The sequence below is a fragment of the Aquibium sp. A9E412 genome (assembly GCF_030398335.1).
Classification (GTDB): domain Bacteria; phylum Pseudomonadota; class Alphaproteobacteria; order Rhizobiales; family Rhizobiaceae; genus A9E412.
Genome location: NZ_JAOAOP010000026.1, coordinates 1 through 46,891 on the forward strand (window position 1 = coordinate 1; position 46,891 = coordinate 46,891).

A 46,891-nucleotide genomic window follows, 5' to 3' on the forward strand; every position below is an offset into this window, starting at 1 on the left:
GGGCCGTGCCGACCGCAGGAAATTATAGTTTCGGCGGCAAAACTTTAAGATCGAGGCGACGCATTATAGCGGCCTTGAATCGGTGGCTTGCGCCCGCCGTCAGGTCTGCGTGCCGCCGACCGTCATGCGCTCCATCTTGAGGTGCGGCTGGCCGACGCCGACCGGCACGCCCTGGCCGGCCTTGCCGCACATGCCGATGCCGGTGTCGAGCGCCATGTCGTTGCCGATCATCGTCACCCGGTGCATGGCGTCTGGACCGTTGCCGATCAGCATCGCGCCGCGCACGGGATGCGTCACCTTGCCGTTCTCGATCATGTAGGCCTCGGTGCAGCCGAACACGAACTTGCCCGAGGTGATGTCGACCTGGCCGCCGCCGAAGGACACCGCGTAGATGCCGCGGTCGACCGAGGCGATGATCTCCTGCGGGTCCTTGTCGCCGGCCGTCATGAAGGTGTTGGTCATGCGCGGCATCGGCTCGTGCGCGTAGGATTCGCGGCGCCCGTTGCCGGTCGCCTGCATGCCCATCAGCCGCGCGTTCTGCCGGTCCTGCATGTAGCCGACCAGCCGGCCGTCCTCGATCAGCACGTTGCGGCCCGACGGCGTGCCCTCGTCGTCGATGGTCAGCGAGCCGCGCCGCTCGGCGATCGTGCCGTCGTCGACGACGGTGACGCCCCTGGCGGCCACCTGCTCGCCCATCAGCCCGGCGAAGGCGGAGGTCTTCTTGCGGTTGAAGTCGCCTTCCAGCCCGTGGCCGACCGCCTCGTGCAGCATCACGCCCGGCCAGCCATTGGCCAGCACCACGTCGAAGGTGCCGGCCGGCGCCGGCTTCGCCTCGAGATTGACCAGCGCCTGGCGCAGCGCCGCCTCGGCGGCGAAGCGCCAGGAGTCCTCGGCGACGAAGTCGCCGAACGCCTTGCGCCCGCCCATCCCGTGCGAGCCGGTTTCCTGCCGGTCGCCCTCGCCGACGACGACCGACACGTTGACGCGCACCAGCGGGCGCACGTCTTCGGCCAGCCGGCCGTCGGCGCGGACGATCTCGACGCGCTGCCACGAGGCGGCCAGCGAGGCGGTCACCTGGCGCACGCGCGGGTCGCGCGCCCTGAGCCAGGCGTCGATCTCCTGCAGAAGCCGCACCTTCTCGTCGAAGGCCGGCGTGGCGATCGGGTTGATCTCGCCGTAGAGCTTGCGGTTGGTGCCGGCCGGCGGCTCGGCGAGCCGGCCGGAATGGCCGTGCTTGACCGTCGACACCGCGTCGACGGCGCGCCGCAGCGCGGCTTCCGACATCTCGCTCGAATGGGCGTAGCCGGTCGCCTCGCCGGCCACCGCGCGCAGGCCGAAGCCCGAGTCGGTGTTGAAGGTCGCCGTCTTCAGCCGGCCGTTGTCGAAGACCAGCGCCTCGCCCTCGCGGTACTCGAGGAAGAGCTCGCCGTCGTCGGCGCCCGAGACCGCCTCGCCCACCATCTGCCGGATGCGCTCCTGCGAGCAGTCGAACGCCGTCGTCAGCCTGTCCTTCATCGCCTGATCCCGTTCCCGCCGGCGCGCGCCGGCTGCCGTTTGTTGCCGTGCCTTCGGGGGGAGATTGGGTCGCCGCGCCGCGCAATCAAGGCCGCGCGGCCGTCGGCGCGCGCCCGGCCGGCGGTCAGGGCAGGGCGGCGAAGCCCTCGGCGAAGCCGTCGAGCTCGACGGGAATGCCGATTCCCTCCTCCGGCGTCTGGAAGACGATGAAGGTCGCCTGGTCGCCGGTGCTCAGCGTCTCGACGAGCTGCTCCTCGAGGATCACCTCGGCGTAGCAGCCGTCCTGGAAGCAGCGCACGAAATAGGCCCGGCCGATGTCGCGCCCGTCGACGTTGAGGCCGAGCCCGTTGGGCAGCAGCACGCCGAGCGGCGCCAGGACGCGCAGGATCTCCGCCTTCTGGTCGGCCGTGCGCAGCACCACCACCGACAGGCCGATCTCCTGACGGTCCTCGGCGACCACGTTCTGCATCATCGCGCACTGCTCGCTCGAGGCGCCGGGCGGCGTGTCGCAGATGATCGACCAGGCGCCGTGGGTCGAGCGCACCGTGCCGCCCTGCTGGGCGGCGGCGGGCGGCAGGGCGGCCGCGGCCGCGAGCAGGAACGCGGCCGAAAGGCGCGACGCGATGCGTGTCGAAATCATGTCCACTCCCGGCGAATCAGCGCGACCAATCTCGCCAAGAACGCCGCGCAAGGAAAGCCCCGTCCGCCGGCGCGGCGGGACGAGGGCAGCCTCGGCGGCAAATTCGACCGAAATTGGACTGACGCAGCGTCGCTCGCCGCCGGCGTCCCGGGCGCTCCGGCAAAACGCGCCGCGGCTGCCGCTGCCGCGCGCAAAAATGCCGCATCCGGCGTACCACCCCTTTCTTGCGGTTCGCATGAGAGTATGGTTTGAACGCGGGCGAACGAGAACGGCCACGGCCCCGCATGCGGCCGAAGCGCAGTCTCGGCTTCCTGCCGCCGCCGTGTCGACCCGGGAGATTGTGAGGGTGATGAGAACGTTCCTAGCGAGCCTCGCTGCTGGCGCCGCCATTGTCGCTGCGACCGGTGCTTTTGCCGCCCAGCCGGTGGACTGGCAGATGGACCTGCAGCCGGCGGCCACCGACATCATGCGCCAGATCCGCTGGTTCGAGGCCTACACGCTGTGGTTCATCGGACCGATCACGCTGCTCGTGCTGGCGCTTCTGGGATGGTGCGTCGTGCGCTACCGCGCCAGCGCCAACCCGACGCCCTCGCGCACCAGCCACAACACCATGATCGAGGTCATCTGGACCGTCGGCCCGGTGGTCGTGCTGCTGTTCCTGGCGGTGCCGTCGTTCCAGCTTCTCACGGCGCAGTACACGCCGCCGGAGGACCCGGAGATCACCATCAAGGCGACCGGCCTGCAGTGGTACTGGGACTTCGAGTATCAGGACGAGCAGGAGATCAGCTTCTCCTCGCTGATGATGCAGGAGGAGGACCGTGCCGAGCTCGGCAAGGAGGACAAGGCGCTCTATCCGCGGCTGCTGGCGGTCGACAACGAGGTCGTCGTGCCTGTCGACACCACCGTGCGCGTCCTGGTGACCGCCGGCGACGTCATCCACTCCTTCGCCATGCCGGCCTTCGGCATCAAGATCGACGCCATTCCCGGCCGCATCGAGGAGGCCTGGTTCAAGGCCGAGCGCGAGGGCCTGTTCTACGGCCAGTGCTCGGAGCTGTGCGGCAAGGATCACGCCTACATGCCGATCGCCATCCGGGTGGTCTCGCAGGAGCAGTATCAGCAGTGGGCAGGCGCGGCCGCCGACGACCTGGCCGGCGCCAACCGGGCGCTGATGGCCGCGGTCGACGGCCCCGACAAGATGGCTGCCGCGGCCGAGTAGGCCCGGCCCGCGGCCCAACACGAGATGGAGCGTTAGAGACATGGCAGGCGCTGCGACCAACGAGGCCCATGGCGAGCACAAGCCCTACAAAGGCTGGGTGCGCTGGGTCTATTCGACCAACCACAAGGACATCGGCACGCTCTACCTGATCTTCGCGATCATCGCGGGCCTGATTGGCGGCTTCCTGTCGATCATGATGCGCTGGGAGCTCGCCGAGCCGGGCATCCAGATCTTCCACGGCCTGGCGGCCATGGTCTACGGCGTGGAGGGCGGCGCGGCCCTCGATGCCGGCAAGCAGATGTACAACGTCTTCACGACGGCGCACGGCCTGATCATGATCTTCTTCATGGTGATGCCGGCGCTGATCGGCGGCTTCGCCAACTGGATGGTGCCGATCATGATCGGCGCGCCGGACATGGCGTTCCCGCGCATGAACAACATCTCGTTCTGGCTCCTGCCGCCGGCCTTCATCCTGCTGCTGATCTCGATGTTCATGCCGTCCGCGCCCGGCGCCTACGGCGTCGGCGGCGGCTGGACCATCTATCCGCCCTATTCGACGACCGGCCAGCCGGGTCCGGCGATGGACTTCGCCATCCTGTCGCTGCACATCGCCGGCGCCTCGTCGATCCTCGGTGCGATCAACTTCATCACCACCATCTTCAACATGCGCGCGCCGGGCATGACGCTGCACAAGATGCCGCTGTTCGCCTGGTCGGTGCTGATTACCGCCTTCCTGCTGCTGCTGTCGCTGCCGGTTCTGGCGGGCGCCATCACCATGCTGCTGACCGACCGCAACTTCGGCACCACCTTCTTCACGCCCGAGGGCGGCGGCGATCCGGTGCTCTACCAGCATCTGTTCTGGTTCTTCGGTCATCCCGAGGTCTACATCCTGATCCTGCCCGGCTTCGGCATCGTCAGCCACATCGTGTCGACCTTCTCGCGCAAGCCGATCTTCGGCTATCTCGGCATGGCCTACGCCATGGTGGCGATCGGCGCCGTCGGCTTCGTGGTGTGGGCGCACCACATGTACACCGCCGGCCTGGCGCTCGACACGCAGCGCTACTTCGTGTTCGCCACGATGGTCATCGCGGTGCCGACCGGCGTGAAGATCTTCTCGTGGATCGCCACCATGTGGGGCGGCTCGATCAGCTTCCGCACGCCGATGCTGTGGGCGATCGGCTTCATCTTCCTGTTCACCGTGGGCGGCGTGACGGGCGTGCAGCTCGCCAATGCCGGCCTCGACCGCGCCATGCACGACACCTACTACGTGGTCGCCCACTTCCACTACGTGCTGTCGCTCGGCGCCGTCTTCGCCATCTTCGCGGCCTGGTACTACTGGTTCCCCAAGATGACCGGCTACATGTACTCGCCGCTCATCGCGCGCATCCACTTCTGGACGATGTTCATCGGCGTCAACCTGGTGTTCTTCCCGCAGCACTTCCTCGGGCTCGCCGGCATGCCGCGCCGCTACATCGACTATCCGGATGCCTTTGCCGGCTGGAACATGGTGTCGTCCTACGGCTCCTACCTGTCGGCGATCGGCGTGCTGGTGTTCCTCTACGGCGTGGTCGACGCCTTCATGAAGAAGCGCGTCGCCGGGGCCAATCCGTGGGGCGAGGGCGCCACCACGCTGGAGTGGCAGCTTCCCTCGCCGCCGCCCTTCCACCAGTGGGAGAAGCTGCCCCGGATCACCTGAGGCAGCGAGACGAACCCGCGCCCGCCGCCCGCCGGCGGGCGCGCAACCAACGGGACGACCGACAAAGCCATGGCGCTCGCCGACACCGACCATATGGAGCGATCCGCGCCCGGCCTGTCCGAAGCGACGGCCGGCGACTTCGTGACGCTGCTCAAGCCGCGCGTCATGTCGCTCGTGGTCTTCACCGCCTTCGTCGGGCTGATCAGCGCGCCGGCGACGCCGAACCCGCTGATCGCCGTCATCGCGGTGCTGGCGATCGCGGTGGGCGCCGGCGCCTCGGGCGCGCTCAACATGTGGTACGACGCCGACATCGACGCCGTGATGGGGCGCACCGCCAGCCGCCCCGTGCCAGCCGGCCGCGTCGCGCCGGGTGAGGCGCTCGCCTTCGGTCTGGTGCTGTCGGCGTTCGCCGTCGTCACCCTCGGCCTGATGGCGAACTGGCTGGCGGCGGCGCTGCTCGCCTTCACCATCGTCTTCTACGCCGTCGTCTACACGATGTGGCTGAAGCGCTCGACCGAGCAGAACATCGTCATCGGCGGGGCGGCCGGCGCGCTGCCGCCGGTGATCGGCTGGGCCGCGGCGACCGGCACGGTCAGCCTCGACAGCCTGCTGATGTTCCTCATCATCTTCCTGTGGACGCCGCCGCACTTCTGGGCGCTGGCGCTGTTCAAGGCCGAGGAGTACGGCCGGGCCGGCGTGCCGATGATGCCCAACGTGTCGGGCGCGCGCGCCACCCGGCGGCAGATCTTCGTCTACACGGTGCTGACGGCCGTGAGCGGGCTGCTGCCGGTCGCTACCGGGCTGGCCGGCCCCGCCTACGGGGTGGTCGCGCTGCTGCTCGGCGCCGGCTTCGTGCACCGCGCCTGGCGCGTTCTCGCCATGGCCGACAGCGACCGGGCCATGAAGCCGGCCAAGGCGCTGTTCGCCTATTCGCTTCTCTATCTGTTCGCCCTGTTCGCCGCGCTGATGGCCGATGCCGTGGCCGCGCGGCTGATCCCGGGGCCCTGGGTCTGACGTCATGAAACACGACCTCGTCAAGCCGACGGAGGCGCAGCTCAAGGCGCGCCGCAATCGCTCGATCGCCCTGGCGCTGGCGCTGGCGGCCTTCGTCATCCTCGTCTATCTGGGCAGCGTGGCCAAGCTCGGCCCCGCCATCCTCAGCCGGCCGATGTGAGGCAGCCATGAGCGGCACCACCCCCGACAAGGCACAGCGCAGCAACCTGGCGGTCGCCGGTGTCTGCCTCGGCGTGTTCGTCGGCATGGTCGGCATGGCCTATGCGGCCGTGCCGCTCTACGACCTGTTCTGCCGCGTCACCGGCTATGGCGGCACCACGCAGCGCGTCACGCAGTATTCCGACCGCGTGCTCGACCGCCAGATCACGGTGCGCTTCGACGCCAACACCGCCGGCGGCCTGCCGTGGGAGTTCAAGCCGGTCGCGCGCTCGGTCTCGATGCCGATCGGCGAGACGGTCGAGGCGCGCTACACCGCCAGGAACACCTTCACCGCGCCGACCCGCGGCACGGCGACGTTCAACGTCGCGCCGGCGCTGGCGGGTGCCTACTTCAACAAGGTCGAGTGCTTCTGCTTCACCGAGACCGAGCTGGCGCCGGGCGAGAGCATGGAGATGCCGGTCGTCTTCTACATCGACCCCGACATCGTCGACGTGCCGGACCTGGCGCATGTCGAGACCATCACGCTGTCCTACACCTTTTTCCCGAAAGACGGGGATGAACCAGTGGCCGCCGCGTCGGAGGCATCCGCGGCCGGCCGAAACGATCTCGGGGGTTGATTGAACATGGCCGACACGCACGCAAAGCACCACGACTACCATCTGGTCGATCCCAGCCCGTGGCCGGCGCTCGGCGCGCTCGGCGCGCTGGTCATGGCGTTCGGCGGCATCGTGTGGATGCAGGCGATCAACGGCCGCTCGCTGCCGGTGTTCGGCCTCGAGCTCGCCAATCCGTGGCTGTTCTTCATCGGCCTGGCGATCGTGCTCTACACCATGTACGGCTGGTGGTCCGACACGGTGAAGGAATCGCGCGAGGGCCATCACACGCAGGTCGTGTCGCTGCACCTGCGCTACGGCATGATCATGTTCATCGCCTCGGAGGTGATGTTCTTCGTCGCCTGGTTCTGGGCCTTCTTCGACGCCAGCCTGTTCCCCGGCGACCCCACGCAGGTGGCGCGCGTCGAGCACACCGGCGGCACCTGGCCGCCGGCCGGCATCGAGGTGCTCGACCCCTTCCACCTGCCGCTCTACAACACGATCATCCTGCTTCTGTCGGGCACCACGGTGACCTGGGCGCACCACGCGCTGCTCGAGAACGACCGGCGCGGCCTGGTCTGGGGTCTGGGGCTGACCGTCGCGCTCGGCCTGCTGTTCACCTTCGTGCAGGGCTACGAGTACATGGTGGCGCCGTTCGCCTTCAAGGATTCGATCTACGGCGCGACCTTCTTCATGGCGACCGGCTTCCACGGCTTCCACGTCATCATCGGCACCATCTTCCTGATCGTCTGCCTGATCCGGGCGCTGGCCGGCCACTTCACGCCGGACAAGCACTTCGGCTTCGAGGCGGCGGCCTGGTACTGGCACTTCGTCGACGTGGTGTGGCTGTTCCTGTTCGCCAGCATCTATGTGTGGGCATCGGCGGGCGCGCCGATCCACTGACCGGGCGCGCCGCCCGCGTGCCCCGGCGGCCGGACCGTCCGGCCGCCGCAACGCCAACCGGCGGTGAGCGACCATGGACGACGACAAGGCGACCTGGCCTTCGGTCGACCCGGCGAGCGCCGGGCTGCGCGGGCGCTGCCCGCGCTGCGGCGAGGGGCGGCTGTTCGACGGCTTCCTGGGCGTCGGCAGCCGCTGTTCCAATTGCGGGCTCGACTACGGCTTCGCCGACGCCGGCGATGGGCCGGCGGTCTTCGTCATCCTGATCATCGGCTTTGTCGTCGTCGGCCTGGCGCTGTGGCTCGAGGTCACGCTGGCGCCGCCGCTGTGGGTCCACTTCCTGCTGTGGACACCGCTGATCGTCGCCGCCAGCCTGGTGGCGCTGCGCCTCGTGAAGGGGCTGATGATCGGCCTGCAATACCGCAATAAGGCCGCCGAGGGGCGTCTGGACACCCGCCGATGACCGATCCCGCGCGCAGCGCCGCGGCGGACGGCCGCCGCGTCTGGCTGGTGCTGGCGGCGGCCGGCGTGATGCTCGTCGTGCTGCTCGGCCTCGGCACCTGGCAGGTGCAGCGGCTCGCCTGGAAGGAGGCGCTGATCGCGCGGGTCGACGCGCGCGTGGCGCAGCCGCCCGTCGCGCTCGCCGATCTCGCAGCACGGCTCGGCGAGCCGCAGGCGCTCGACTACACGCCGGTGAGGCTCGCGGGCCGCTTCCTGCACGAGCGCGAGATGTACGTGCTGGCGACCGAGGCCGGCCAGTCGGGCTGGCACGTCTACACGCCGCTCGTCCTCGACCGGGCCGCCCCCTTCGGCGACACCGTGATCGTCAACCGCGGCTTCGTGCCCTACGACCGGCGCGACCCGGCGACGCGGCCGGGCTCGCAGCCCGAAGGCACGGTCGCGATCGAGGGGCTGGCGCGCAGCGCGCCGCGCGGCAAGCCGGGCGCGCTGGTGCCCGACAACGCGCCCGCCGACGGCACCTACTACTGGAAGGAATGGCCGGCCATGGTGCGTGCCGCGGCGCTCGATCCGGCCGACACCGTGCCGTTCTTCGTCGATGCCGGGCCGGGCGGCGCGGCCGCGCTGCCGGTCGGCGGGGTGACGCGCATCGCCTTTCCCAACAGCCACCTGCAATACGCCATCACCTGGTACGGCCTGGCGCTGGCGCTCGTCGCCGTCGTCTTCGTGTGGCTGCGGGGCAGCCGTGCCGGGCGCGGCTGACCGCCGCGCCGCCCTTGACAGGGGCGGCCCGCCGCCCTCATGTCAGGCGCGACCGGGACCAGGCAGGACCATGCTCGACACGACGCAGAAAACCAGGCTGAAGGTGAGGCTGTGCACGCCGCGCGGCTTTTGCGCCGGCGTCGACCGGGCGATCCAGATCGTCGTGCTGGCGCTCAAGAAATACGGCGCGCCGGTCTATGTGCGCCACGAGATCGTGCACAACCGCTACGTGGTCGAAGGTCTGCAGGCGCGCGGCGCCGTGTTCGTCGAGGAGCTGTCGGAGATCCCGGCCGAGCATCGCGAGTGCCCGGTGGTGTTCTCCGCGCACGGCGTGCCGAAATCGGTGCCGGCCGACGCCGAGGCGCGCAAGCTGTTCTATCTCGACGCCACCTGCCCGCTGGTCTCCAAGGTGCACAAGCAGGCGATGCGCCATCGCCGGCTCGGCCGCCACGTGCTGCTCGTCGGCCATGCCGGCCATCCCGAGGTGATCGGCACCATGGGCCAGCTTCCCGAGGGCGCGGTGTCGCTGATCGAGACGGTGGCCGATGCCGAGCGCTTCGCGCCACCGGCCGGTGCAGCACTCGGCTTCGTCACCCAGACGACGCTGTCGCTCGACGACACCGCGGCGATCATCGAGGCGCTCGAGGCGCGCTTTCCCGACATCCAGGCGCCGGCGGCCGAATCGATCTGCTACGCCACCACCAACCGCCAGGAGGCGGTCAAGGAGACGGCGACCGGCGCCGACCTCTTCCTCGTCGTCGGCGCGCCGAACTCGTCCAATTCGCGCCGCCTGGTCGAGGTCGCCGAACGGGCCGGCGCCGGCCGCGCCATGCTGGTGCAGCGCGCCGCCGACATTCCGTGGGACACGCTCGGCCCGATCTCCGTGCTCGGGCTGTCGGCCGGCGCCTCGGCGCCGGAGATCATCGTCGAGGAGATCATCGACGCCTTCGCCGAGCGCTACGCCGTCGACGTCGAGCCTGTCGTGACGGCCGAGGAGACGGAGAACTTTCCCGTCATGCGCGCGCTGCGCGACGTTGAGCTGACGCGCCAGGACATGGCCTTCGTCAACGGCGACGGCTGACCCGGCACGCCATGGCCGTCTACACCGACGTCTCGGAAACCGAGCTGGAAGACTTTCTCGCCGCCTACGACGTGGGCGGGCTCATGTCCTACAAGGGCATCGCCGAGGGCTCGGAGAACTCCAACTACCTGCTGCACACGCAGGCCGGGTCCTTCATCCTGACGCTCTACGAGCGCCGCGTGGAGGAGCGCGACCTGCCGTTCTTCCTCGGCCTGATGGAGCATCTGGCGCGCAAGGGTGTGTCCTGCCCGCTGCCCGTGCGCCGGCGCGACGGCGCGGTGATCGGCCGGCTCGCCGGCCGGCCGGCCGCGCTCATCACCTTTCTCGAGGGCATGTGGATGCGCCGGCCGCAGCCGCAGCACTGCCGCGCGGTGGGCCGCGCGCTGGCCGAACTGCACCTGGCCGGCGCCGACTTTCCCATGCGTCGCGACAACGCGCTCGGCCTGAAGGGCATGCGCAGGCTGTGGGCGATGGCGGAGGACCGCGCCGACGAGGTCGAGCCCGGCCTGGCGGCCGAGGTCGAGCGCGATTTCGCCGCGCTCGCAGCCGGCTGGCCGCGCGACCTGCCGGCGGGCATCGTGCATGCCGACCTGTTTCCCGACAACGTGTTCTTCCTCGGCGGCGCGGTGTCGGGGCTGATCGACTTCTATTTCGCCTGCGACGACCTCTACGCCTATGACGTGGCGACCTGCCTCAACGCCTGGTGCTTCGAGAAGGACCACGCCTTCAACCTGACCAAGGGCACCGCGCTGCTCGCCGGCTACCAGGAGGTGCGCGCGCTGTCGGCCGCCGAGATCGACGCGCTGCCGCTGCTCGCCCGCGGTTCGGCGCTGCGCTTCATGCTCACCCGCCTGTACGACTGGCTCACCATCCCCGACGGCGCGCTGGTGCAGAAGCGCGACCCCATGGAGTACGTCCGCCGCATGCGCTTTCACCGACAGATCGCCTCGCCCACCGAATACGGCGTGGTGCCGGCGTGAAGACCGTCGAGATCTTCACCGACGGCGCCTGCTCGGGCAATCCGGGGCCGGGCGGCTGGGGCGCGCTGCTGCGCTACGACGGCACGGTCAGGGAGCTGTCGGGCGGCGCGGCGCTGACCACCAACAACCGCATGGAGCTGACGGCGGCGGTCGAGGCGCTCAATGCGCTCAAGCGGCCCTGCACGGTCGATCTCTACACCGACTCCATCTATGTGCGCGACGGCATCGCCTCGTGGATCGAGGGCTGGAAGCGCAACGGCTGGCGCACGGCGGCCAAGAAGCCGGTCAAGAATGCCGAGCTGTGGCAGGCGCTCGACGCGGCGCGGCAGCGCCACAAGGTCACCTGGCACTGGCTCAAGGGCCATGCCGGCCATCCCGAGAACGAGCGGGCCGACGAGCTGGCGCGGCTGGCCATGGCGCCGTTCAAGAAGAACGGCAGGAACGGCAGGAACGGCCGGGCCGCGGTCGACCCGGCCGGCTGAAAGGCGAGGGCGGCCTCAGAGCTGCTCGAGAATGCGCGCGGCGCCCGATTCCACCGCCTGGCCCGGCGAATCCTCGATGTTCAGCGTCTTCACCGTTCCGTCCGCGACGATCATCGAGAAGCGCTTGGAGCGCAGCCCCAGCCCGCCGGCCGACAGGTCGGTGTCGAGGCCCGTCGCCCGGGCGAAGTCGGCGTTGCCGTCGGCCAGGAAGGCGATCTTGTCGCCGGCGCCGGTCTCGCGCGCCCAGGCCTGCATGACGAAGGGATCGTTGACCGCGATCACCGCCACCGCGTCGGCGCCGCGCGCCAGGATGGCGTCGAAATTGTCGACATAGCCGGGCAGGTGGTTGTTGCTGCAGGTCGGCGTGAAGGCGCCGGGCACGCCGAACAGCACCACCGTGCGGCCACCGAAGAAGCTGGCGGTGTCGGTGTCCTTCCTGCCGTCGGTCTCGATGACCTTGAGCGTCACGTCCGGTATCCGGTCGCCGACCGAGATCGTCATGGCATGTGTCTCCGTTTTTTTGTCGAGGTGGGCGCGCGGCAGGCGCGCGGGAAAGAATTAGGGCTCGGCGAGCCGTCCGTCCACGGCCGCGCGGCCGTTGACGAGCGTGTAGCGGAAGCCGGCCGTCTCGGCCGGCGCGCCGGCCGGTTCGTCGAGCACCGGCACCGCGAAGCGACCGGGCCGGCCGTCGATCGCCTCGGGCCGGCCGAGCAGATAGCCTTGCCGTCCGGCGACGAACAGCGCGGCGTCGGCGCTGCCGTCGGGCAGGGCGGTCTCGACGATCAGCCGGTCGCCCTCGCGCCGCGTCCGCGTGACGCCGAACGTCGCGCTCGCCGGTTGCGGCAGCCGCGCGAAGGCGGTGTCGATCACCATGGCGTGGCGCGGGTCGCTCGCCGCCTGCCGCTCGACCGAAAGCCGCGCCTGCACGGGAATGCAGATCGTCTGGCAGATGCCGAGAAAGACCGTCGCCTCGACCGGCGCGTCGGCCCGCACGATGTCGATCGTCAGCGGCAGCGCGACGCTCTCCTCGTAGCCCGGCCACACCGAGTAGCCGTCGTCGACATAGGCCGGCGGGGGAAAGCCGATGGTCACCGCGCCGGCGGCCGAGCCGGGCGTCGGCGTGACCTGTGGCGGGATGCCGGTGCCGCCGGGGTCGCGCCAATAGGTCTTCCAGCCGGGCTCGAGGCGGATCTCGAGCGCGCCGCGCAGCCGCCCGTCCTCGCCCGGCTCGGGCGCGGTGACGAGGCGCACGGCGCCGCCGGCGGTCTCGTGCCAGGCGCTCGCCGCGCCGGCGGCGGGCGAGGCGGCGGCGAGAAGCGGCAGGGCGAGGAGAAGCCGGGCGAGCTGCATGGCGGCGACTTTCGCCGCACCGGCGCAGCCCGGCAATGGAACCGGCGGCCCGCCGCCATCATTTTTCCGTGACCGCCGGGCGCGGCGCGTCGGCCGCCCCGGCACTTTCACCCCCGCCGCAAACACGCTAGGCTCGCCGTGATGACGCCGTTCGACGACATTGGAAAGCCGGGCACCGGCGGCTTTCTCGACAACCACTTCCTCATCGCCATGCCCGGCATGAGGGACGACCGCTTCGCGCGCTCCGTCATCTATGTCTGCGCGCACAGCGAGGACGGCGCGATGGGGCTGATCATCAACCAGATCCAGCCGCTCGGCTTTCCCGACATCCTGATCCAGCTCGGCCTGCTCGACGAGAGCGAGGCGATCCGCCTGCCGCCGCGGGCGCGCGACTTCCCCGTGCGCAACGGCGGGCCGGTCGACCGCAGCCGCGGCTTCGTGCTGCACACGCCCGACTACCGGGTGGAATCCTCCGTGCCGGTCTCCGAGGAGATCTGCCTGACGGCGACCGTCGACATCCTGCGGGCGATCTCCACCGGCACCGGCCCGCGCGAGGCGCTGATGGCGCTCGGCTATTCGGGCTGGGGCGCCGGCCAGCTCGAGAGCGAGATCGCCGACAATGGCTGGCTCACCTGTCCGGCCACGCCGGCGCTGCTGTTCGACGCCGACATCGAGCGCAAATACGACCGCATCCTCGCCTCGCTCGGCATCGACCCGACGCATCTCAGCCAGTTCGCCGGTCACGCCTGAGCGAGCGGATAGCGCTCCTGCAGGAGCTTGAGCGCGGCTTCGGCCGCCACCGGCTGGCCGAACAGGAAGCTCTGCACGAACTCGCAGCCCATCTCGCGCAGCTGCGCGGCGTCGTCCTCCTCCGACACGCCCTCCGCGACGACGGCCAGGCCGAGCTCGTGCGCCATGCCGACCATCGACTTCAGCAGCACCGTGCGCTTGGCGCTGGTGTCGTCGACGAAGCTCTTGTCGATCTTGATGGTGTCGAAGGGGAAGCGCGTCAGATAGGCGAGCGACGAGTAGCCGGTGCCGAAATCGTCGAGCGACAGGCCGATGCCGAGCTTCTTCAGCTTCTCCAGCACGTGCGCCGACTGCTCGGGATTGTCCATCACCAGCGATTCGGTGAGCTCGAGCCGGAAGCAGCGCGCCGCCAGGCCCGAGCGCGCGATCACCGAGCGCACGTCGCTGACCAGGTCGCGCCGCAGGAGCTGGCGGCTCGACAGGTTGACCGAGACCGACAACGGCACGTCGCCGATCTGCTTCTGCCAGCCGCGCAGGTCCTCCGCCGCCCGGTGCATGGCGAACAGGCCGAGCTGCGAGATCAGCCCGCTCGATTCGGCGACGGGAATGAAGTCGGCCGGCGCGATGGTGCCGCGGCGCGGATGCTCCCAGCGCAGCAGCGCCTCGAAGCCGGCGATGCTGCCGTCCTCCAGCCGCACGATCGGCTGGTAGACGAGCACCAGCTCGGAGCGCTCGATGGCGCGGCGCAGGTCGGATTCGATCTGCAGCCGGTCGGTGCCGATCGAGCGGAAGGCCGGCCGGAACGGCTCGATGCGGTCGCCGCCGAAGCGCTTGGCCTGGTACATGGCGAGCTCGGCGTCCTTGACCATCTCCTCGGCAGAGCCCTGTGCGGAGGTCCACGAGATCAGGCCGATCGAGGCGGTCAGCACGATCTCGCGCTTGGCAAACGTGATCGGCGTGCTGATCGCCTGGCGCACGGCGTCGGCCATCGCGGCGATGCGGGCGGGGTCCTGCTCCGACAGAAGCAGGGCGAACTGGTCGCCGGAAAGCCGCGACAACGCGTCGTGCGGCTTCAAGAGCCGGTGCAGCCGCCGCGCGATGGTCAGAAGGATGGTGTCGCCGGCCGAGATGCCGAGCTCGTCGTTGACCTGCTTGAAGCGGTCGATGTCGATGACCATGACGGTCGGCCGCACGCTGTCCTGCTGCCTGGCGATGGCGGTGACGGCGTCGAGCCGGCCGAGGAAGAGCTCGCGGTTGGGCAGCCCGGTCAGGTTGTCGTGCACGGCGTCGTGCAGCAGCCGCTCCTCGGCCATCTTCTGCTCGGTCACGTCGACCAGCGTGCCGACGCAGCGGATGACCTCGCCGTCGGAGCCGATCACCGGCCGCGCGCGCAGCGCGAACCAGTGGTAGTGGCCGTCGGCGCCGCGCAGCCGGAAGCTCTGGGCGATGCGGCCGCGGCGGTGCTCCAGCACGACGTCGAGCGTGGTGCGGAAGGTGTCGCGGTCGTCGGCGTGCAGCGCCGGCAGCCAGTCGCGCGCCGGGCCGCTGAGGCTCTGCGGCGCCAGGCCGAGCTGGCGGCTGATGTCGGGCCGGGTGACCACGCGGTCGCGCGGCACGTCCCAGTCCCACACGATGTCGCCGGCCCCCGTCAGCGCCAGCGCCTGGCGCTCCATGTCGCTGAACAGGCCCTGGAAGACTTGGCCGCCGGCAAACGCGTGCTGCATGACGGTGAAGCCGATCAGAAGGACGATCAGCACCAGGCCGCCGCCGAGCGCCGGCTGGACGATGTCGTTCTCCAGCCCGCCGGTGACCGCCAGCCAGGCGCCGGCGATCCACACCAGCACCATCGCCCAGCTCGGCACCAGCATGACGGCCCGGTCGTAGCCCTGCATGCCGAGATAGACGATCAGCCCGACGCCGGCGACCGCGGTGGCGGCGAAGGACAGCCGCGCCACGCCGGCCGCCGTCGACGGGTCGATGATGGCGAATGCCGCGATGATCGCCAGGATCAGCATCCAGGCCATCGCGCCGTAGCTGAAATGGTCGTGCCAGCGGTTGAGGTTGAGATAGGTGAACAGGAACACCACCATGGTGGCGGCCAGCGCCACCTCGGTGCCGGCGCGCCAGATCTGCTCGTTGCCCGGCGCGATCTCGATCACCTTGGCGAGAAAGCCGAAGTCGATCGAGATGTAGGCGAGCACCGCCCAGGCGAGTGCGGCGGTGGCCGGGAACATCGAGGTGCCCTTGACGACGAACAGGATCGTCAGGAACAGCGCCAGCAGGCCGGCGATGCCGATGACGATGCCGCGGTAGAGCGTGTAGGCGTTGACGGTGTCCTTGTAGGCGCCCGGATCCCACAGATAGACCTGCGGCAGGCGCGGCGAGGACAGCTCGGCCACGAAGGTGACGACCGCGCCGGGGTTGAGCGTGACCAGGAACTCGTCGGCGTCGGCGCTTTCCTGCCGGTCGAGCGCGAAGCCCTCCGACGGAGTGATGGCGGCGATCCGCTCGGAGCCGAGGTCGGGGGCCCACAGGCCCGAGTCGACCAGCCGGAAATGCGGCGCCACGATCAGCCGGTCGAGCTGCTGGTCGGTGGTGTTGGCGAGCGCGAACACCGCCCAGTCGCCGCTCGAGCGCTCGCCCTGCGCCTCGACCTCGATTCGCCGCACGATGCCGTCGGCGCCGGGCGCGGTTGAGACCTGGAAGTTCTCGCCCTGGTCGCGGTAGATCTCGACCGCGTCGGACAGGTCGAGCGCCACGTCGTCGCGCGCGATCGCGATCGGTTCGAAGGCCTGGGCCGGCATCGCCGCGGCGAGAAGGGCGAAAAGCCCGGCGATCGCACACAGCACGCGCGCGGCGGTTTTGCAGCTTCCCCTCACCGATCAGCCTCGATCCTGTCCCGCCTCTTCCCCGGCAATGAGCGCATAAAGGCAGTGGTCCTGCCAGGTGTCGTTGATCCTCAGATAGGACCGCAACAGTCCTTCGCGCCGAAATCCGGCTTTTTCAAGCAGCCGGACCGAACGCGTGTTGCGCGGGATACAGGCGGCCTCGACGCGGTGCAACCGCAGCGTCTGGAAGGCGAAGCGCACGACCAGCCGCAGCGCCTCGAGCATCAGGCCCTTGCCGGCATAGGGCTCGCCCATCCAGTAGCCGATCTGCGCCGACTGGGCGACGCCGCGGCGGATGTTGCCAAGCGAGATGCCGCCGACGAGCCGGCCCTGGGCGGTCTCGAAGATCAGGAAGGCGTAGCCGCTGCCCCGGTCGAGCTCCTCGCGGTAGCGCCTGAGCCGCAGCCGCCAGGCGGAGCGGTCGAGCTCGTCGCGCGCCCAGCGCGGCTCCCACGGCTCGAGGAAGCCGCGGCTCTGCCGCCGCAGCGCCGCCCACTCCTCGTAGTCCTCGGCCGCCGGCGCGCGCAGGAACACGTTCTGTCCCCGGAGCGCCGGCTGGTCGCGACGGAAGAAGGGCAGCGCGAACATGCCTCCCGAGGGCTCTAGGGCTTGTCGCGGCCAAGTGGCGTCACTTGGCCGCGCAGACAGGCGTCGGGATCCGTCGGATGGGCCGTGATGTCGCCCGCGAACCGCTGCACAGCCATCGCCGTCATGGCCTAGACGGCGAGCTTGCGCAGCGCCGGCGGCGTCACCGAGAGCGTGTCGCTGATCTGCTCGAAAGCCGGCAGCGTGCCGACCGGCCCGACGGCGGCGACCGTCGGCTTGGAGGTGAACAGCCGCTCCGACAGGTCGGTGAGGCGGCCGACCGACAGCGCCGACAGCCGCTCCATCAGCTCCTCGATCTCGATCGGCCGGCCGTAGAGCAGCATCTGCCGGGCGATCTGCGAGGCGCGGCTCGCCGGGTTCTCGCGCGACATCATCAGGCCGGCGCGATACTGCGCGCGCGCCCGGTCGAGCTCGTCCTGGCCGATCCTCTCGCCGGCCTTCTGCAGCTCCGACAGGATGACCGGCACGAGCTCGGCAATGTCGCTCTCGCCGGTGGCGGCGTGGATGCCGAAGATGCCGCTGTCGGAAAAGCCCCAGTGGAAGGCGTAGACCGAGTAGCACAGCCCGCGCCGCTCGCGCACCTCCTGGAACAGCCGCGAGGACATGCCGCCGCCGAGGATCATCGACAGGATCTGCGAGGCGTAGAAGTCGCGCACGTGGTAGGCGCGGCCCTCGAAGCCGAGCACGATCTGCGCGTCCATCAGGTCGCGGTGCTCGCGGAAGTCGCCGCCGACATAGTGCGAGTACTGCGGCAGTGCGCCGGACGACTTGCTGCGGAAGCTGCCGAGCCGCTGCTCGACCTCGCGCACGAAGCGCTCGTGATCGACGCCGCCGGCCGCCACGACGACCATGCGGTCGGCGCCGTACTGGCGCTCGAGGAAGCCGCGTAGCTGGTCGGAGGTGAAGGATTCGACCGTCTGCGGCGTGCCGAGGATCGAGCGGCCGATCGCCTGGTGGCGGAAGGCGGTCTCGGTGAAGTGGTCGAAGACGATGTCGTCGGGCGTGTCGTGCGCCGCGCCGATCTCCTGCAGGATGACGTGCTGCTCGCGCTCCAGCTCCGACGGGTCGAACTTGGAGTCCGTCAGGATGTCGGCGAGGATGTCGATCGCCAGCGGCACGTCGTCGCGCAGCACGCGGGCGAAGAAGGCGGTGGTCTCCACGCTGGTCGCCGCGTTGATCTCGCCGCCGACATCCTCGATGTCGGTGGCGATCTGCCAGGCGCTGCGCTTGCCCGTCCCCTTGAAGGCCATGTGCTCGAGCAGATGCGCGATGCCGTGCTCATCGTCGCGCTCGTTGCGCGAGCCCGACTTCACCCAGATGCCGAGGGCGACGGACTCGATGTGCGGAAGGGTTTCGGTGGCGACCGTCAGGCCGTTGGACAGACGGCTTACCTCAACTCCCATATGGGCTTAACTCCCTGTACTCCGACGCGGCGCTCTTGACCGGCGCTCGATGCAATTCTCCACCATTTTAAGGTCCGATGGAAGGACCGTGAAGCGTTCCTCGCGCACCATCAGGTCGGACAGCCAGTCCGGCAGCGCCGGCTCGATGCCGGCGGCCTCGCGCACGGCGGCGGGAAACTTGGCCGGATGGGCGGTCGCCAGCACGATCATCGGCGTGTCGGGCCGCGCCGTCTCGCGCGCCGCCTTGACCGCGGTCGCGGTGTGCGGGTCGAGCAGGTAGTCGCTGTCCTGCCTGACGGTTCGGATCGTCGCCGCCGCCTCGGCGGTGGTGCAGCGGCCGGCGGCGAAATCCGCCCGGATCGCCGCAAGCGCGGCGGCGTCGAGCGCGAAGCCGCCCGACTGCTTGAGGCTCGCCATGGCGCCGCGCACCTGGGCGCTGTCGCGCCCGCCGGCCTCGAACAGCAGCCGCTCGAAGTTGGACGACACCTGGATGTCCATCGACGGCGAGGTGGTGGCGACCACCTCGCGCGTCTCGTAGCGCCCGCTCTGCAGCGTGCGGCAGAGGATGTCGTTGTCGTTGGTGGCGATCACCAGGCGCTCGATCGGCAGGCCCATGCGCTTGGCGGCGTAGCCGGCGAAGATGTCGCCGAAATTGCCCGTCGGCACGGTGAAGGAGACGGCGCGCTCGGGCGCGCCGAGCGCCACGCCGGCGGTGAAGTAGTAGACGATCTGGGCCACGATGCGCGCCCAGTTGATCGAGTTGACGCCGGACAGGCCGACCCGGTCGCGGAAGCCGTGGTCGTTGAACATGTCCTTCACCAGCGCCTGGCAGTCGTCGAAATTGCCCTCGACGGCCAGCGCATGCACGTTGTCGGCGCCCGACGTCGTCATCTGGCGCTGCTGCACCGGCGACACGCGGCCCTGCGGAAACAGGATGAAGACGTCGGTGCGGGCGCTGCCGGAGAACGCCTCGATCGCCGCGCCGCCGGTGTCGCCGGAGGTGGCGCCGACGATGGTGGCGCGCTGGCCGCGCGCCGCCAGCACGTGGTCCATCAGCCGCGCCAGCAACTGCATGGCGACGTCCTTGAAGGCGAGCGTCGGCCCGTGAAACAGCTCGAGCACGAACTCGCCCGGCGCCGTCTGCACCAGCGGGCAGACCGCGGCGTGGCGGAACGGCGCGTAGGCCTCGGCGACGATGCGGCGGAACGTCGCGTCCTCGATCTCCGCGCCGACGAAGGGGGCGAGCAGCGTCGCGGCGACCTCCGCATAGGGCCGGCCGCGCAGCGCGCGGATCGCCGCCGCGTCGAACTGCGGCCATTCCTCCGGCACGTAGAGCCCGCCGTCGCGCGCCAGCCCGGCCAAGAGCGCGTCGCTGAAGCCGAGGGCGGGCGCTTCGCCGCGGGTGCTGACATACTTCATCGATGAGATCCGTTCGGAGGGGGGCGCGGATTTCGCCGCCGCCCCGGTCGCATTTTGGCCGCGCGGTTGATATAGGACAGCCACATTGCCCGAGGGAAGTGCTGTCGGTGGGGTGCGCGTTGTCCAGGACACGGTTTTCGAAGCTCGTCGCGTTTTTTCTGCTGTCCGCCGCGGTGGCCGGCTGCCAGTCGGGCGACCGGCTCGGCGCGCTCGACCTCGGCCTCGGCGGCCAGGCGGAGCCGCCGGCGAACGAGGCGGCGGAAGGCCAGGTGCGCCAGAGCGAGCTGCGCGCCTACTGTCCGCCGATCGCGCTGCGCTCCGGCACGGCCTATTTCAACGCCTACGAGCGCAACGCCGAGGACGACCCGGAGAAGGTCGTCTACCAGGCCGCCATCAGCGACGTGACGCGCTCGTGCAGCTACGGCGCCGATTCCATCACCATGACGGTGGCGGTCGCCGGCCGCGTCGTGCCGGGCCCGGTCGGCAAGGCCGGCACCATCACCATGCCGATCCGCGTCGCGGTGCTGCGCGGCGAGGAGGTCGTCTATTCCGAGCTGCACCGCTACCAGGTGGCGGTCGGCGACACGTCGGGCGCCACGCAGTTCGTCTTCAACGATCCCAACGTGGTGATCCCGGGGCCGATCGACACCTCGATCCGCGTCTTCGCCGGCTATGACGAGGGGCCCTACGACACGCCGTAGCGCCGTGGCCGTGATTGTCGCGCCGCGGCGTCTCAGCCGTCCTCCGACCAGGCCGACAGCGCCTCCACCACCGCGGGAAAATCGGCCCACCGGCTGATCACCGTCTCGCTGCCGGCTTCCGTCAGGCTGTCGGCGTGGCCGGGATAGCTGTGCGAGGCGCCGGTGAAGCCGACGACGCGCATGCCGGCGGCCCTGGCGCCGGTCACCCCGTGCACCGAATCCTCCAGAACGATGGTGTGCGCCGGCTCCGCCCCGAGCTGCTCTGCGGCATGCAGGAAGACGTCGGGCGCCGGCTTCGGCTGGCCGCCGCTCAGGTCGCGGGCGGAGAACACCGCCCCCTCGAAGACGGGCAGCAGCCCGGTGCGGCCGAGCATCGCCTCGATGCGCGCGCGGCTCGAGTTCGAGCACACGCACAGCGGCCGGCCGAGCCGCAGGATCGTCTCGCGCGCGCCCTCGACCGCGCGCACCTCGCGCGCCAGGCGCTCGTCGACCAGCCGCTCGGCGCGCTCGATCAGCGAGGCCTGCAGCGGCGTGTCGGTCTCGCGTTCGAGCGCGATCAGGATGTCGCGGAAGGTCAGCCCGGCATAGCGCTCCGCCAGCTCCTGCGGCGTGATGGCGATGCCCGCCTCGCCGAGCATCTCGGCCTCGACGCGCGCGGCGATGATCTCCGAATCGACGAGCACGCCGTCGCAGTCGAGGATCAGGAGGTCGGGTCGCGGCATGGCGTGTCCTGGTGCTGGTGGTGACCGGCGAAGCGGACGGCTTCGCGCCTTGCGGCGCCATGCTCTATCCCCGCCGGGGGGCGCGAGGCAACCGCGCGCCGCTCCGCCGCGCCGCGATCTCTCGACATTGACCGAATTTTTACCGGCGGCGGTAACCATAACGGCGCGTAAACAGTAACCCCGCGTAGCGAGTGTGTGTATGTCAGCCGTGCGTCGTCCCGAGGACCTCACCCCGTCCAGCGAAAGGGCCGCCTGGCTCGACACCATCCTCAAGGGCGACTGCGTCGCCGCGCTCGAGCGGCTGCCGGAGAACGCCGTCGACACGGTGTTCGCCGATCCGCCCTACAATCTGCAGCTCGGCGGCGACCTGCACCGGCCCGACCAGTCGCGCGTCGACGCGGTCGACGACGCCTGGGACCATTTCGAATCCTTCGCCGCCTACGACGCCTTCACCCGCGCCTGGCTGATGGCGGTGCGCCGCGTCTTGAAGCCGAACGGCACGATCTGGGTGATCGGCTCCTACCACAACATCTTCCGCGTCGGCGCCATCCTGCAGGATCTCGGCTTCTGGATCCTCAACGACGTGGTGTGGCGCAAGACCAATCCGATGCCGAACTTCCGCGGCCGCCGCTTCCAGAACGCGCACGAGACGATGATCTGGGCCTCGCGCGACCGCGACGCCAGGGGCTACACCTTCAACTACGAGGCGATGAAGGCGGCCAACGACGACGTGCAGATGCGCTCCGACTGGCTGTTCCCGATCTGCACCGGCGGTGAGCGGCTGAAGGACGCCGACGGCGCCAAGCTGCATCCGACCCAGAAGCCGGAGGCGCTGCTCGCCCGCGTGCTGATGTCCTCGACGCGGCCCGGCGACGTGGTGCTCGATCCCTTCCTCGGCTCCGGCACCACGGCCGCCGTGGCGCGTCGGCTCGGCCGCCGCTTCGTCGGCATCGAGCGCGAGCAGGCCTATATCGAGGCGGCCGAGCGGCGCATCGCCGCCGTCGAGCCGCTCGCCGAGGCCGATCTCGCGGTGATGACCGGCAAGCGCGCCGAGCCGCGCGTCGCCTTCCTCAGCCTCGTCGAGGCGGGCCTGGTCAAGCCCGGCGCGCTGCTGTGCGACAGCCGGCGGCGCTGGACGGCCAGCGTGCGCGCCGACGGCACGCTGGCGATCGGCGACCAGGCCGGCTCGATCCACCGGCTGGGCGCGGCCGTTCAGGGGCTGGAGGCCTGCAACGGCTGGACGTTCTGGCATTTCGAGGAGGCCGGCGAGCTGCGTCCGATCGACGAGCTGCGCCGCATCGCCCGCGCCGGTCTCGCCGCCGCCGGCTGAGAAAGGCGCCGGCCGACAGGCCGCCGCCTCAGAGCGCGATGTTGAAGCGCGCCAGGTCGTCGCGCAGCGTCGCGGCGTCGGTGAAGCGCACCGCCTGCCAGCCCGCCGCCTGCGCGCCCGCGACGTTGGCCGGGCTGTCGTCGATGAACAGCGTGGCCGCCGGCGCCAGGCCGAAATCGGCCGCGTGGCGCTCGTAGATCGCCCGGTCCGGCTTGATGAGGCCGATCTCGCCCGACACCGTGACGCCGCGCGGCGCCTCGAGGAAGCCGAAGCGCCGGCGCGCCTCGGCGAAGGTGTCGGCTGCGAAATTGGTCAGCATGGTGACGTCGTGGCCGGCCGCCACCGCCGCCTCGAAGAGCGCGACGCTGTCGTCATAGGCGTGCGGCACCATCTCGGCCCAGTGGCGGCGGAAGGCGCGGATGTTGTCGGCCTCCTGCGGCCAGCGCGCGATCAGCTCGGCCTCGGCCTCGCGCCAGTCGCGGCCGCGGTCCTGCTCCAGGTTCCAGGCCGGCGTGCACACCGTGTCGAGAAACCAGCGCCGCCTGTCGGCGTCGGGGATCAGCCGTCGGTAGGGCAGCTCGGGGTCGTAGTGGACGAGCACCTTGCCGATGTCGAAGACGATGTGGCGGATCGCCGTCATGCGGACCTCGCTGTGTCGGGTTGCTGTCTCAGGGTCGCGCCGGGCACGGCCTGTTCGATCGCCTTCTTCATCACCGTGGGCAGCGCCTCGCCGGGCAGTTCGTCCGGCGCCGACCACCAGCAGCCGGCCGGTGCCGCGCTCGCCGCGACCTCGGCGTGGTAGACCGCGAGCTCCAGCGCGAAATGGGTGAAGACGTGGCCGATGGTGCCGGCCGGCCGCCAGTCGGCCGCGAACGGCGCGGCCTCGGCGCCGGTGGCGCCGTCCTGGCGCGCGGTCCAGGCGCTCGACGGCACCTCGCTCATGCCGCCCAGCAGCCCGCGCTCCGGCCGCCGGCGCAGCAGGATGGCGCCGTCGGCGCGGCGCGCCACGAAGGCGGCGCCGCGGCGCAGCGGCCTGTCGGGCTTCGGCGCCTTGAGCGGCAGCGGCTCGGGATCGCCGGTGGCGAGCCCGCGGCAGTCGCCACGCAGCGGACACAGCACGCAGGCCGGCCGCCGCGGCGTGCAGATCGTCGCGCCGAGATCCATCGTCGCCTGGGCGAAGTCGCCCGGGCGCGCCTGCGGGGTCGCCCGCTCGACGAAACGGCGGATCGCCGGCTTGGCCGCCGGCAGCGGGGTGCGAAGCGCCATCAGCCGCGCCGCCACGCGCTCGACATTGCCGTCGACCACGGCGGCCGGCCGGTCGAAGGCGATCGCCGCGATCGCCGCCGCCGTGTAGGCGCCGATGCCGGGCAGGGCGCGCAGGCCCGCTTCCGTGTCGGGAAAGCGCCCGCCGTGCTCGGCCGCGACCAGCTCGGCGCAGGCCTTCAGGTTGCGGGCGCGCGAATAGTAGCCGAGCCCGGCCCAGGCCTTCATCACGGCCTGCGTGTCGGCCGCCGCCAGCGCTTCGACGTCGGGCCAGCGCGCCACGAAGGCCGCGTAGTAGCGCCGCACCGCCTCGACCGTCGTCTGCTGCAGCATGATCTCCGACAGCCACACATGGTAGGGGTCGGGCCGCGCGCCGCGGGCCAGCGCGGCCGGCGGCGTGCGCCAGGGCAGGTCGCGGTGGTGGCGGTCGTACCAGGCGAGCAGCGCCGCGGCCATGCCGGCGGGCGGCCGGGCGGGCTCCTCGTCGCTCGAATCGGCTCGTGTCATCGGCTCGCGCTTGCGCTATCCTTCGGCCCGGCCGGTGCTTCGTGCGCCGGACATGCGGGCAGAGGTGACATGGCAGGCAAGACGGCGTTCCGCAATCCCGTGCCGCTCAGCGACCTGGCCGGGGACATCCTCGACCCGGTGCTGCGGCGTCGCGCCGGCATCTCGACCGGGCTGTTGCAGTCCTGGGAGGAGATCGTCGGCAGCGAGCTCGCCGACTGCACCCGGCCCGAGCGCATCGCCTGGCCGCGCCGGCGCAACGAGGACGATCCGTTCGAGCCGGCGACGCTCGTGGTCGCCTGCCAGGGCGCGGTGGCGCTGCGCCTGCAGCACCAGATGTCGGAGGTGATCGCCCGCATCAACGCCTTTCTCGGCTTCGTCGCCATCGCCCGCATCCGCATCGTGCAGAAGCCGGTGACGGTGGCGCCGCCGCGCCGGGCGTGGCGCCCGCGCCCGCTGACGGCGCCGGAAAAGGCGCGGCTCGAGCGGCTGACGGGCGGCATTGAGGACGAGGGCCTGCGCGCCGCGCTCGACCGGCTCGGCGCCAGCGTGCTCGCCCGGCGCGGCTGACGGGCCGGCCGCGGCGCGCTGGACCGTCGCATTGATTTCGTCCAAATTTGCCCCAAATCGCCGGCACACTCGCATTCGATGCCGCCCCCGGTGCAAAATCCGCCAACCGACAGGTGATTCGCATGACCCGATTCCTTGAGCGCCGGCGCCTTCTGGCGTCGCTGGTCGTCCTCCCCGCCCTCGCGGCCGGCCTTTCCGCGTGTTCCGACAGCGGCAGCGAGGCGGTGGCGTCGGAGCACGCCGCGGCCGTCGAGGCGCCGCAGCCGGAGGCGACGGTCGACGTCGAGGCGCTGATGCAGCCGGGCGCGCTGCCGGAAAAGGCGGTCGGCGCGGAGGACGCGCCGGTGACGATCGTCGAGTACGCCTCGATGACCTGCCCGCACTGCGCGACGTTCCACAACGAGACCTACCCGGCGCTCAAGGAGAAGTACGTCGACACCGGCAAGGTGCGCTTCATCCTGCGCGAGTTCCCGTTCGATCCGCGCGCGGAGGCCGCCTTCATGCTGGCGCGCTGCGCCGACGACAAGTACTTCCCGATGGTCGACGTGCTGTTCGAGCAGCAGCGCAGCTGGGCGACGGCCGAGAACGCCAGCGCCGCGCTGCTGCAGATCTCCCGCCTGGCCGGTTTTACACAGGAGTCCTTCGAGGCTTGCTTGACGGACCAGGAGCTCCTGGATGATGTCAGGGCCGTGCGCGCGCGCGGAGCGGACGAGTTCGGCGTCACCTCGACGCCCACCTTCTTCATCAACGGCGCCAAGTATCCGGGGGCGAGATCGATTGAAGAGATGTCGGCGATCATCGACGGCATGCTTTAGCCCCGCCGGCACGCCGGGCGGCGCGATGCCGGCGCGCGGGAGCGCGTCGGCATGAGGTTTTCCAAGCTGCGCCTGCTCGGCTTCAAGTCCTTCGTCGAACCGTCCGAATTCGTCATCGAGGCGGGCCTGACCGGCGTCGTCGGGCCCAATGGCTGCGGCAAGTCCAACCTGGTGGAGGCGCTCCGCTGGGTGATGGGCGAGAGCTCCTACAAGAACATGCGCGCCTCGGGCATGGACGACGTCATCTTCTCCGGCTCGGCGACGCGTCCGGCGCGCAACACCGCCGAGGTGACGCTGTTCCTCGACAATGCCGACCGCACCGCGCCGGCCGCCTTCAACGGCGAGGACGAGCTGCAGGTGTCGCGCCGCATCGAGCGCGAGGCCGGCTCGGTCTACCGCATCAACGGCAAGGAGGCGCGCGCCAAGGACGTGCAGCTCCTGTTCGCCGACCAGTCGACCGGCGCGCGCTCGCCCTCGATGGTCGGCCAGGGGCGCATCGGCGAGCTGATCCAGGCCAAGCCGCAGGCGCGCCGCGCGCTGCTCGAGGAGGCGGCCGGCATCTCCGGCCTGCACTCGCGGCGCCACGAGGCGGAGCTGCGCCTGCGCGGCGCCGAACAGAACCTGGAGCGCCTCGACGACGTGGTCGGCGAGCTGCAGGGCCAGATCGAGAGCCTGCGCCGCCAGGCGCGCCAGGCGGCCCGCTTCAAGAACCTGTCGGCCGACATCCGCAAGGCCGAGGCGATCCTGCTGCATCTGCGCTGGACGCAGGCCAAGGCCGCCGAGGCCGAGGCGAAGTCGGCGCTCGCGGCCGCCACCGGCGAGGTCGGCGAGAAGGCCAACGCCCAGGTCGAGGCGGCCAAGGCGCAGGCCGTTGCCGCGCATCGTCTGCCGGAACTGCGCGAGGCCGAGGCCTCGGCGGCGGCCGCCCTGCAGCGCCTGACGGTCGCCCGCGACCAGGCCGAGGCGGAGGCCCGGCGGGTGCGCGAGCGCTGCGCCGAGCTCGTCAAGCGGCTTGAGCAGTTCGACGCCGACATCGCCCGCGAGCGCCAGCTCGTCGACGACAATGCCGAGGTGCTGCAGCGTCTCGATGCCGAGGAGGCCGAGCTTGCCGCGGCCGCGGCCGACGAGACGGGCCGCATCGAGGCCGCGCGCCAGGCGCACGACGCGGCCGCCGAGCGGGTCGCCGCCTGCGAGGAGGCCTCGGCGCGCGCCACCGCGGAGCGCGCCGAGGCGGCCGCCACGCGCAGCCAGGCCGAGCGCGCCATCGCCGAGGGGCGGCAGCGCTGCGAGCGGCTGGCACGCCAGCTCGCCGGCATCGCGGACGAACAGGCGACGCTCGCCGACCGGCTCGCCGGCCTGCCCGACCCGGCGCAAAGGCGCGCCGCGCTGGAGCACGCCGAAGCCGCGCTGGAGACGGCCGAGGCCGAGGCCGCGGCGGCCGAGCAGACCGTCGTCGCCGCGCGCCGCGAGGAAGGCGCGCTGCGCGGCCCGCTGCAGGAGGCGCGCGCCGAGCGCGACCGCATCGAGACCGAGGCGCGCACGCTCGCCAAGGTGCTCAACGCGGCGACCGGCGATCTCTTCCCCGCCGTGCTCGAACGGGTGCGCGTGGCGCGCGGCTACGAGACGGCGCTCGGCGCCGCGCTCGGCGAGGATCTCGACCTGCCGCTCGACCGCAGCGCGCCGGCCCACTGGGGCGACGTGGCCCCGGCGGCTGGCGACCCGGCGCTGCCGGTCGGCGTCGCGCCGCTTGCCGTGCATGTCGAGGCGCCGCGCCAGCTCGCCCGCCGGCTCGCCCAGATCGGCGTCGTGCAGAGCGGCGCGGATGGCGCGCGGCTGCAGCCGGAGCTGGCGCCCGGCCAGCGGCTGGTCAGCCGCGAGGGCGCGCTGTGGCGCTGGGACGGCTACACCGCGAGCGCCGATGCGCCGACGGCCGCCGCCCAGCGGCTTGCCCAGAAGAACCGCCTGGCCGAGCTCGACGCCGAGGCCGTCGCGGCGCGGCGCCGCACCGACGAGGCGGCCGCCGCGCTGGAGCGCGCCGAGGCGGCCGTGGCCGCGGCGGTGGCCGGCGAGAAGGCGGCGCGCGAGGCCGCGCGCACGGCCCAGCGCACCGTCGGCGAGGCGCGCGACGGGCTTGCCGCGGCCGAGCGCGCGGCCGGCGAGCTCTCGAGCCGGCGCACCGCGCTGGAGGAGGCGGCCGGCCGGCTGTCCGACGAGGACGCGGCCGCACGCGCCTTCCTGCACGAGGCGGAGGTGGCGCTGGCCGCCGCCCCGGCGCTCGACGCGCTCGACGCCGCGCTCGGCCGCATCAACACCGAGCTTGCCGGCGAGCGCGCCCGGCTCGCCGATGCGCGGGCGGCGCGTGACGGCCTGGTGCGCGAGGCGGAGGCGCGCAAGCGCCGGCTCGACGCGATCGCCGGCGAGCGCAAGAGCTGGACGGCGCGCGCCGAGGGCGCGGAAAGCCACATCGCGGCGCTGACAGAGCGGCGCGGCGAGGCGGCCGCCGAGCATGCCGCGCTGGTCGACCGGCCGGACGAGATCGCCGCGGACGGCCGCCGCCTGCTGTCGCAGATCGCCGAGGCCGAGAGGCTGCGCAAGGCGGCCGCCGACCGGCTGCAGGAGGCCGAGTCGCGCCAGGCCGAGCTCGACCGGGCGGCCGCCGACACCGTGCAGGCGCTGGCCAAGGCGCGCGAGGGGCGCGCCCGCGCCGAGGAGCGGCTGACGGCGGCCGAGGAGCGGCGCGCGGAGGCCGAGGCGCGCATCCAGGAGGCGCTCGCCGTGCCGCCGCACCTGGTGATCCGCCACACCGGGCTGGAGGCCGACGCGCCGCTGCCCGAGGCGGCCGACACCGAGCGCCGGCTGGAGCGGCTGAAGATCGAGCGCGAGCGCCTCGGCGCGGTCAACCTGCGCGCCGAGGAGGAGCAGCGCGAACTGGCCGAGCGGCTGGAGACCATCGTCGCCGAGCGCGAGGACGTCATCGAGGCGATCCGCAAGCTGCGCCAGGCGATCCAGAGCCTCAACCGCGAGGGGCGCGAGCGGCTGCTCGCCGCCTTCGACGAGGTCAACGGCCATTTCCGCCGGCTGTTCACGCATCTGTTCGGCGGCGGCACGGCCGACCTGCAGCTCGTCGAATCCGAGGATCCGCTGGAGGCCGGCCTCGACATCCTGGCGCGCCCGCCCGGCAAGCGGCCGCAGACGATGACGCTGCTTTCGGGCGGCGAGCAGGCGCTGACGGCGATGGCGCTGATCTTCGCCGTGTTCCTCACCAACCCGGCGCCGATCTGCGTGCTCGACGAGGTCGACGCGCCGCTCGACGATCACAATGTCGAGCGCTTCTGCAACCTGATGGACGAGATGGCCGCCTCGACGGCGACCCGCTTCGTCATCATCACGCACAACCCGATCACCATGGCGCGCATGAACCGGCTGTTCGGCGTCACCATGGCCGAGCAGGGCATCAGCCAGCTCGTCTCGGTCGATCTGGAGACCGCCGAGCGGTTGCGCGAGGCGAGCTGAGCGCCCGCGCCCGATCGGCCTCGGTGCTGGAGCCGGTGCACGCGCACCGGCCCGCCGATCGGCTCCGGGTCTCGTCTTCAGGCCTCGACGGACGGCGAACCGGTTGCCGCTTCGCCTGGGAAACGCGCTATTCGCTCCACACGGCAAGCTCGTTGCCGGCCGGATCGGTGAAGTGGAAGCGGCGGCCGCCGGGAAAGGCGAAGATCGGCCGCACCACGGTGCCGCCGGCCGCCTCGACATGGGCGAGCGTCGCCTCCAGGTCCTCCGCGTAGAGCACCGGCAGCGGCTTCTCGGTCGCCTCGGTGGCGTGTGCATCGAAGCCGCCGTCGAGCCCCTCGCTGAAGGCCGCGTAGGACGGGCCGTAGTCGGTGAAGGTCCAGCCGAAGGCGGTGGCGTAGAACCCCTTCACCCGGTCGAGCGTGCCGCCGGTGGCCGGCATTTCGATGTAGTCGAGCTTTCCCGTCTGTCGCATGGCTGCTGCACTCCGCTTTATGTTCATGAAATGTTCTATCTCGCCCGAACGACGCTTGCAAGCGCCCGGCGGCGGGTGCGGCGGCGCGATCATGCTAATCGATTTTTTCTGTTGCGTTGCGGAATTGCGGCGTGGAGACCGGCGGCGTTATCCGCTATCGGGCTGTGACCGGCGAGTTTGGAGGGGACGGCATGACCAAGTGGGTCTACAGTTTCGGCGACGGCCAGGCGGAAGGCAGCGCGCAGGACCGCGAGCTGCTCGGCGGCAAGGGCGCCAACCTGGCCGAGATGTGCGGCCTCGGCCTGCCCGTGCCGCCCGGCTTCACCATCACCACCGAGGCCTGCGCCTGGTACTACGCCCACGAGCGCAGCTATCCGCCGGAGCTCGAGCGGCAGGTCGACGCCGCGCTCGCCGAGGTGGCGCGCATCACCGGGCGGCGCTTCGGCGACCCGCGCAACATGCTGCTGGTGTCGGTGCGCTCGGGCGCGCGCGCCTCGATGCCTGGCATGATGGACACCGTGCTCAATCTCGGCCTCAACGACGACACGGTGGAGGCGCTGGCCGCCGAATCGGACGACGAGCGCTTCGCGTATGACAGCTACCGGCGCTTCATCCAGATGTATTCCGACGTGGTGCTGGGGCTCGACCACGAGGTCTTCGAGCAGATTCTCGAGGACGAGAAGGCGCAGCGCGGCCACGAGGTCGACACCGAGTTCACCGCCGACGAATGGCGCGAGGTCATCACCCTCTACAAGGCCAAGATCGAGGAGGAGCTCGGCCAGCCCTTCCCGCAGGACCCGCGCGAGCAGCTCTGGGGGGCGATCGGCGCGGTGTTCTCGAGCTGGATGAACCACCGCGCCATCACCTATCGCCGGCTGCACAACATTCCCGCGAGCTGGGGCACGGCGGTCAACGTGCAGGCCATGGTGTTCGGCAACATGGGCGAGACCTCGGCCACCGGCGTCGCCTTCACGCGCAATCCCTCGACCGGCGAGAACCGGCTCTACGGCGAGTTCCTGGTCAACGCGCAGGGCGAGGACGTCGTCGCCGGCATCCGCACGCCGCAGAGCATCACCGAGGCCGGCCGGCTGGAATCGGGCTCCGACAAGCCGTCGCTGGAAAAGCTGATGCCGGAGGCCTTCGCGGCCTTCACGCGGATCTCCGCCCGGCTCGAGGAGCATTACCGCGACATGCAGGACCTCGAGTTCACCATCGAGCGCGGCAAGCTGTGGATGCTGCAGACGCGCTCGGGCAAGCGCACCGCCAAGGCGGCGCTCAAGATCGCCGTCGACATGGCCAACGAGGGGCTGATTACCAGCGACGAGGCGGTGGCGCGCATCGACCCGGCCTCGCTCGACCAGCTTCTCCATCCCACCATCGACCCCAAGGCCGAGCGCGACGTGATCGGCGTCGGCCTGCCGGCCTCGCCGGGCGCGGCGACGGGCGAGATCGTGTTCTCCTCCGACGAGGCCGAGGAGCTCAAGGCGCAGGGCCGCAAGGTCATCCTGGTGCGCGTCGAGACGAGCCCGGAGGACATCCACGGCATGCACGCCTCCGAGGGCATCCTGACGACGCGCGGCGGCATGACCAGCCACGCCGCGGTGGTGGCGCGCGGCATGGGCAAGCCCTGCGTGTCGGGTGCCGGCGCGCTGCGGGTCGACACCCGCGGCGGCACGCTGACGGCGCTCGGCCGGCGCTTCTCCAAGGGCGAGGTCATCACCATCGACGGCACCACCGGCCAGGTGCTGGCCGGCGCGGTGCCGATGCTGCAGCCCGAGCTCTCCGGCGATTTCGCCGCCATCATGGAGTGGGCCGACGCGGCACGCCGCATGAAGGTGCGCACCAATGCCGAGACGCCGGCCGACGCGCGCATGGCGCGCTCCTTCGGTGCGGAGGGCGTCGGCCTGTGCCGCACCGAGCACATGTTCTTCGAGGGCGACCGCATCGTCGCCATGCGCGAGATGATCCTGGCCGACGGCGAGACCGACCGTCGTGCCGCCCTCGAGAAGCTGTTGCCCATGCAGCGCTCGGACTTCGTCGAGCTGTTCGAGATCATGGCCGGCCTGCCAGTCACCATCCGGCTGCTCGACCCGCCGCTGCACGAGTTCCTGCCCAAGACGGAGGACGAGATCGAGGAGGTCGCCGCCTCGCTCGGCATCGAGGCCGAGCGGCTGCGCGAGCGCACCGAGGCGCTGCACGAGTTCAACCCGATGCTCGGCCATCGCGGCTGCCGGCTCGCCGTCTCCTATCCCGAGATCGCCGAGATGCAGGCGCGCGCCATCTTCGAGGCCGCCGTCGAGGCCGGCGCGCGCAGCGGCAGCCAGGTGGTGCCGGAGATCATGGTGCCATTGGTCGGCGTCACCGCCGAGCTCGACTTCGTCAAGGCGCGCATCGATGCCGTCGCCGCCGACGTGATGCGCGAGCGCGACACGCGGATCGGCTATCTGGTCGGCACGATGATCGAGCTGCCGCGCGCGGCGATCGCCGCCGGCGCCATCGCCGAAAGCGCGGAGTTCTTCTCCTTCGGCACCAACGACCTGACGCAGACCACCTTCGGCATCTCGCGCGACGACGCCGCCTCCTTCCTGGAGACCTACCGTCGCAAGGGCATCCTGGAGGAGGACCCGTTCGTCTCGCTCGACCGCGAGGGGGTGGGCGAGCTGGTGCGGCTTGGCGCCGAGCGCGGCCGCGCCGCGCGGCCCGACCTCAAGCTCGGCATCTGCGGCGAGCATGGCGGCGATCCCGCCTCGATCGCGTTCTGCGAGGAGGTCGGCCTCGACTACGTGTCGTGCTCGCCGTTCCGCGTGCCGATCGCCCGGCTCGCCGCCGCCCAGGCCGCGGTGCGCAACAAGGCATAGGGCGCGTCCGGCCGCGTCGACCTGGGTCGCCGGCCGGCCGCGCCGCACGCCGGTCAGGCGCAAGCGGTGCGCGGTCCGCCAACCGGCGGGGCGGCCGCCGTCCCGGCCGGAACGCGGGGCGTTCCGCCGGGCCGTGCCCCGCCGGCCGTCAGCCGGAGGTCTCGACCCTCACGCGCTGCGTGTCGAAGGCGCCGTGGTCCTTGATCGCGCGCATCTCGTCATAGGGGTCCTCGTAGGCCCACATGGCGTCGCCGCCCGGCGAGTTGGGAATGCACAGCCGCCAGTAGCTGGCGTCGCCCTTGTAGGGGCAGTGCGTCCTGGTGTCGGTGCGCTCGAGATTGGCGAAGGCGATGTCGTCGAACGGGATGTAGACGACCGGCGGCAGCCCGTCCTCCTCGAGCCGCTTGGCCCTGGTCGACGCGGCGACCACCACGTCGCCGGCCTTGGCCACGACCTTGCCGTCGATCGGCGCGACGGTGATCTTGCGCTCGGGGTTGCGGGCGAAGCCCGGGGCGGGCCTGGAACCGTGCGTCATGCGAGCCTCCTTCGGCTGCTGGCGTTGCCTGCGCGAAAGCCCGGCAGGCCGCCGGCAAAACGCCGCCGGGGCCGGCCGCGTTCCGCCGCGCGATCGCCGCCTTGCCGGCGGGCCGTCAGGCAGCCGCGGCGAGCGTGTCCATCAGCCCGGCATAGGCCGGTGCGATGCGGCCGACGGGGATGGCGCTCGTCGCCGCGTCCTCGACGCGCAGCGCGCCGCCGTCCGACGGCTGCACCACCAGCGCGAAGCTGCGCTGGCCGCCGGCCTCCAGCGCCACGGCCGCGACCCAGTCGCAGTCCGGCGAGCCGGCCATGCGCATGTGGAAGAGCAGCGTTCCGCCCGCCATACCGGCCGCGCGCCGCACCGCGCCCTCGAAGCCGTGCGCGACGAAATCCTGGTGGCACAGCGCCAGCTCGAGCTCGACGAGCTCGAGCCCGCCGTCGGCGGCCGTTTCGCGCGTCGTCCGCGCCGCGCCGGCGCGCTCGCCGCGCAGGTCGGGCAAGAGCAGGATCGTCTCGTCGCCGGTCCGTTCGTCGGTGGGGGTCTGCCGCCCGTCGGCGGCCTGCGGCTGCGGCCCGTGCGGCAGCAGCGGTTCTGGATGTGGCGCGTCCATGCACAATACCTCTGATTACGCCTGCCCGACGCACCCCGCCGAGACCGACCGTGACGCGCGAGCGTGGCGGCAATATGGCGCCTGCGGCACGCCGCCGCGCCCCGGCCGAGCCGCGGCCGGGTCTGGACTCGCGGCAAGTTTGCCTTCCAAATGGCGGCGAGGAGCAGGGAGGAACACATGCTCGGACTGATGCAGGAGTGGCCGCTTCTGTGCCACAAGATCGTCGACTACGCGGCCGCGCAACACGGCGCCCGCGAGGTCGTCTCGCGCTCCGTCGAGGGGCCGATCGTGCGCACCACCTATGCCGCGCTGCGCGGCCGCGCGCTCCAGGTGGCGCAGCGTCTCGAGCGCGACGGCTACGGCCTCGGCGACCGTATCGCCACGCTCGCCTGGAACACCGCCCGCCATCTCGAGGCCTGGTACGGCACGATGGGCATCGGCGCCGTCTATCACACGCTCAATCCGCGGCTGTTTCCCGAGCAGCTCGCCTGGATCATGAACCACGCCGAGGACCGCTGCCTGTTCGTCGATCTCACCTTCCTGCCGCTGGTGGAAAAGATCGCGCCGCAGGTCCCCTCGCTGCGCCAGGTGATCGTCTTGACCGACGCGCAGTCGATGCCGGAGACCTCGCTCGCCAACGCGGTCGCCTACGAGACGTGGCTCGGCGAGGCCGACGGCGACTTCGCCTGGCGCCAGTTCGAGGAGAACACGGCGGCCGGCATGTGCTACACCTCGGGCACGACCGGCGATCCCAAGGGCGTCGTCTACAGCCACCGCTCCAACGTGCTGCACGCGATGATCGCCGCGCTGCCGGACGCCATGGGCGTGTCGTCGCGCGACGTCATCCTGCCGGTCGTTCCGATGTTCCACGCCAATGCCTGGGGCCTGGCGCAGAGCGCGCCGATGGTCGGCGCCAAGCTGGTGATGCCGGGCGGCAAGATGGACGGACCGTCGATCTACGAGCTGCTCGACAGCGAGAAGGTGACCTTCACCGCCGCCGTGCCGACCGTCTGGCTGATGCTGCTGCAGCATCTCGAGGAGACCGGCAAGACCCTGCCACACCTCAAGAAGGTGGTGATCGGCGGCTCGGCCTGCCCGCGTGCCATGGCCGAGAAGTTCGAGCGCGTCTACGGCGTCGAGGTGATCCACGCCTGGGGCATGACGGAGATGTCGCCGCTCGGCTCGCTCGGCACCATGAAGCCGGAATATGCCGGCCTTGAGGGCGAGGCCCTGCTCGACATCAAGCAGAAGCAGGGCTATCCGCCCTTCGGCGTCGAGATGAAGGTGACCGACGACGAGAACCGCGCGCAGCCGTGGGACGGCAAGACCTTCGGCCGGCTCAAGGTGCGCGGCCCGGCCGTCTCGCGCGCCTATTACGGCGGCGCCGGCGCCGAGCAGTTCGACGACGAGGGCTGGTTCGACACCGGCGACGTGGCGCATATCGACGCGCACGGCTACATGCAGATCACCGACCGCGCCAAGGACGTCATCAAGTCGGGCGGCGAGTGGATCTCGACCATCGACCTGGAGAACCTCGCCGTCGGCCATCCCGACGTCGCCGAGGCGGCCGTGATCGGCGTCGCCCATCCCAAGTGGGACGAGCGGCCGCTGCTGATCGTCGTGCCGAAGCCGGGCGCGCGGCCGAGCCGCGAGGTGCTTCTGTCCTTCATGCAGGGCAAGGTCGCCAAGTGGTGGCTGCCAGACGACGTGGTGCTGGTCGACGAGATCCCGCACACGGCCACCGGCAAGATCCAGAAGATGGCGCTGCGCGAGCAGTTCCGCGAGCATCGCCTGCCCGACGCCGAGGTCGAGCCGCGCGCCGCGCGCGGCGCCTGACGGCCGACAGGGACCTTTGACCGGCCGCGCCGATCCGGCTAGATCGGCGCGGCGGCAGGGCAGGGGGTCCGGCCGCGGTGCGGGCGTTCAGGCCCGCGGCCAAGAACGCCGCCTTGCCGCGGCCTGGAGCAGCGATGCGGCGCAGTCGTTCCGCCCTTGTCGTCGCGCGGCGGTCTCCCGCCGCGGCCTGGTCGCGGCGCCTTGGCGCCTTCGCGCTCGTGCTGTTTCTGACCGCCGGTGCCGGCCACCGCTTCGGCCTGGTCGAGACGGTGCCCTTCTTCTGGCTTCTGGGGCTCGTCGCCGCGCTCGCCGTCGCCGCGCTGCTGTGCGCCTGGGCGGCCTACACGCAGGTCTGGGAGGAGGGCGCGCGCGGCGCCGGCGCGGCGACGCTGGGCGTGCTGGCGGCGCTGCTCGCGCTCGCGCCCTACGGGCTGTCGGCCTACCGCTTCGCCGTCCATCCGGCGCTGCACGACATCGCCACCGACCTCGACGACCCGCCGGCGCTCGCGCTGGCCGCCGAGCTGCGCCGGGTGCCGCCGATGAACCCCGTCGTGCCGGTCGACGACGCGGCCGCCGCGCTGCAGCAGGCGCAGTATCCGCAGGTCGTCGGCCGGCGCTACGAGCAGACGGCCGCGCGCGTGCTGGAGGCGGTCGACGGCCTGATCGCCGACCGCGGCTGGCGGCTGCTCGGGCCGCGCATCGGACCGGTCGCGCCGCCGTCCGCCGCCCCCGACGAGCCGGGCGCGGCAGCGCCGGCCGAGCCCGCCCTGCCGCCCGGCGGCGTGACGCGGCAGGCGCTGGCGCACTCCTTCTTCCTCGGCTTTCCCGCCGACGTGGCGGTGCGCGTGTCGGGCGATGCGGAGGGCGCGGCGGTCGACATGCGATCGGCCTCGCGCTACGCGCGCCACGACCTCGGCGACAATGCGCTGCGCATCGAGCGCTTCCTGGCCGAGCTCGACGCGCGGGTGCAGGCGCTCGCCGGGTCCTGAGGCGGCGCGGCGCTCAGCCCGGCAGGAAGACGGCGTTGAGCGCCGGCGGTCCTTCCGCGCGTGCCGCGCCGCGCGCCACCAGGTCCTCCAGATGGGCGAGCACCGACAGGCCGGCCGCGCCGTGCAGCCGCGGGTCGGTGTCGCGGTAGATCGCCTGCACCATGGCCGGGATCGTGCGGTCGCCGGCCGCCAGCCGGGCGAGGATGGCGCGCTCGCGCATGCGCCGGTGCGTCCTGAGCCCGCGCATGAAGGGCACCGGGTCGGTGAGCGGGCCGCCGTGGCCGGGCAGGTAGAGCCCGCCGCCGCGCGCGATCAGCCGGTCGAGCGAGGCCATGTAGTCCGACATGGCGCCGTCGGGCGGCGCCACGATCGAGGTCGCCCAGGCCATCACGTGGTCGGCCGAGAACAGGATGTCGGTGCCTTCCAGCGCGAAGACCATGTGGTTGGCCGCATGGCCCGGCGTGTGCAGCCCGCGCAGCGCCCAGCCGTCGCCGGCCACCACCGCCTCGTCGGCGAGCGCGAGGTCGGGCGCGAAGTCGGTGTCGGCCGCCGCGTCGAGCGGGTTGGTCTCGCCGATGTGCAGCGGCCGGGCCGCGCGGTGCGGGCCTTCCGCGACGACCGTCGCGCCGGTCTCTTCGGCCAGCGGCCGGGCGAGCGGCGAGTGGTCGCGATGGGTGTGGCTGACGAAGATGTGGCTGACCGGCCGGCCGCCGATCGCCGCCTTGAGCGCGGTGAGATGCGCGGCGTCCTGCGGTCCGGGATCGATGACGGCCAGCGTCTCGCGGCCGACCACGTAGCTGTTGGTGCCGGTGAAGGTGAAGGCGCTCGGGTTGGCCGCCGTCACGCGCAGCACGCCGGGCGCCACCGGCACCGCCTCGCCATGGGCGGGCTCGAAGCGTGTGTCGAAGTCGAGGCTCATCGCATGCGGGCTCGCTGGTCACGGAGGCCGGCCGCCGCGGCCGGGCCGGCGCGCCTTAGCACGGACCGCGCCGCCACCCAAGCCGAACCGCCTGCGCGCTGTACAGCCGAAGCGGATTTCGCTATGGGAGCACTGGCTGCCCTGCGCCGCGCAGCGGGCGCGGCACGCCGGCGGCAGGGCCGGCTTCGGCCGCGGCCAGAGCCGGGACGCATCGCCGATCATGGACGGAGCAGAGCATTTGACGGGCATCGTGCCGCCGTCCGATGAGACGGCCGACAAGCTGGCGGACGAGATGCTCGCCCATGGCCGCCGCGTGGTCGAGATGGAGGCCGAGGGGCTGACCCAGCTCGCCGGCTCGATCGGGCCGCAGTTCGTCGCCGCCGCCAAGGCGCTGCTCAACCTGACCGGACGGGTGGTCGTCTCGGGCGTCGGCAAGTCCGGCCATGTCGCCGGCAAGATCGCCGCCACGCTCGCCTCCACCGGAACGCCGGCCTTCTTCGTGCATGCCGCCGAGGCCGCGCATGGCGACATGGGCATGATCTCCGAGCAGGACGTGGTGATGCTGATCTCCAATTCGGGCGAGACGTCCGAGCTGGTGCCCATCATCCAGCACGTCACGCGCATGCGCGTGCCGCTGATCGGCATCTCGTCGGGTGCCGATTCGCTGCTGCTGCGCAACGCCACCGTGCCGCTCTTGCTGCCGCGGGCCGACGAGGCCTGCCCGGTCGGCATCGCGCCGACGACGTCGACCACCATGACGCTGGCGCTCGGCGACGCGCTCGCCATGGTGGTGATGCAGCGGCGCGGCTTCTCGCGCGACGATTTCCGCCTGCTGCACCCCGGCGGCCTGATCGGCCTGCGGCTGATGCGCGTGTCGGAGATGATGCATCGCGGCGAGCGCCTGCCGCTCGTCGGCCCCGAGACCTCGATGCCCGAGGTCATCATGACGATGACGACCAAGAGCTTCGGCATCGCCGGCGTGGTCGACGGCGAGGGCAGCATCGTCGGCGTCATCACCGACGGCGACCTGCGCCGCAACATCGAGCGGCTGACCAGCGCGCGCGCCCGCCACGTGATGACGGTCGACCCGCGCGTGATTCCCGCCTCGACGCTGGCCGAGGACGCGCTCAAGTTCCTCAACGCGCAGAAGGTGACGGCGCTGTTCGTCATCGACGATGCGCCGGGCGCGGGGCGGCGCGTGCCGGTCGGCCTCGTCCACGTGCACGACTTCCTGCGTCTCGGCCTGAGCTGAGCGCGACGGCGCCCGCGGGGTGCCGAAGGGCGAATTGCTCCTTTCCGCCGAAGCACCTATAGGATGGGCGGTCTGCCAGACGTCGCAGGCGGTTCGCTCGCGGAGACCCGATGCCCGAGACACCGATGCCACGCCGCCGCGCCGTGACCGGCGACGGCGCCGCGCAGCGGCCGAGGATGCGGCCGGCCGCCGCTTGAGACGGCCGCCCGGGACCGCCGCCGCGCAATGATGACCTATCCGCTCGTCAACCGCCTCTTCACGCTGCTGTGCTTCGCCTTTCCGCCGGTGGTCGGCTCGGTGGTGAGCTTCCTGTGGAACGGCGGCGCGCTGTGGTCGATGGGCGAGGTCCTGTCGCGCCGCCGGCCGCTCAACCTCGATCCGGCGGCGCGCCGACTCACGCTGTTCCTGTGCATCTACGTGCTGGCAAGCGTCACAGCCACGCTGGTCAACGGGTTCGACGTGTTCGACTATGGCGACGTGCTGCCGCTCGGCACGTTCCTGCTGTTTCCGTTCTCCTATTCGGTGTGGTCGATCGCCGACAAGCGCGAGCTGGCGCGCGCGGCGGTGATCGGCAGCATGCTCGGCTGCTACGGCGCGGTGGTGTGGGCGGCGTTCCAGTTCCACATGCTCGACATCCGCGCCGAGGCCGGCTCGGGCAACGCGCTGGTGTTCGCCACCGCGGTGCTGCTCGCCGGCTCGGTCAGCCTGGCCGGCGTCTTCTTCATGGAGCGCGCGCTGGCGCTGCCGCTGATCGGCGCCTTCCTCGCCGCGACGCTGGCGCTGATCTATTCGGGCGCGCGGCTGATGTGGGTGACCGAGTGCCTGGTGTTCGTCATGGTGCTCTACGTCTACCGCGCCGCCTTCATCGCGCGGCTGACGCTGCCGGTCGGCATCTTCCTGTCGGTGCTCGCCGCAGCGGTCATCGTCATCGGCTTCGACATCGTCACCGCGCGCATCGACCTGCTGTTCGACGACTGGAACCGGCTCGCCTGGAACGACGACTATTCCTCCTCGATGGGCCTGCGCGTCGCGCTGTGGCAGGTCGGTCTGGCGCTGTTCGCCGACAATCCGCTGCTCGGCTACGGCATGCACGCGACCGGCGATCTGGTGCGCCAGGGGCTCGATGCCGAGTACCACCTGTCCAACACCTTCAGCCATTTCCACAACGGCCTGCTGACGATCGCCATCGAATCGGGCGTCGTCGGGCTGCTCGCCGTGCTCGCCGTCTTCTTCGTCGCGGCGCGCACCGCGGTGGCGACGCTGTCGACGAGCGCCGATCCGGTCGCCCGCTTCGGCGCGGTGATTCTGGCCATCCTGGTGACCGTCTATCTGGTCGGCGGCATGACCAACCTGATCGTCGGCCACGACATCCTCGACGCGCTCCTGATGGTGTTCCTGATCGTCGGCACCTTTCTCGCCAGCGGCGTGTCGCTGGCGCCACCTCCGGCCGAGCTCACGTGAGGCGGCGACGCGGCGGCGCTTAACGGCGCCTTAACGCGCCGTGGCGAGGGTTCCGCCGCAACCACAGGAGGTAGACCATGCCGTACCGACCGGCCGGCCGGGACCGCGTCCCGGCGCAGCCACGCCCGCCGCGTGCGCGCGGCCTTCTGGCGGCGGCCTGCCTGGCTCTCGCAGCCACGCTGCCGCCCGCCCACGCCGACACCACAGCAAAACCGACACAGCAGGACATCGTGCAGAGCGAACAGAACCCGATCGAGGCCCTTCTCAAGACCCAGTACCGCGCCTTCGCCGCGCGCGATGCCGAGGCGATGCGCGGCATCTACGCCGAGGACGCCGACTGGACCAACGCCTTCGGCCGCTCGCTCAGCGGCCGCGATGCGATCGTCGCCTATCTCGGCGAGCTGTTCGCCGATCCCAACTTTTCCGACGGCGACACGCTGCCGGTGCGCCACAACCATTCGCTGAAGCTGATCGGCCGGCAGGACGACGGAAGCTGGAAGATCGTCTCCGAGATGTACATGGATGCCCGGCAGGAGACCACGCATGTGAGCGACGGCTGACGCGGCGACGGCGGTCCGCGGTCCGCCGTCCGCCCCTCAGCGGCCGGGGCAGCCGGCCGGCCGGGCCGGGGCGGGCAGCGGGCCTTGCCAGTGCGCCTCGAGGTCGGCGGCGAGCTGCGCGGCCGAGCGCCGCTGCCAGTCGCGTGCGTCGCTGCTGACATAGAGCACCGGCCCGAGGCCGATCGTGCCCCGCGCCGCCCCCAGCGCCACCTCGTCGGGCAGGATCGTCTGGCGGCCGTAGACCAGCCGTACGGGCAGCCGCAGGTCGGGCGCAACCGTGGCGACCAGCTCGGTGCAGAAGACGGCGCCGTCGTCGGCGCTGTCGAAGTGGAAATCGAAGCGCTCGCCGAGGAAGCCGAAATAGCCGGCCACCGCACGCCGCCGGCCCGCCGCGCCATAGCCCGCCGGCCGCAGCACCACCAGACCGTCGACATCGAGCACCACGTCGGGCGGCGACAGGTGCACGCCCTTCTGGTCGGCCTCCACGAAGCTGGCGCCGGCGCGGATCGCCGCGTGATGCGGCACGATCGCCGGATGGCGCCACAGGCCGAGGGCGCGCAGTTGCGCCTCGTCGCCGACATAGATCGCCGCGTGGCCGAACAGGCCGGGGATGGTGCGGCCGGACAGCCGGTTCTTGGCGCTGACGACCACGAGATCTGCCGGCCGCAGGGTCTTCTCCACCAGCGCAAGGGCCTCCGGATGCGCGGGCAGGTGGCCCTGGCGCAGCCGCACCTGCGCGATCGCGCGGCCGATCAGCGGGGCGGCCGGCTCGGCCAGCGCCACGAGCCAGGCCGGGTAGCGCTCCGCCCGCTCGCAGCATGCGCCCGCCTGGCCGCCGCCGTCCGGCGCGCGCGTCTGCGCGCATCCGCCCAGCCCGATTGCCGCTGCCAGGAGCAGCGCGATCCGCCCACGATGTCTTGTCACGTCCCCGCTCCGTTTCCCCGCCCGAACACAGCCCAGCGCCGCGTCGCTGTCAACGGCCGGCCGCCGCCGGCTTGGCAAGCGGCCAAGGGCGGGCCACAGTGGCGGCGAATCGATGTTCAGCCGAAGCCGGTGATGACAGCCAGCCGCATCCGCCACGCCCGGCCGCCGCGCCGCTCTGCGCAGCCGCGCGCCGCGGAGGGCGCGTGAAGCGCGCCTTCGACCTCGTCGCCGCGGCCGCCGGTCTGGCGCTGGCGGCCCCGCTGATCGCCGTCCTCGTCCTGCTGGTGCGGCTGGAATCGCCGGGTCCCGGCCTGTTCGTGCAGACGCGCGTCGGCCGCGCGGGCCGCCCGTTCCGCTGCCGCAAGCTGCGCACCATGCGCGCGGGCACGGCCGCCGTGCCGACGCACGAGGCGCCCGCCGACGCCGTCACCCGGCTCGGTCGCATGCTGCGGCGCAGCAAGCTCGACGAGCTGCCGCAGCTGTGGAACGTGCTCGTCGGCGAGATGAGCTTCGTCGGCCCGCGGCCCTCGCTGACCAGCCAGGGCGTGCTCATCGCCGAGCGGCGCCGGCGCGGCGTGCTGGCGCTCAGGCCGGGCATCACCGGGCTGGCGCAGGTGCACGGCATCGACATGTCCGACCCGCGGCGGCTGGCCGAGGTCGATGCGCGCTATCTGGCGGAGCGCTCGCTCGCGCTCGACCTGCGCATCCTGGCGGCGACGCTGTTCGGCGGCCGCGCGCCCGGCCTTCGCCCGTCATGCGAGCCGGTGCCGCCGGCCGGCCGCAGGCCCGGCGCGGACGCGCGCTGAAGGCAAAGGCGGACGGCGGCCGCAACCGGCCGGCGCGATCGGGAACAGCGCCGCGCCGTTATGCGTTCGGCGGCTGAAGGTTGCTGCGACGACGAGCCGGTTCATGCATCGCGAACGCCCCGAACTGCTTCTCGTGCTGGCCGCGCTCGCCCTGCTCGGCTGCGCGGCGCTGATCGGCGGCACGCTGATCGCCCAGGCACTCGTGCCACGCTACGACTGGGTCTCCGACACCATCAGCGACCTCGCGGCGGGGCGCTCGAAGATCTATATGGACATCGCGCTCTACGGCTATGCCGCCGGGCTGTTTGCGGTCGCGCTGGCCGCCGCCCACCTCCAGTTGGGCGGCATGCGGTGGTCGTTCGGCACGCTGGCCATCGCCGTCCTTGCCGGTCTCGTCATCGTCGTCGCCGCGCGCGACGATTATGGCGACAACGCCAGCGGCGGCCCGGTGATCCACATCTATCTGGTCTACGCGCTGGGCGCTCTCTTCTTGCTGGCGCCGCTCGCAATGGCGCACGGGCTGCGGCGCGACCATCCCCGAGCCCGGCGCGTGCTGCTGGTTCTTGCAGCGCTGTGGGCCGTCGCCGCACCGTTCTTCTTCGTCATGCCCACCGGAATCGACGGCCTTTACGAGCGCCTGCTGGGCCTCGTGGCCGGCGCCATGACGGCCACCTTCGGCATCGTCTTCGCCCACCGGGGCTGGCAGGCCCGCACCGTGCAGCCGGTTCAGCGGTAGACCCGCTCGATTCGGTCGAACGCGCCCAGCGCGTGGTCCTCGCGGAAGCGGGCGTGATCGGCGATCAGCCGGTCGGCCGCCTCCTCGGTGAAGCGCACGATGTCGGCGACGAACAGCGCGCGCGGGCTCGCCGCCGCCACGATCGAGGGCTCGACGTCGTAGTCGATCTGGCCGAGATCGTCCGACAGCGCGTGCGCCTGCGCCAGCGCCGCGCCGCACACCCGCGCATAGGCCTTCCAGGAGCCGTAGCCGAGATCGTCGAGGTCGATGTCGTCGCGGAATGGCGCGCGCTCGCGGCTCATGTAGCTCTCGCCCTCGATGGTCACGGCGCCGAAGAAGATGTCGCCGCGGGCGAGCTGCACCGCCTGGCCGTGCGCGATGCGGTCGGCCTCGGCGCCGGCGTGGAAGTCCGACGGCGGCGTCAGCCCCTCGAGCGCCGAGCGGCGCGCCCGCTTGAACTCGATGATCAGGTCGTCGGTGGCGTCCTTCGACGGCCCCTCGATCAGCACGTAATAGCGCGGCAGGCCGAGCGAGGCGGTGCCCTGGCCGTGCCGCGCGCACACGTCCTTGACCTTGAGCTCGCCGACCCGGTGCGGCGCCGCGATGCCGTTCGCCTCGGCGAGATCGTCGATCGCCTTCTGGAATGTGTCGACGCGGTTCGTCAGCGGCTGCAGCTCGTCGCTGGCGCGGAAGCCGCGGCCCGACGGCTCCAGATAGTCGTCCCACAGCCAGTCGCGCCGCTCCTCCCACGCCTCGGCGAACAGGCGGCGGATCACCTCCGGCGCGTTGTCCATGCGGTAGTCGTCGTTCTTCTCCGTGGCGTGCTCGGCATAGCCGCGCATCGCCGCCAGGTACCCCTTGACGAATTTCGCCACCACCTTGCGCCGCTTCTTGCGCTTCATCCCCGCCACCTCGCGCGCGGCGATCCAGAAGCCGACCGCGCCGCGCTTGATGTCCCAGGTGAAGGGCGCGTAGATCGCCTCGTCGAAATCGTTGACGCCGAAGATCGGCGCGCCGTTCTCGTCGGGCATCACGCCGAAATTCTCCGGGTGGACGTCGCCCAGCGCCATGACCGAGGGCATGTGCGCGTCCTGGCCGGCCATGTCGCGGTAGAACAGCAGCGCCGTGCCGCGGAAGAACTTGAACAGGTCGCCGGCCAGCTCGTCGAACTTCTCCCTGGCGCCGAGCGAGCGTTGCTCGATGCGCCGGGCATGATCCTCGCGGATCGTCGAGCGCACGTGCTCGCGCCGCGCCTGGCCCGACAGCGCTGCGGGCGGTCCCGCCTCCTCGCCCGCGGCGATGCGGCCGGCCAGCGTGCGGAAGCCCTCGACGCGGCCTTCGGCCTTGCGCGAGGGCTTGATCCCGGCGCCCTGCCTGCGCGTCTTTCCTGTCCCCGCCTTCGACGGCGAGCGGCGCTGTGCGGCCATGCGGCGTTCCCCTTGCTCGTTCCCGGGGCAAACGCCGCCAGGCCGGGCGGCGTTCCGGCGGGCTCCGCGCGGCCGGTGCGAACTGGCCGCGAATTGGCCATTGAGATCGCCGGCCGCCGGCCTATCCTGCGGTCCGAGGGTGCGAACGGTGCGAGGCGAGGCGATGGGCGAGAGGCGGTTCCGGTCGCAGAACTGGTTCAACGATCCCGACAATTTCGAGATGTCGGCGCTCTACTGCGCCTGGCACATGAACGACGGCACGACGCGCGAGGAGCTGCAGTCGGGCAAGCCGATCATCGGCATCGTCCAGTCGGGCTCCGATCTCACCCCGTGCAACAAGATCCACCGCCAGACCGTCGAGGCGGCGCGCGACGGGGTCAGGAACGCCGGCGGCATCCCGTTCGTCTTTCCCGGCTTCCCGTTGCAGGAGACGACGGCGCGGCCGACGGCGCATCTCTACCGCAACCTGGCTGCCATGGTGCTGATCGAGGTGCTGCACGCCTATCCGATCGACGGCGTGATCTTCACCACCGGCTGCGACAAGACCGTTCCCTCCGCGCTGATGGCGGCCGCGTCGGTCGACCTGCCGTCCGTCGTCCTGTCCGGCGGGCCGATGCTCAACAGCTATTTCGAGGGTCGCCGCTCCGGCTCCGGCATGGCCGTGTGGGAGGCGCGGCGCAAGCTCAAGGCCGGCAGCTTCACCGAGGAGCAGTTCTTCGAGGCCGTCGCCGCCTCGACGCCGTCGCTCGGCCACTGCAACACGATGGGCACCGCGCTGACCATGAACGCGATGGCCGAGGCGCTCGGCATGAGCCTGACCGGCAGCGCGGCGATCCCGGCCGTCTACCGCGAGCGCATGCGCAATGCCTTCGAGACCGGCCGGCGCGCCGTCGCCGTCACCATCGAGGACCTGCGTCCGCGCGCCGTGATGACCCGCACCGCCTTCGAGAATGCCATCGTCGCCCTGTCGGCGATCGGCGGGTCGACCAACGCGCACCAGCATTTGACGGCGATCGCCCGCCACTGCGGCATCGAGCTGGCGCCCGAGACGTGGACGGACAAGGGCTATCGCGTGCCGCTGCTCGTCAACCTGCAGCCGGCCGGCAGCTATCTGGGCGAGGATTTCTTCCGCGCCGGCGGCGTGCCGGCGGTCATGGGCGAGCTGCTGCGCGCCGGCCTGCTCGACGGCGAGGCGCGCACGATCGGCGGCGCGCGGCTGGCCGAGGCCGTCGGCGACCGCACCATCGCCGACACCGACGTGATCCGCCCGTTCGCGCGGCCGCTGCAGGAGAATGCCGGCTTCGCCATCCTGCGGTCGAACTTCTTCGACTTCGCGCTGATGAAGATCAGCGTCATCAACGAGGCGTTCCGCCGCGCCTATCTCAGCCGGCCGGGATCGGAGGGCGTCTTCGAGGCGCGCGCCACCGTGTTCGACGGCGTCGAGGACTATCACCGGCGCATCAACGACGAGGCGCTGGCGATCGACGCCCGCTCGATCCTGGTGATGCGCGGCGCCGGCCCGCTCGGCTGGCCGGGCTCGGCCGAGGTTGTCAACGTCCAGCCGCCCGACCGGCTGATCCGCGAGGGGGTGCGGATGCTGCCGACCATCGGCGACGGCCGCCAGTCCGGCACCTCCGACAGCCCGTCCATCCTGCACGTGGCGCCGGAGGCGGCGCTCGGCGGCGGGCTGGCCCTGCTGCGCGACGGCGACATGCTGCGCATCGATCTGAACGCGTTCCGCTGCGACCTGCTGCTCGACGAGGCGGAGATCGCGCAGCGCCGGCGCGAGGCGGTGGCGCGGCAGCCGGACTGGGACACGCCGTGGCAGGAGATCCACGGCAGCAGCGTCGGGCCGCTGGCGACCGGCGCCTGCTCCGATTTCATGCTGCGCTACGCCGAGATCGGCGACCGGATCCCGCGCCACAATCACTGAGAACGGGAGGGCCGGACGGTCTGTGCGGCTGGCTGGGGCGGCAGGATTCGAACCTGCGCATGGCGGTACCAAAAACCGCTGCCTTACCGCTTGGCTACGCCCCAATCCGCCGGCCGGCCGTCGTCCGGGATCGGACCCCGGCTTTAGAGCCGTTCTGCGTTTCACGGAATCGCAGATCGGCTCTAACTCATTGTTTTCACGCGTTTCCGAACGGCGAACCGGTTTCCACTTCGCCTGGA

General features: G+C 71.4%; 43 protein-coding genes and 1 tRNA gene. 26 read left to right on the plus strand and 18 right to left on the minus strand.

Annotated features, from left to right (window positions below; genetic code table 11):
- Window positions 1-99: 99 nt before the first annotated feature.
- The gene (tldD, locus tag N1F89_RS11285) at window positions 100-1,515 is read right to left on the minus strand and encodes a metalloprotease TldD (RefSeq protein ID WP_290084161.1); all 1,416 of its coding nucleotides are present in this window, start codon (window positions 1,513-1,515) and stop codon (window positions 100-102) included.
- A 124-nt stretch (window positions 1,516-1,639) separates the two neighbouring features.
- Window positions 1,640-2,155 (minus strand): invasion associated locus B family protein, encoded by a 516-nt coding sequence (locus N1F89_RS11290; RefSeq protein ID WP_290084163.1) that lies wholly within the window; start codon window positions 2,153-2,155, stop codon window positions 1,640-1,642.
- Window positions 2,156-2,504: 349 nt separating this feature from the next.
- Here N1F89_RS11290 and coxB point away from each other — a divergent pair, with 349 nt between their 5' ends.
- The 11 genes from coxB to rnhA all read left to right on the plus strand — a co-directional run bounded on the left by coxB (window position 2,505) and on the right by rnhA (window position 11,497).
- Window positions 2,505-3,371, plus strand: coding sequence for a cytochrome c oxidase subunit II (gene coxB / locus N1F89_RS11295; RefSeq protein ID WP_290084165.1), 867 nt, complete (start codon window positions 2,505-2,507; stop codon window positions 3,369-3,371).
- Between the two features lie 40 nt (window positions 3,372-3,411).
- Window positions 3,412-5,067 (plus strand): cytochrome c oxidase subunit I, encoded by a 1,656-nt coding sequence (gene ctaD, locus N1F89_RS11300; RefSeq protein WP_290084167.1) that lies wholly within the window; start codon window positions 3,412-3,414, stop codon window positions 5,065-5,067.
- A 69-nt stretch (window positions 5,068-5,136) separates the two neighbouring features.
- Window positions 5,137-6,081, plus strand: a complete 945-nt coding sequence (locus N1F89_RS11305) for a heme o synthase (protein ID WP_290084169.1) — start codon at window positions 5,137-5,139, stop codon at window positions 6,079-6,081.
- Between the two features lie 4 nt (window positions 6,082-6,085).
- Window positions 6,086-6,241 carry a hypothetical protein gene (locus N1F89_RS11310; protein ID WP_290084171.1) on the plus strand — a complete coding sequence of 52 codons (156 nt, stop codon included), beginning with the start codon at window positions 6,086-6,088 and terminating at the stop codon, window positions 6,239-6,241.
- 7 nt (window positions 6,242-6,248) lie between these two features.
- Window positions 6,249-6,857 carry a cytochrome c oxidase assembly protein gene (locus tag N1F89_RS11315; RefSeq protein ID WP_290084173.1) on the plus strand — a complete coding sequence of 203 codons (609 nt, stop codon included), beginning with the start codon at window positions 6,249-6,251 and terminating at the stop codon, window positions 6,855-6,857.
- 6 nt (window positions 6,858-6,863) lie between these two features.
- Window positions 6,864-7,736: a cytochrome c oxidase subunit 3 gene (locus tag N1F89_RS11320; protein ID WP_290084175.1), complete on the plus strand. Its 873-nt coding sequence runs from the start codon at window positions 6,864-6,866 to the stop codon at window positions 7,734-7,736.
- Between the two features lie 73 nt (window positions 7,737-7,809).
- On the plus strand, window positions 7,810-8,196 hold the full coding sequence (locus tag N1F89_RS11325; RefSeq protein ID WP_290084177.1) for a DUF983 domain-containing protein: 387 nt from the start codon (window positions 7,810-7,812) through the stop codon (window positions 8,194-8,196).
- Window positions 8,193-8,954 (plus strand): SURF1 family protein, encoded by a 762-nt coding sequence (locus tag N1F89_RS11330; RefSeq protein WP_290084178.1) that lies wholly within the window; start codon window positions 8,193-8,195, stop codon window positions 8,952-8,954. Before N1F89_RS11325 ends, N1F89_RS11330 begins: the two co-directional genes overlap by 4 nt.
- 70 nt (window positions 8,955-9,024) lie before the next feature.
- Window positions 9,025-10,035: a 4-hydroxy-3-methylbut-2-enyl diphosphate reductase gene (ispH, locus tag N1F89_RS11335; protein ID WP_290084180.1), complete on the plus strand. Its 1,011-nt coding sequence runs from the start codon at window positions 9,025-9,027 to the stop codon at window positions 10,033-10,035.
- A gap of 11 nt (window positions 10,036-10,046) precedes the next feature.
- Complete coding sequence (locus N1F89_RS11340) at window positions 10,047-11,015, plus strand: homoserine kinase (RefSeq protein ID WP_290084182.1); 969 nt, start codon at window positions 10,047-10,049, stop codon at window positions 11,013-11,015.
- Window positions 11,012-11,497 carry a ribonuclease HI gene (gene rnhA, locus N1F89_RS11345; protein WP_290084184.1) on the plus strand — a complete coding sequence of 162 codons (486 nt, stop codon included), beginning with the start codon at window positions 11,012-11,014 and terminating at the stop codon, window positions 11,495-11,497. The genes N1F89_RS11340 and rnhA overlap by 4 nt, the downstream gene beginning before the upstream one ends.
- A gap of 15 nt (window positions 11,498-11,512) precedes the next feature.
- On the opposite strand, the gene N1F89_RS11350 is transcribed toward rnhA, so the two are convergent.
- Together N1F89_RS11350 and N1F89_RS11355 are read right to left on the minus strand one after the other, a co-directional pair.
- Window positions 11,513-11,998 carry a peroxiredoxin gene (locus tag N1F89_RS11350; RefSeq protein WP_290084186.1) on the minus strand — a complete coding sequence of 162 codons (486 nt, stop codon included), beginning with the start codon at window positions 11,996-11,998 and terminating at the stop codon, window positions 11,513-11,515.
- Window positions 11,999-12,055: 57 nt separating this feature from the next.
- Complete coding sequence (locus N1F89_RS11355) at window positions 12,056-12,847, minus strand: protein-disulfide reductase DsbD domain-containing protein (protein WP_290084188.1); 792 nt, start codon at window positions 12,845-12,847, stop codon at window positions 12,056-12,058.
- A gap of 141 nt (window positions 12,848-12,988) precedes the next feature.
- Here N1F89_RS11355 and N1F89_RS11360 point away from each other — a divergent pair, with 141 nt between their 5' ends.
- Window positions 12,989-13,597, plus strand: coding sequence for a YqgE/AlgH family protein (locus N1F89_RS11360; RefSeq protein ID WP_290084190.1), 609 nt, complete (start codon window positions 12,989-12,991; stop codon window positions 13,595-13,597).
- Here N1F89_RS11360 and N1F89_RS11365 read toward each other — a convergent pair.
- The 4 genes from N1F89_RS11365 to thrC all read right to left on the minus strand — a co-directional run bounded on the left by N1F89_RS11365 (window position 13,588) and on the right by thrC (window position 19,913).
- Window positions 13,588-16,401 (minus strand): EAL domain-containing protein, encoded by a 2,814-nt coding sequence (locus N1F89_RS11365; protein WP_290084234.1) that lies wholly within the window; start codon window positions 16,399-16,401, stop codon window positions 13,588-13,590. The genes N1F89_RS11360 and N1F89_RS11365 overlap by 10 nt on opposite strands.
- A 78-nt stretch (window positions 16,402-16,479) precedes the next feature.
- Window positions 16,480-17,073: a GNAT family protein gene (locus tag N1F89_RS11370; RefSeq protein ID WP_290084191.1), complete on the minus strand. Its 594-nt coding sequence runs from the start codon at window positions 17,071-17,073 to the stop codon at window positions 16,480-16,482.
- Between the two features lie 128 nt (window positions 17,074-17,201).
- Entirely contained in the window at window positions 17,202-18,494 is a 1,293-nt protein-coding gene (locus N1F89_RS11375; protein WP_290084193.1) for a pitrilysin family protein, read from the minus strand.
- Between the two features lie 6 nt (window positions 18,495-18,500).
- Window positions 18,501-19,913, minus strand: a complete 1,413-nt coding sequence (thrC, locus tag N1F89_RS11380; protein ID WP_290084195.1) for a threonine synthase — start codon at window positions 19,911-19,913, stop codon at window positions 18,501-18,503.
- Window positions 19,914-20,086: 173 nt separating this feature from the next.
- Between thrC and N1F89_RS11385 the strand changes: the two genes are divergently transcribed.
- Complete coding sequence (locus N1F89_RS11385) at window positions 20,087-20,614, plus strand: hypothetical protein (protein ID WP_290084197.1); 528 nt, start codon at window positions 20,087-20,089, stop codon at window positions 20,612-20,614.
- A gap of 32 nt (window positions 20,615-20,646) precedes the next feature.
- Here the strand turns inward: N1F89_RS11385 and N1F89_RS11390 are convergent, their stop codons facing one another.
- Window positions 20,647-21,336, minus strand: a complete 690-nt coding sequence (locus N1F89_RS11390) for an HAD family phosphatase (RefSeq protein ID WP_290084198.1) — start codon at window positions 21,334-21,336, stop codon at window positions 20,647-20,649.
- 199 nt (window positions 21,337-21,535) lie between these two features.
- On the opposite strand from N1F89_RS11390, the gene N1F89_RS11395 reads away from it, so the two are divergent.
- Window positions 21,536-22,666, plus strand: a complete 1,131-nt coding sequence (locus tag N1F89_RS11395; protein WP_290084200.1) for a site-specific DNA-methyltransferase — start codon at window positions 21,536-21,538, stop codon at window positions 22,664-22,666.
- A 28-nt stretch (window positions 22,667-22,694) separates the two neighbouring features.
- Here N1F89_RS11395 and N1F89_RS11400 read toward each other — a convergent pair whose 3' ends face one another.
- Window positions 22,695-23,306, minus strand: coding sequence for an HAD-IA family hydrolase (locus N1F89_RS11400; RefSeq protein WP_290084201.1), 612 nt, complete (start codon window positions 23,304-23,306; stop codon window positions 22,695-22,697).
- Window positions 23,303-24,436, minus strand: coding sequence for an A/G-specific adenine glycosylase (mutY, locus tag N1F89_RS11405; protein WP_290084203.1), 1,134 nt, complete (start codon window positions 24,434-24,436; stop codon window positions 23,303-23,305). Before mutY ends, N1F89_RS11400 begins: the two co-directional genes overlap by 4 nt.
- A 69-nt stretch (window positions 24,437-24,505) precedes the next feature.
- On the opposite strand from mutY, the gene N1F89_RS11410 reads away from it, so the two are divergent.
- The 3 genes from N1F89_RS11410 to smc all read left to right on the plus strand — a co-directional run bounded on the left by N1F89_RS11410 (window position 24,506) and on the right by smc (window position 29,331).
- Entirely contained in the window at window positions 24,506-25,003 is a 498-nt protein-coding gene (locus N1F89_RS11410; protein ID WP_290084204.1) for a DciA family protein, read from the plus strand.
- Between the two features lie 122 nt (window positions 25,004-25,125).
- Entirely contained in the window at window positions 25,126-25,818 is a 693-nt protein-coding gene (locus N1F89_RS11415) for a DsbA family protein (protein ID WP_290084207.1), read from the plus strand.
- Between the two features lie 51 nt (window positions 25,819-25,869).
- Window positions 25,870-29,331, plus strand: coding sequence for a chromosome segregation protein SMC (smc, locus tag N1F89_RS11420; RefSeq protein ID WP_290084209.1), 3,462 nt, complete (start codon window positions 25,870-25,872; stop codon window positions 29,329-29,331).
- A 127-nt stretch (window positions 29,332-29,458) separates the two neighbouring features.
- On the opposite strand, the gene N1F89_RS11425 is transcribed toward smc, so the two are convergent.
- Window positions 29,459-29,803 carry a VOC family protein gene (locus tag N1F89_RS11425; protein WP_290084211.1) on the minus strand — a complete coding sequence of 115 codons (345 nt, stop codon included), beginning with the start codon at window positions 29,801-29,803 and terminating at the stop codon, window positions 29,459-29,461.
- 191 nt (window positions 29,804-29,994) lie between these two features.
- Between N1F89_RS11425 and ppdK the strand changes: the two genes are divergently transcribed.
- A complete protein-coding gene (gene ppdK, locus N1F89_RS11430) occupies window positions 29,995-32,661 on the plus strand; it encodes a pyruvate, phosphate dikinase (protein ID WP_290084213.1) in 2,667 nt (888 codons plus the stop codon).
- A 148-nt stretch (window positions 32,662-32,809) separates the two neighbouring features.
- Here the strand turns inward: ppdK and N1F89_RS11435 are convergent, their stop codons facing one another.
- Both N1F89_RS11435 and N1F89_RS11440 read right to left on the minus strand, forming a co-directional pair.
- On the minus strand, window positions 32,810-33,196 hold the full coding sequence (locus N1F89_RS11435) for a DUF427 domain-containing protein (protein WP_290084215.1): 387 nt from the start codon (window positions 33,194-33,196) through the stop codon (window positions 32,810-32,812).
- A gap of 115 nt (window positions 33,197-33,311) precedes the next feature.
- The gene (locus tag N1F89_RS11440) at window positions 33,312-33,809 is read right to left on the minus strand and encodes a hypothetical protein (RefSeq protein ID WP_290084217.1); all 498 of its coding nucleotides are present in this window, start codon (window positions 33,807-33,809) and stop codon (window positions 33,312-33,314) included.
- Between the two features lie 177 nt (window positions 33,810-33,986).
- Between N1F89_RS11440 and N1F89_RS11445 the strand changes: the two genes are divergently transcribed.
- Window positions 33,987-35,645, plus strand: a complete 1,659-nt coding sequence (locus tag N1F89_RS11445) for a fatty-acid--CoA ligase (protein WP_290084218.1) — start codon at window positions 33,987-33,989, stop codon at window positions 35,643-35,645.
- A 218-nt stretch (window positions 35,646-35,863) separates the two neighbouring features.
- Window positions 35,864-36,634 (plus strand): DUF1499 domain-containing protein, encoded by a 771-nt coding sequence (locus tag N1F89_RS11450; protein WP_290084221.1) that lies wholly within the window; start codon window positions 35,864-35,866, stop codon window positions 36,632-36,634.
- Window positions 36,635-36,647: 13 nt separating this feature from the next.
- Here N1F89_RS11450 and N1F89_RS11455 read toward each other — a convergent pair whose 3' ends face one another.
- Window positions 36,648-37,553: an MBL fold metallo-hydrolase gene (locus tag N1F89_RS11455; RefSeq protein ID WP_290084222.1), complete on the minus strand. Its 906-nt coding sequence runs from the start codon at window positions 37,551-37,553 to the stop codon at window positions 36,648-36,650.
- 238 nt (window positions 37,554-37,791) lie between these two features.
- On the opposite strand from N1F89_RS11455, the gene N1F89_RS11460 reads away from it, so the two are divergent.
- The 3 genes from N1F89_RS11460 (at window position 37,792) to N1F89_RS11470 (ending at window position 40,826) form a co-directional block, all read left to right on the plus strand.
- The gene (locus N1F89_RS11460) at window positions 37,792-38,805 is read left to right on the plus strand and encodes a KpsF/GutQ family sugar-phosphate isomerase (protein WP_290084224.1); all 1,014 of its coding nucleotides are present in this window, start codon (window positions 37,792-37,794) and stop codon (window positions 38,803-38,805) included.
- A gap of 225 nt (window positions 38,806-39,030) precedes the next feature.
- Entirely contained in the window at window positions 39,031-40,266 is a 1,236-nt protein-coding gene (locus tag N1F89_RS11465) for an O-antigen ligase family protein (RefSeq protein ID WP_290084227.1), read from the plus strand.
- Window positions 40,267-40,496: 230 nt separating this feature from the next.
- The gene (locus N1F89_RS11470; RefSeq protein WP_290084228.1) at window positions 40,497-40,826 is read left to right on the plus strand and encodes an SgcJ/EcaC family oxidoreductase; all 330 of its coding nucleotides are present in this window, start codon (window positions 40,497-40,499) and stop codon (window positions 40,824-40,826) included.
- 36 nt (window positions 40,827-40,862) lie between these two features.
- On the opposite strand, the gene N1F89_RS11475 is transcribed toward N1F89_RS11470, so the two are convergent.
- Window positions 40,863-41,750: a YiiX/YebB-like N1pC/P60 family cysteine hydrolase gene (locus tag N1F89_RS11475; protein WP_290084229.1), complete on the minus strand. Its 888-nt coding sequence runs from the start codon at window positions 41,748-41,750 to the stop codon at window positions 40,863-40,865.
- A gap of 203 nt (window positions 41,751-41,953) precedes the next feature.
- On the opposite strand from N1F89_RS11475, the gene N1F89_RS11480 reads away from it, so the two are divergent.
- The gene (locus N1F89_RS11480) at window positions 41,954-42,556 is read left to right on the plus strand and encodes a sugar transferase (protein WP_290084230.1); all 603 of its coding nucleotides are present in this window, start codon (window positions 41,954-41,956) and stop codon (window positions 42,554-42,556) included.
- Window positions 42,557-42,659: 103 nt separating this feature from the next.
- The gene (locus N1F89_RS11485) at window positions 42,660-43,292 is read left to right on the plus strand and encodes a DUF998 domain-containing protein (protein WP_290084231.1); all 633 of its coding nucleotides are present in this window, start codon (window positions 42,660-42,662) and stop codon (window positions 43,290-43,292) included.
- Here N1F89_RS11485 and N1F89_RS11490 read toward each other — a convergent pair.
- The gene (locus N1F89_RS11490) at window positions 43,283-44,719 is read right to left on the minus strand and encodes a DUF2252 family protein (RefSeq protein WP_290084232.1); all 1,437 of its coding nucleotides are present in this window, start codon (window positions 44,717-44,719) and stop codon (window positions 43,283-43,285) included. The two genes, N1F89_RS11485 and N1F89_RS11490, sit on opposite strands and share 10 nt — an antisense overlap.
- A gap of 163 nt (window positions 44,720-44,882) precedes the next feature.
- On the opposite strand from N1F89_RS11490, the gene N1F89_RS11495 reads away from it, so the two are divergent.
- Window positions 44,883-46,652, plus strand: coding sequence for an IlvD/Edd family dehydratase (locus tag N1F89_RS11495; RefSeq protein ID WP_290084233.1), 1,770 nt, complete (start codon window positions 44,883-44,885; stop codon window positions 46,650-46,652).
- 29 nt (window positions 46,653-46,681) lie between these two features.
- Here the strand turns inward: N1F89_RS11495 and N1F89_RS11500 are convergent.
- Window positions 46,682-46,756 (minus strand) — tRNA-Gln (locus N1F89_RS11500).
- Between the last annotated feature and the right edge of the window lie 135 nt (window positions 46,757-46,891).

Excerpts from the sequence above, each read along its gene's own strand:
- tldD (WP_290084161.1), bottom strand. The coding sequence starts at position 1,515 with ATGAAGGACAGGCTGACGACGGCGTTCGACTGCTCGCAGGAGCGCATC.
- N1F89_RS11290 (WP_290084163.1), bottom strand. The coding sequence starts at position 2,155 with ATGATTTCGACACGCATCGCGTCGCGCCTTTCGGCCGCGTTCCTGCTC.
- coxB (WP_290084165.1), top strand. The coding sequence starts at position 2,505 with ATGAGAACGTTCCTAGCGAGCCTCGCTGCTGGCGCCGCCATTGTCGCT.
- ctaD (WP_290084167.1), top strand. The coding sequence starts at position 3,412 with ATGGCAGGCGCTGCGACCAACGAGGCCCATGGCGAGCACAAGCCCTAC.
- N1F89_RS11305 (WP_290084169.1), top strand. The coding sequence starts at position 5,137 with ATGGCGCTCGCCGACACCGACCATATGGAGCGATCCGCGCCCGGCCTG.
- N1F89_RS11310 (WP_290084171.1), top strand. The coding sequence starts at position 6,086 with ATGAAACACGACCTCGTCAAGCCGACGGAGGCGCAGCTCAAGGCGCGC.
- N1F89_RS11315 (WP_290084173.1), top strand. The coding sequence starts at position 6,249 with ATGAGCGGCACCACCCCCGACAAGGCACAGCGCAGCAACCTGGCGGTC.
- N1F89_RS11320 (WP_290084175.1), top strand. The coding sequence starts at position 6,864 with ATGGCCGACACGCACGCAAAGCACCACGACTACCATCTGGTCGATCCC.
- N1F89_RS11325 (WP_290084177.1), top strand. The coding sequence starts at position 7,810 with ATGGACGACGACAAGGCGACCTGGCCTTCGGTCGACCCGGCGAGCGCC.
- N1F89_RS11330 (WP_290084178.1), top strand. The coding sequence starts at position 8,193 with ATGACCGATCCCGCGCGCAGCGCCGCGGCGGACGGCCGCCGCGTCTGG.
- ispH (WP_290084180.1), top strand. The coding sequence starts at position 9,025 with ATGCTCGACACGACGCAGAAAACCAGGCTGAAGGTGAGGCTGTGCACG.
- N1F89_RS11340 (WP_290084182.1), top strand. The coding sequence starts at position 10,047 with ATGGCCGTCTACACCGACGTCTCGGAAACCGAGCTGGAAGACTTTCTC.
- N1F89_RS11350 (WP_290084186.1), bottom strand. The coding sequence starts at position 11,998 with ATGACGATCTCGGTCGGCGACCGGATACCGGACGTGACGCTCAAGGTC.
- N1F89_RS11355 (WP_290084188.1), bottom strand. The coding sequence starts at position 12,847 with ATGCAGCTCGCCCGGCTTCTCCTCGCCCTGCCGCTTCTCGCCGCCGCC.
- N1F89_RS11360 (WP_290084190.1), top strand. The coding sequence starts at position 12,989 with ATGACGCCGTTCGACGACATTGGAAAGCCGGGCACCGGCGGCTTTCTC.
- N1F89_RS11365 (WP_290084234.1), bottom strand. The coding sequence starts at position 16,401 with ATGCCGGCCCAGGCCTTCGAACCGATCGCGATCGCGCGCGACGACGTG.
- N1F89_RS11370 (WP_290084191.1), bottom strand. The coding sequence starts at position 17,073 with ATGTTCGCGCTGCCCTTCTTCCGTCGCGACCAGCCGGCGCTCCGGGGA.
- N1F89_RS11375 (WP_290084193.1), bottom strand. The coding sequence starts at position 18,494 with ATGGGAGTTGAGGTAAGCCGTCTGTCCAACGGCCTGACGGTCGCCACC.
- thrC (WP_290084195.1), bottom strand. The coding sequence starts at position 19,913 with ATGAAGTATGTCAGCACCCGCGGCGAAGCGCCCGCCCTCGGCTTCAGC.
- N1F89_RS11390 (WP_290084198.1), bottom strand. The coding sequence starts at position 21,336 with ATGCCGCGACCCGACCTCCTGATCCTCGACTGCGACGGCGTGCTCGTC.
- N1F89_RS11395 (WP_290084200.1), top strand. The coding sequence starts at position 21,536 with ATGTCAGCCGTGCGTCGTCCCGAGGACCTCACCCCGTCCAGCGAAAGG.
- N1F89_RS11400 (WP_290084201.1), bottom strand. The coding sequence starts at position 23,306 with ATGACGGCGATCCGCCACATCGTCTTCGACATCGGCAAGGTGCTCGTC.
- mutY (WP_290084203.1), bottom strand. The coding sequence starts at position 24,436 with ATGACACGAGCCGATTCGAGCGACGAGGAGCCCGCCCGGCCGCCCGCC.
- N1F89_RS11410 (WP_290084204.1), top strand. The coding sequence starts at position 24,506 with ATGGCAGGCAAGACGGCGTTCCGCAATCCCGTGCCGCTCAGCGACCTG.
- N1F89_RS11415 (WP_290084207.1), top strand. The coding sequence starts at position 25,126 with ATGACCCGATTCCTTGAGCGCCGGCGCCTTCTGGCGTCGCTGGTCGTC.
- smc (WP_290084209.1), top strand. The coding sequence starts at position 25,870 with ATGAGGTTTTCCAAGCTGCGCCTGCTCGGCTTCAAGTCCTTCGTCGAA.
- N1F89_RS11425 (WP_290084211.1), bottom strand. The coding sequence starts at position 29,803 with ATGCGACAGACGGGAAAGCTCGACTACATCGAAATGCCGGCCACCGGC.
- ppdK (WP_290084213.1), top strand. The coding sequence starts at position 29,995 with ATGACCAAGTGGGTCTACAGTTTCGGCGACGGCCAGGCGGAAGGCAGC.
- N1F89_RS11435 (WP_290084215.1), bottom strand. The coding sequence starts at position 33,196 with ATGACGCACGGTTCCAGGCCCGCCCCGGGCTTCGCCCGCAACCCCGAG.
- N1F89_RS11440 (WP_290084217.1), bottom strand. The coding sequence starts at position 33,809 with ATGGACGCGCCACATCCAGAACCGCTGCTGCCGCACGGGCCGCAGCCG.
- N1F89_RS11445 (WP_290084218.1), top strand. The coding sequence starts at position 33,987 with ATGCTCGGACTGATGCAGGAGTGGCCGCTTCTGTGCCACAAGATCGTC.
- N1F89_RS11455 (WP_290084222.1), bottom strand. The coding sequence starts at position 37,553 with ATGAGCCTCGACTTCGACACACGCTTCGAGCCCGCCCATGGCGAGGCG.
- N1F89_RS11465 (WP_290084227.1), top strand. The coding sequence starts at position 39,031 with ATGATGACCTATCCGCTCGTCAACCGCCTCTTCACGCTGCTGTGCTTC.
- N1F89_RS11485 (WP_290084231.1), top strand. The coding sequence starts at position 42,660 with ATGCATCGCGAACGCCCCGAACTGCTTCTCGTGCTGGCCGCGCTCGCC.
- N1F89_RS11490 (WP_290084232.1), bottom strand. The coding sequence starts at position 44,719 with ATGGCCGCACAGCGCCGCTCGCCGTCGAAGGCGGGGACAGGAAAGACG.
- N1F89_RS11495 (WP_290084233.1), top strand. The coding sequence starts at position 44,883 with ATGGGCGAGAGGCGGTTCCGGTCGCAGAACTGGTTCAACGATCCCGAC.